The sequence below is a fragment of the Enterobacter sp. BNK-18 genome (genome assembly GCF_047456135.1).
GTDB lineage: Bacteria > Pseudomonadota > Gammaproteobacteria > Enterobacterales > Enterobacteriaceae > Enterobacter > Enterobacter ludwigii.
Genome location: NZ_CP179899.1, coordinates 974284 through 1030502, shown reverse-complemented (window position 1 = coordinate 1030502; position 56219 = coordinate 974284). Strand labels below are relative to the sequence as shown.

59 protein-coding genes (2 of these 59 only partly in view) are annotated in these 56219 nt (G+C 54.4%); 32 read left to right on the top strand and 27 right to left on the bottom strand.

Going from position 1 to position 56219, the window contains the following annotated elements; all coding sequences use genetic code 11:
- The 3 genes in view from astD to ACMGG3_RS04905 are tightly spaced (each overlapping or abutting the next) and all read right to left on the bottom strand, a layout consistent with a single transcriptional unit that may run on beyond the window.
- Positions 1–1205, bottom strand: partial view of a succinylglutamate-semialdehyde dehydrogenase gene (gene astD / locus ACMGG3_RS04915; protein WP_020884423.1) — the 5' portion only. It extends 283 nt beyond the left edge of the window; only the first 1205 of its 1488 coding nucleotides appear in the window; it begins with the start codon at positions 1203–1205; the stop codon falls past the left edge of the window.
- Positions 1202–2236 (bottom strand): arginine N-succinyltransferase, encoded by a 1035-nt coding sequence (gene astA, locus ACMGG3_RS04910; protein WP_342863602.1) that lies wholly within the window; start codon positions 2234–2236, stop codon positions 1202–1204. The genes astD and astA overlap by 4 nt, the downstream gene beginning before the upstream one ends.
- On the bottom strand, positions 2233–3453 hold the full coding sequence (locus ACMGG3_RS04905) for an aspartate aminotransferase family protein (protein ID WP_414149643.1): 1221 nt from the start codon (positions 3451–3453) through the stop codon (positions 2233–2235). Before ACMGG3_RS04905 ends, astA begins: the two co-directional genes overlap by 4 nt.
- Before the next feature lie 433 nt (positions 3454–3886).
- On the opposite strand from ACMGG3_RS04905, the gene xthA reads away from it, so the two are divergent.
- From xthA to ACMGG3_RS04875, 6 genes are all read left to right on the top strand, one after another.
- The gene (xthA, locus tag ACMGG3_RS04900) at positions 3887–4693 is read left to right on the top strand and encodes an exodeoxyribonuclease III (RefSeq protein WP_414149642.1); all 807 of its coding nucleotides are present in this window, start codon (positions 3887–3889) and stop codon (positions 4691–4693) included.
- Positions 4694–4699: 6 nt separating this feature from the next.
- Positions 4700–5383 (top strand): TVP38/TMEM64 family protein, encoded by a 684-nt coding sequence (locus tag ACMGG3_RS04895; RefSeq protein ID WP_073396594.1) that lies wholly within the window; start codon positions 4700–4702, stop codon positions 5381–5383.
- Positions 5384–5398: 15 nt separating this feature from the next.
- Positions 5399–6559 (top strand): ABC transporter substrate-binding protein, encoded by a 1161-nt coding sequence (locus tag ACMGG3_RS04890; protein ID WP_414149907.1) that lies wholly within the window; start codon positions 5399–5401, stop codon positions 6557–6559.
- The gene (locus ACMGG3_RS04885; protein ID WP_414149641.1) at positions 6532–8061 is read left to right on the top strand and encodes a thiamine ABC transporter permease; all 1530 of its coding nucleotides are present in this window, start codon (positions 6532–6534) and stop codon (positions 8059–8061) included. The genes ACMGG3_RS04890 and ACMGG3_RS04885 overlap by 28 nt, the downstream gene beginning before the upstream one ends.
- On the top strand, positions 8061–8681 hold the full coding sequence (locus ACMGG3_RS04880; RefSeq protein ID WP_414149640.1) for an ATP-binding cassette domain-containing protein: 621 nt from the start codon (positions 8061–8063) through the stop codon (positions 8679–8681). Before ACMGG3_RS04885 ends, ACMGG3_RS04880 begins: the two co-directional genes overlap by 1 nt.
- 73 nt (positions 8682–8754) lie before the next feature.
- Positions 8755–10062: a rhodanese-like domain-containing protein gene (locus ACMGG3_RS04875; RefSeq protein ID WP_078773914.1), complete on the top strand. Its 1308-nt coding sequence runs from the start codon at positions 8755–8757 to the stop codon at positions 10060–10062.
- Here ACMGG3_RS04875 and ACMGG3_RS04870 read toward each other — a convergent pair.
- Both ACMGG3_RS04870 and ACMGG3_RS04865 read right to left on the bottom strand, forming a co-directional pair.
- Positions 10059–10676: a CDP-alcohol phosphatidyltransferase family protein gene (locus ACMGG3_RS04870; RefSeq protein ID WP_025204416.1), complete on the bottom strand. Its 618-nt coding sequence runs from the start codon at positions 10674–10676 to the stop codon at positions 10059–10061. The two genes, ACMGG3_RS04875 and ACMGG3_RS04870, sit on opposite strands and share 4 nt — an antisense overlap.
- Positions 10669–11238, bottom strand: coding sequence for a carboxymuconolactone decarboxylase family protein (locus ACMGG3_RS04865; protein WP_309950620.1), 570 nt, complete (start codon positions 11236–11238; stop codon positions 10669–10671). The genes ACMGG3_RS04870 and ACMGG3_RS04865 overlap by 8 nt, the downstream gene beginning before the upstream one ends.
- A gap of 75 nt (positions 11239–11313) precedes the next feature.
- On the opposite strand from ACMGG3_RS04865, the gene ACMGG3_RS04860 reads away from it, so the two are divergent.
- On the top strand, positions 11314–11730 hold the full coding sequence (locus ACMGG3_RS04860) for a pyrimidine (deoxy)nucleoside triphosphate diphosphatase (RefSeq protein ID WP_252068161.1): 417 nt from the start codon (positions 11314–11316) through the stop codon (positions 11728–11730).
- Here the strand turns inward: ACMGG3_RS04860 and ACMGG3_RS04855 are convergent.
- Positions 11690–11962, bottom strand: a complete 273-nt coding sequence (locus ACMGG3_RS04855) for a YnjH family protein (protein ID WP_014169653.1) — start codon at positions 11960–11962, stop codon at positions 11690–11692. The genes ACMGG3_RS04860 and ACMGG3_RS04855 overlap by 41 nt on opposite strands.
- Before the next feature lie 228 nt (positions 11963–12190).
- Between ACMGG3_RS04855 and gdhA the strand changes: the two genes are divergently transcribed.
- Positions 12191–13534: an NADP-specific glutamate dehydrogenase gene (gene gdhA, locus ACMGG3_RS04850; RefSeq protein WP_047357298.1), complete on the top strand. Its 1344-nt coding sequence runs from the start codon at positions 12191–12193 to the stop codon at positions 13532–13534.
- Positions 13535–13583: 49 nt separating this feature from the next.
- On the opposite strand, the gene ACMGG3_RS04845 is transcribed toward gdhA, so the two are convergent.
- The 3 genes from ACMGG3_RS04845 to ACMGG3_RS04835 form a co-directional block, all read right to left on the bottom strand.
- Positions 13584–15491 carry a DNA topoisomerase III gene (locus ACMGG3_RS04845; RefSeq protein WP_050736653.1) on the bottom strand — a complete coding sequence of 636 codons (1908 nt, stop codon included), beginning with the start codon at positions 15489–15491 and terminating at the stop codon, positions 13584–13586.
- A gap of 4 nt (positions 15492–15495) precedes the next feature.
- Positions 15496–16539, bottom strand: coding sequence for a selenide, water dikinase SelD (gene selD / locus ACMGG3_RS04840; protein ID WP_414149639.1), 1044 nt, complete (start codon positions 16537–16539; stop codon positions 15496–15498).
- Positions 16540–16655: 116 nt separating this feature from the next.
- Positions 16656–17207 carry an NAD(P)H nitroreductase gene (locus tag ACMGG3_RS04835; RefSeq protein ID WP_014169648.1) on the bottom strand — a complete coding sequence of 184 codons (552 nt, stop codon included), beginning with the start codon at positions 17205–17207 and terminating at the stop codon, positions 16656–16658.
- 167 nt (positions 17208–17374) lie between these two features.
- Here ACMGG3_RS04835 and sppA point away from each other — a divergent pair, with 167 nt between their 5' ends.
- The 4 genes from sppA to ACMGG3_RS04815 all read left to right on the top strand — a co-directional run bounded on the left by sppA (position 17375) and on the right by ACMGG3_RS04815 (position 22392).
- The gene (sppA, locus tag ACMGG3_RS04830; protein WP_014169647.1) at positions 17375–19231 is read left to right on the top strand and encodes a signal peptide peptidase SppA; all 1857 of its coding nucleotides are present in this window, start codon (positions 17375–17377) and stop codon (positions 19229–19231) included.
- 63 nt (positions 19232–19294) lie between these two features.
- Complete coding sequence (gene ansA / locus ACMGG3_RS04825; RefSeq protein WP_020884438.1) at positions 19295–20311, top strand: asparaginase; 1017 nt, start codon at positions 19295–19297, stop codon at positions 20309–20311.
- 9 nt (positions 20312–20320) lie between these two features.
- A complete protein-coding gene (pncA, locus tag ACMGG3_RS04820; protein WP_044866610.1) occupies positions 20321–20962 on the top strand; it encodes a bifunctional nicotinamidase/pyrazinamidase in 642 nt (213 codons plus the stop codon).
- Between the two features lie 170 nt (positions 20963–21132).
- Positions 21133–22392, top strand: coding sequence for a glycoside hydrolase family 18 protein (locus ACMGG3_RS04815; protein WP_333176923.1), 1260 nt, complete (start codon positions 21133–21135; stop codon positions 22390–22392).
- 55 nt (positions 22393–22447) lie between these two features.
- Here ACMGG3_RS04815 and ACMGG3_RS04810 read toward each other — a convergent pair whose 3' ends face one another.
- Both ACMGG3_RS04810 and msrB read right to left on the bottom strand, forming a co-directional pair.
- The gene (locus ACMGG3_RS04810) at positions 22448–22711 is read right to left on the bottom strand and encodes a YeaC family protein (RefSeq protein ID WP_153852331.1); all 264 of its coding nucleotides are present in this window, start codon (positions 22709–22711) and stop codon (positions 22448–22450) included.
- Positions 22712–22767: 56 nt separating this feature from the next.
- A complete protein-coding gene (msrB, locus tag ACMGG3_RS04805) occupies positions 22768–23181 on the bottom strand; it encodes a peptide-methionine (R)-S-oxide reductase MsrB (protein ID WP_020884441.1) in 414 nt (137 codons plus the stop codon).
- Between the two features lie 341 nt (positions 23182–23522).
- On the opposite strand from msrB, the gene gapA reads away from it, so the two are divergent.
- A complete protein-coding gene (gene gapA / locus ACMGG3_RS04800; protein WP_020884442.1) occupies positions 23523–24518 on the top strand; it encodes a glyceraldehyde-3-phosphate dehydrogenase in 996 nt (331 codons plus the stop codon).
- 74 nt (positions 24519–24592) lie between these two features.
- Positions 24593–25477 (top strand): D-hexose-6-phosphate mutarotase, encoded by an 885-nt coding sequence (locus ACMGG3_RS04795; protein ID WP_063156113.1) that lies wholly within the window; start codon positions 24593–24595, stop codon positions 25475–25477.
- 47 nt (positions 25478–25524) lie between these two features.
- Here ACMGG3_RS04795 and ACMGG3_RS04790 read toward each other — a convergent pair whose 3' ends face one another.
- Positions 25525–26379 carry an aldo/keto reductase gene (locus tag ACMGG3_RS04790; RefSeq protein WP_414149638.1) on the bottom strand — a complete coding sequence of 285 codons (855 nt, stop codon included), beginning with the start codon at positions 26377–26379 and terminating at the stop codon, positions 25525–25527.
- Between the two features lie 91 nt (positions 26380–26470).
- On the bottom strand, positions 26471–27220 hold the full coding sequence (locus ACMGG3_RS04785; protein ID WP_014169638.1) for a MipA/OmpV family protein: 750 nt from the start codon (positions 27218–27220) through the stop codon (positions 26471–26473).
- A gap of 432 nt (positions 27221–27652) precedes the next feature.
- Here ACMGG3_RS04785 and yeaG point away from each other — a divergent pair, with 432 nt between their 5' ends.
- The 3 genes from yeaG to ACMGG3_RS04770 all read left to right on the top strand — a co-directional run bounded on the left by yeaG (position 27653) and on the right by ACMGG3_RS04770 (position 31585).
- Positions 27653–29587, top strand: a complete 1935-nt coding sequence (gene yeaG / locus ACMGG3_RS04780) for a protein kinase YeaG (RefSeq protein WP_014169637.1) — start codon at positions 27653–27655, stop codon at positions 29585–29587.
- A 99-nt stretch (positions 29588–29686) separates the two neighbouring features.
- Positions 29687–30970, top strand: a complete 1284-nt coding sequence (locus ACMGG3_RS04775) for a YeaH/YhbH family protein (protein ID WP_014883442.1) — start codon at positions 29687–29689, stop codon at positions 30968–30970.
- 114 nt (positions 30971–31084) lie between these two features.
- Positions 31085–31585: a YbaK/prolyl-tRNA synthetase associated domain-containing protein gene (locus ACMGG3_RS04770; RefSeq protein WP_014169635.1), complete on the top strand. Its 501-nt coding sequence runs from the start codon at positions 31085–31087 to the stop codon at positions 31583–31585.
- 20 nt (positions 31586–31605) lie between these two features.
- Here ACMGG3_RS04770 and yoaI read toward each other — a convergent pair whose 3' ends face one another.
- Positions 31606–31710: a small membrane protein YoaI gene (yoaI, locus tag ACMGG3_RS04765; protein WP_014169634.1), complete on the bottom strand. Its 105-nt coding sequence runs from the start codon at positions 31708–31710 to the stop codon at positions 31606–31608.
- 145 nt (positions 31711–31855) lie between these two features.
- Between yoaI and ACMGG3_RS04760 the strand changes: the two genes are divergently transcribed.
- Positions 31856–32302: a DUF441 domain-containing protein gene (locus ACMGG3_RS04760; protein WP_014169633.1), complete on the top strand. Its 447-nt coding sequence runs from the start codon at positions 31856–31858 to the stop codon at positions 32300–32302.
- Here ACMGG3_RS04760 and ACMGG3_RS04755 read toward each other — a convergent pair.
- Positions 32286–33077: an AraC family transcriptional regulator gene (locus tag ACMGG3_RS04755; RefSeq protein WP_014169632.1), complete on the bottom strand. Its 792-nt coding sequence runs from the start codon at positions 33075–33077 to the stop codon at positions 32286–32288. The two genes, ACMGG3_RS04760 and ACMGG3_RS04755, sit on opposite strands and share 17 nt — an antisense overlap.
- A gap of 99 nt (positions 33078–33176) precedes the next feature.
- Here ACMGG3_RS04755 and ACMGG3_RS04750 point away from each other — a divergent pair, with 99 nt between their 5' ends.
- On the top strand, positions 33177–34364 hold the full coding sequence (locus tag ACMGG3_RS04750) for a CynX/NimT family MFS transporter (protein ID WP_014169631.1): 1188 nt from the start codon (positions 33177–33179) through the stop codon (positions 34362–34364).
- 30 nt (positions 34365–34394) lie between these two features.
- Here the strand turns inward: ACMGG3_RS04750 and ACMGG3_RS04745 are convergent, their stop codons facing one another.
- Complete coding sequence (locus ACMGG3_RS04745; RefSeq protein WP_414149637.1) at positions 34395–35102, bottom strand: CTP synthase; 708 nt, start codon at positions 35100–35102, stop codon at positions 34395–34397.
- Positions 35103–35253: 151 nt separating this feature from the next.
- On the opposite strand from ACMGG3_RS04745, the gene ACMGG3_RS04740 reads away from it, so the two are divergent.
- A complete protein-coding gene (locus tag ACMGG3_RS04740; RefSeq protein WP_014169629.1) occupies positions 35254–35598 on the top strand; it encodes a DUF488 domain-containing protein in 345 nt (114 codons plus the stop codon).
- Here the strand turns inward: ACMGG3_RS04740 and ACMGG3_RS04735 are convergent, their stop codons facing one another.
- Both ACMGG3_RS04735 and ACMGG3_RS04730 read right to left on the bottom strand, forming a co-directional pair.
- Positions 35599–35904, bottom strand: coding sequence for a hypothetical protein (locus tag ACMGG3_RS04735; RefSeq protein WP_014169628.1), 306 nt, complete (start codon positions 35902–35904; stop codon positions 35599–35601).
- Positions 35905–35984: 80 nt separating this feature from the next.
- Positions 35985–36239 carry a DUF333 domain-containing protein gene (locus ACMGG3_RS04730; RefSeq protein WP_414149636.1) on the bottom strand — a complete coding sequence of 85 codons (255 nt, stop codon included), beginning with the start codon at positions 36237–36239 and terminating at the stop codon, positions 35985–35987.
- A 304-nt stretch (positions 36240–36543) separates the two neighbouring features.
- On the opposite strand from ACMGG3_RS04730, the gene ACMGG3_RS04725 reads away from it, so the two are divergent.
- Genes ACMGG3_RS04725 through yoaJ form a run of 3 tightly spaced genes read left to right on the top strand, consistent with a single transcriptional unit; the run spans position 36544 to position 37791 of the window.
- A complete protein-coding gene (locus ACMGG3_RS04725) occupies positions 36544–37572 on the top strand; it encodes a diguanylate cyclase domain-containing protein (protein ID WP_414149635.1) in 1029 nt (342 codons plus the stop codon).
- A 45-nt stretch (positions 37573–37617) separates the two neighbouring features.
- Positions 37618–37716, top strand: a complete 99-nt coding sequence (locus tag ACMGG3_RS04720) for a YoaK family small membrane protein (RefSeq protein WP_014883431.1) — start codon at positions 37618–37620, stop codon at positions 37714–37716.
- Positions 37717–37791 carry a protein YoaJ gene (gene yoaJ / locus ACMGG3_RS04715; protein WP_071605476.1) on the top strand — a complete coding sequence of 25 codons (75 nt, stop codon included), beginning with the start codon at positions 37717–37719 and terminating at the stop codon, positions 37789–37791.
- A gap of 54 nt (positions 37792–37845) precedes the next feature.
- Here the strand turns inward: yoaJ and ACMGG3_RS04710 are convergent, their stop codons facing one another.
- The 3 genes from ACMGG3_RS04710 to ACMGG3_RS04700 all read right to left on the bottom strand — a co-directional run bounded on the left by ACMGG3_RS04710 (position 37846) and on the right by ACMGG3_RS04700 (position 41545).
- Positions 37846–38094: a GlsB/YeaQ/YmgE family stress response membrane protein gene (locus ACMGG3_RS04710; protein ID WP_006174788.1), complete on the bottom strand. Its 249-nt coding sequence runs from the start codon at positions 38092–38094 to the stop codon at positions 37846–37848.
- A gap of 276 nt (positions 38095–38370) precedes the next feature.
- Entirely contained in the window at positions 38371–39843 is a 1473-nt protein-coding gene (locus tag ACMGG3_RS04705) for a sensor domain-containing diguanylate cyclase (RefSeq protein ID WP_032679672.1), read from the bottom strand.
- 181 nt (positions 39844–40024) lie between these two features.
- Complete coding sequence (locus ACMGG3_RS04700; protein WP_414149634.1) at positions 40025–41545, bottom strand: EAL domain-containing protein; 1521 nt, start codon at positions 41543–41545, stop codon at positions 40025–40027.
- A 237-nt stretch (positions 41546–41782) separates the two neighbouring features.
- Between ACMGG3_RS04700 and ACMGG3_RS04695 the strand changes: the two genes are divergently transcribed.
- A complete protein-coding gene (locus ACMGG3_RS04695) occupies positions 41783–43294 on the top strand; it encodes an EAL domain-containing protein (RefSeq protein WP_414149633.1) in 1512 nt (503 codons plus the stop codon).
- On the opposite strand, the gene ACMGG3_RS04690 is transcribed toward ACMGG3_RS04695, so the two are convergent.
- From ACMGG3_RS04690 to icd, 5 genes are all read right to left on the bottom strand, one after another.
- Complete coding sequence (locus ACMGG3_RS04690; RefSeq protein WP_337275406.1) at positions 43291–43986, bottom strand: hypothetical protein; 696 nt, start codon at positions 43984–43986, stop codon at positions 43291–43293. The two genes, ACMGG3_RS04695 and ACMGG3_RS04690, sit on opposite strands and share 4 nt — an antisense overlap.
- Positions 43987–44229: 243 nt before the next feature.
- The gene (locus ACMGG3_RS04685) at positions 44230–44475 is read right to left on the bottom strand and encodes a YmjA family protein (protein ID WP_014169620.1); all 246 of its coding nucleotides are present in this window, start codon (positions 44473–44475) and stop codon (positions 44230–44232) included.
- A 76-nt stretch (positions 44476–44551) separates the two neighbouring features.
- Positions 44552–44902, bottom strand: a complete 351-nt coding sequence (locus ACMGG3_RS04680) for a DUF1304 domain-containing protein (RefSeq protein ID WP_337275405.1) — start codon at positions 44900–44902, stop codon at positions 44552–44554.
- A gap of 199 nt (positions 44903–45101) precedes the next feature.
- Positions 45102–46148 (bottom strand): glycosyl hydrolase, encoded by a 1047-nt coding sequence (locus tag ACMGG3_RS04675; RefSeq protein WP_214578776.1) that lies wholly within the window; start codon positions 46146–46148, stop codon positions 45102–45104.
- Positions 46149–46737: 589 nt separating this feature from the next.
- A complete protein-coding gene (icd, locus tag ACMGG3_RS04670) occupies positions 46738–47988 on the bottom strand; it encodes an NADP-dependent isocitrate dehydrogenase (RefSeq protein WP_014169617.1) in 1251 nt (416 codons plus the stop codon).
- 117 nt (positions 47989–48105) lie between these two features.
- Here icd and rluE point away from each other — a divergent pair, with 117 nt between their 5' ends.
- From rluE to ACMGG3_RS04630, 8 genes are all read left to right on the top strand, one after another.
- Positions 48106–48759 carry a 23S rRNA pseudouridine(2457) synthase RluE gene (gene rluE / locus ACMGG3_RS04665; RefSeq protein ID WP_032677944.1) on the top strand — a complete coding sequence of 218 codons (654 nt, stop codon included), beginning with the start codon at positions 48106–48108 and terminating at the stop codon, positions 48757–48759.
- A gap of 9 nt (positions 48760–48768) precedes the next feature.
- Entirely contained in the window at positions 48769–49242 is a 474-nt protein-coding gene (locus ACMGG3_RS04660; RefSeq protein WP_020884456.1) for an NUDIX hydrolase, read from the top strand.
- 40 nt (positions 49243–49282) lie between these two features.
- A complete protein-coding gene (gene mnmA / locus ACMGG3_RS04655) occupies positions 49283–50395 on the top strand; it encodes a tRNA 2-thiouridine(34) synthase MnmA (protein ID WP_032670452.1) in 1113 nt (370 codons plus the stop codon).
- Positions 50396–50422: 27 nt separating this feature from the next.
- Complete coding sequence (hflD, locus tag ACMGG3_RS04650; RefSeq protein WP_014169611.1) at positions 50423–51052, top strand: high frequency lysogenization protein HflD; 630 nt, start codon at positions 50423–50425, stop codon at positions 51050–51052.
- A gap of 19 nt (positions 51053–51071) precedes the next feature.
- Positions 51072–52442 (top strand): adenylosuccinate lyase, encoded by a 1371-nt coding sequence (gene purB / locus ACMGG3_RS04645; RefSeq protein ID WP_414149632.1) that lies wholly within the window; start codon positions 51072–51074, stop codon positions 52440–52442.
- Between the two features lie 122 nt (positions 52443–52564).
- The gene (phoP, locus tag ACMGG3_RS04640; RefSeq protein WP_032670531.1) at positions 52565–53236 is read left to right on the top strand and encodes a two-component system response regulator PhoP; all 672 of its coding nucleotides are present in this window, start codon (positions 52565–52567) and stop codon (positions 53234–53236) included.
- Positions 53237–54700, top strand: coding sequence for a two-component system sensor histidine kinase PhoQ (gene phoQ, locus ACMGG3_RS04635; protein WP_020884647.1), 1464 nt, complete (start codon positions 53237–53239; stop codon positions 54698–54700). It begins immediately after the preceding gene.
- Positions 54701–54791: 91 nt separating this feature from the next.
- Entirely contained in the window at positions 54792–55913 is a 1122-nt protein-coding gene (locus tag ACMGG3_RS04630) for a JmjC domain-containing protein (protein ID WP_414149631.1), read from the top strand.
- A 57-nt stretch (positions 55914–55970) separates the two neighbouring features.
- On the opposite strand, the gene pepT is transcribed toward ACMGG3_RS04630, so the two are convergent.
- Positions 55971–56219: the final stretch of a peptidase T gene (pepT, locus tag ACMGG3_RS04625; RefSeq protein WP_414149630.1), read on the bottom strand. It continues 975 nt past the right edge of the window; only the last 249 of its 1224 coding nucleotides appear in the window; its start codon lies off the right edge, out of view; it ends in the stop codon at positions 55971–55973.

The window sequence follows — 56219 nt, the reverse complement described above, 5'->3', positions numbered from 1 at the left end:
CCATAGCGGGTGTGATTGGCCATCTCAATGGCGCTGTCAAAATCGTCATAACGCCAGACGCAGAGCAGCGGGCCAAAGACCTCTTCATCCGGCACGTTGCGTGCGCCACTCATCTCAACAATGCCCGGCGTCAGGAGAGATGTTCCGGGCTTGATTTGCTTTGGCTCAAGCAGGGTTTTCGCCCCGCGCGCCACGTGATCCTGCCAGGCTTTCAGCACGTTCAGCGCGGCCTGCTCGGAAATCAGCCCCCCAATAAACGGCTGTGGGTCGGCATCCCACTGCGCAGGCACCAGACGCGCGCTGATTTCCACCAGCCGCGCGAGGAAGGCATCGCCCTGTGCACCCCGTTTCACCAGCAGACGACGCGCGCAGGTGCAGCGCTGTCCGGCGGTAATAAACGCTGACTGGAGGGTCAAATGCACCGCCGCGTCGATATCATCGGGATCTTCAACGATCAGCGGGTTGTTACCGCCCATCTCCAGCGCGAGAATTTTTTCCGGCTGCCCCGCCAGCTGGCGATGCAGTTGGTAGCCCGTTCCGGCGCTGCCGGTAAACAGCAGGCCGTCGATATCACTCAACGCACTCAGCGCCTGGCCGGTTTCACGTCCCCCCTGCACCAGATTGAGCACCCCGTGCGGCAGACCAGCCTGTTCCCAGAGCTTCACCACCACCTCACCGGTCAGTGGCGTTAACTCACTCGGCTTGAAAATCACGCTATTGCCCGCCAGCAGCGCGGGCACGATATGCCCGTTCGGCAGATGCCCCGGGAAGTTATAGGGGCCAAATACCGCCAGCACGCCGTGCGGACGGTGGCGCAGCGTGGCCGCGCCGTCAGGCATATCGGTATGTTGCTCGCCGGTCCGGGTATGGTACGCCTTCACCGAAATGGCGATTTTATTGATCATCGCCGTCACTTCCGTGGCCGCCTCCCAGCGCGGCTTGCTGGTTTCCTGAGCGATAACGCGCGTCAATTCGGCTTTATTGGCCTCCAGCAGTGATGCAAATTTCTCGACAATTCCCTGACGTACGGAGAACGGTTGTTTCGCCCATCCCGGGAAGGCGCGACGGGCGGCGTGACAGGCCTGTTCGACCTGCCCGGCGCTGGCATCATTTCCCTTCCAGAGCACTTCTTGTCCGACCGGATTGGTCTTTATGCGCGGCTCGCCTTCGCCCGTGACCCAGTCACCGTTGATCCATAAAGTCATGCTGTTTTCTCCTCAGGGCAGAGACGCACCAGGCGAACCGTGTCGCCGGCGTTACATTTCAGGGCATCCAGTTGCGCGGCCGTCAGCACCAGACGTTCACATTTCGGATTGGTTCGCACCAGCATGGCGCGGAAATTGTTGTACTGCTCGTTAGCCACCAGACATGCCGGCCACTCACCCGGTGCAGGCTGGCCTTCGGAAACCTCAACCAGCCGGCTTTTACGGATCGCACGCACGCGGTCGATATCGCACTCCAGGGTGGGTCCGCCGTCAAAGATGTCCACATAGTTACGGTAGCGGAAACCCTCTTTTTCCAGCACCGCCCGGGCCGGCGCGGTTTGCGGGTGCACTTCGCCAATCACCGCCTGCGCCTGTGGGCTTAAGAAATGGGTATAAATGGGGTGTTTCGGCATCAGTTCGGCGATAAACGCTTTCTGCCCGGTGCCGCACAGATAGTCCGCCCGGCTGAACTCCATCGAGAAGAAGCGCTCGCCGAGGCTCTCCCAGAAAGGTGAATAGCCGGTGTCGTCGATCACGCCGCGCATCTCGGCGACGACCTTTTCGTTAAAACAATCGCGGAACGCGGCCATAAACATGAAGCGCGACTTGGAGAGCAGATAACCGTTGCCCTCTTTCCGCCACGCAGGATCGAGGAACAGCGTGCAAAGCTCGCTGGCTCCCGTGTGGTCATTACAGAGAAAAAGCGTGGGCAGCGCGTTATAGACGTTCAGCTCTTTTGAGGCGTGAACCATCGTACCGACACGGTAGTTGTACCACGGGTCGTTAAGCCCGACGGCCACTTCGATTGCGCAAATGCCGGCCACGGTACCGGTGTCGGTATCTTCGAGAACGAACACATAACCCTGTTCGCTTTTTGGCAACGTCCCCTGCCAGGTTTGCAGGGCGCGCTCAATGCGCGCCGACAGCGTTTTTTCATCGGCAGGAAGCGAGGTCAGCCCGCCTCCCGTCTTACCGGCAAGCTGCATGAGCCCGGCGATATCGCCGCGCTCAACGGGACGGATGACCATCATGATGACACCCCGGACTTCATATGTTCACAGGCCAGTGCAAAACGGTCTAAACCGGTTCTCACCTCTTCCTCGCTGACAATCAGCGCAGGGGCAAAACGCACCACGTTGGCACCGGCAATCAGTACCATCACGCCCATTTTTGCCGCTTCCTGTGAAATAAGTTTAGCTTTTCCGGCAAACTCAGGTGTGAGTTCGCAGCCAATTAACAGACCCAGACCGCGGATCTCTTTAAACAGTCCCGTCTTGCTGTTGATGGCGTTCAGGCGCTCAACAAACCAGTCATGACGTTGTTTAACGCCCTTGAGCACTTCCGGCGTGTTAATGATGTCGAGAACCTGTCCGGCCACGGCGGTAGCCAGCGGGTTACCCCCGTATGTTGTACCATGCGTACCCACGGTCATTACGCTGGCGAATTTATCGGTGGTCAGCATGGCGCCAATCGGGAAGCCGCCGCCCAGCGCTTTCGCCGTAGAGAGCACGTCCGGCGTTACGCCGTAGTGCATATAGGCATACAGCTCACCGGTACGCCCCACACCCGTCTGGACTTCATCGAAAATCAGCACCGCGTGATGACGATCGCACAGCTCACGCAGCCCCTGCAGGAACGCTTTTTGCGCCGGAAGGACCCCGCCCTCACCCTGCATAGGTTCGACGATCACCGCACAGGTGGTGTCGTTGATAAGCTCGCTGGCGGACTGCAGATCGTTATACACACCGTGACGAATATCCGGCGGCAGTGGCGCAAAATCCTGCGAGTATGACGGCTGACCGCCGGCGCTGACGGTAAAGAGCGTGCGGCCGTGGAACGCGTTTTTAAACGCCACAATGCCGCTCTTATGAACGCCAAATTTATCGTGTGCATATTTGCGCGCCAGCTTCAGGGCAGCTTCGTTTGCTTCCGCACCTGAGTTACAGAAAAAGACTTTTTCGGCAAACGTTGCGTCGATCAGCTTTTTCGCCAGTCGCAGAGCGGGCTCGTTGGTAAAACCGTTACCGGTATGCCAGAACTTCGCCGCCTGGTCGTTTAACGCCTGACGCAGCGCAGGGTGCGCGTGACCCAGCGCGTTTACCGCAATCCCGCCTGCAAAGTCGATATACTCTTTGCCCTGTTGATCCCACAGGCGTGAGCCTTCCCCCCGTACCGGAATAAAAGCCGCCGGAGCGTAAACCGGCATCATCCATTCATCGAAATTTTCACGCGTAATTGACAGAGACATAGCGACCTCATCCGGTAAATAAAAGGTTATTTAGATGTTAAATAATTGAGTGTTTGCACTGTGAATGTAGATTGCAGCCTTCGTGCCAGCCAGCGATAAAAATGCATAAACGGGTTAGGGTTACAGAATATCAATTAGTTACGATATGGAGTTATTCACTGTTATTGCATAAAAAGTGAATATTTTTACGACAAGCAGCGCTTTGCCACACGAAAATAAGAAAGAGTATGCAGAAGCCAAATATAATTCTGGAATTGTGATCGCTCGCGAAATTTATCGGTTCTTTACGCCCTATTGGGGGGCAATGCGCGTCAGAATGGTGCAAATATTGCACCGTTGGCATGATCTGTCGCAGTTATTGGTCGAACCCCGTAACAGTTGACGCAAATTCTGCTACCATCCATGCACTATTCACCTTGCATTGGCAGCGACTATGAAATTTGTCTCTTTTAATATCAACGGCCTGCGTGCCCGCCCTCACCAGCTTGAAGCAATTGTTGAGCAACATCAGCCAGATGTGATCGGCCTGCAGGAGACAAAAGTTCACGACGATATGTTCCCCCTCGAAGAGGTGGCGAAGTTCGGTTACAACGTCTTCTATCACGGACAGAAAGGTCACTATGGCGTGGCGCTGCTGACCAAAGAGACGCCGGTTTCCGTACGTCGTGGCTTCCCGGGCGATGATGGCGAAGCGCAGCGTCGCATCATCATGGCGGAAATTCCTTCACCACTCGGCAATATCACGGTGATTAACGGGTATTTCCCGCAGGGTGAGAGCCGCGACCATGAGACAAAATTCCCGGCCAAAGCAAAGTTTTATCAGGATCTGCAGGATTACCTGACCACCGAACTGAAAAAAGAGAATCCGGTGCTGATCATGGGCGACATGAATATCAGCCCGACCGATCTCGATATCGGCATTGGAGAAGAGAACCGCAAACGCTGGTTGCGTACCGGTAAATGTTCTTTCCTGCCGGAAGAACGCGAGTGGATGGAACGCCTGCTCGGCTGGGGTCTGGTTGATACTTTCCGCACCGCCAACCCGGAAACGCAGGATCGCTTCTCGTGGTTTGACTACCGCTCAAAAGGCTTTGATGACAACCGCGGTCTGCGTATTGACCTGCTGCTGGCCAGCCCGCCGCTGGCGGAACGCTGCATCGAAACCGGCATCGACTACGATATCCGCAGCATGGAAAAACCGTCTGACCATGCGCCGGTCTGGGCGAAATTCAAACTGTAACCTCGTGTGAACACGCAAAAAATACTCCTGATGTGCGCCCTTCTGGGCGCATTTGTTCTGACCTTCGTCTTTCTTCCGCCGGGGACGCTCTCCCTGGAAACCATCAAAACGCACCAGCAGTCGCTCCTCTCGCACGTGGAACAGGCACCGTGGCAAAGCGCGTTTTTCTTTTTCGCCCTCTACGTGTTGGTCTCCGCCCTGTCGATACCCGGTGCGGCGATACTGACGCTGCTGGCGGGAGCGCTGTTTGCGCTGTGGGAAGGCACCCTACTGGTCTCGTTTGCTTCTACCCTCGGCGCCACGCTGGCGATGCTTGCCAGCCGTTATCTGCTGCGCGACTGGGTACAGCGGCGATTCACATCACAGATGAATACGGTGAACGCCGGTATGGCGCGGGACGGTGCAGGGTATCTTTTTGCCCTGCGTCTGATGCCCTTGTTCCCGTTTTTTCTGGTGAATCTGCTCATGGGGCTGACCCGTATTGCGGTCAGTCGCTACTGGTGGGTGAGCCAGGTCGCCATGCTGCCTGCAACCATTATCTTTCTGAACGCCGGACGCGCGCTGGGGAAAGTGAATTCGCTTCGCGATATTTTATCGCCGGGACTGATATTCGCCTTTACACTACTGGGGTTATTGCCGCTGGCGACGCGCTGGCTGTTTTCCCGTTTTACCCCTTCATCAAAAAAGTGAGGCATTATGCGCCGTGTGCGTTTTTGCACGTTTCTGAGCGGTCTGCTGCTGGCAGCCCCGCTGTTTGCAGCGGACAACTGGCAGGCTATCCAACAACAAGCCAAAGGCCAGACCGTCTGGTTTAACGCCTGGGGCGGCGATCGGGCGGTAAACCGCTACCTCGAGTGGGTAAGCGGTGAGATGAAAACGCATTACGACATAACCCTTAAAATCGTCCCACTGGCGGATGCCGCCGATGCGGTCAAACGTATTCAAACAGAAGCCGCCGCAGGCCGGAAAACGAACGGGTCAGTCGACCTCTTATGGGTCAACGGTGAGAACTTCCGTACCCTGAAAGCCGCTAACCTGCTGCAAACCGGATGGGCGCAGACCTTGCCCAACTGGCGCTATGTCGATACCCGTAAACCGGTTATGGAGGATTTTGCTGTCCCCACCGATGGCGCGGAATCCCCATGGGGCGGTGCGCAGCTCACCTTTATTGCCCGCCACGCAAGCCTGCCTGCGCCCCCAAACGATCCTCAGGCGTTACTGGCGTATGCGCAGCAGCATCCGGGCAAAGTCAGCTACCCACGCCCGCCCGATTTTACCGGTACGGCATTTCTGGAACAGTTGCTCCTGACCCTCACCGCTCACCCGGAGGCGCTGCAAAAAGCCCCTGATAGCACCTTTGCCCAGGTGACGGCTCCGCTGTGGCACTACCTGGACAAATTACACCCGCTGCTGTGGAGAAAGGGAGAGGACTTTCCTCCCTCGCCCGCCAGAATGGATACCTTGCTTGCCAGCGGTAGCCTCAATCTCTCCCTGACCTTTAACCCGGCACATGCGCAGCAAAAAGTGGCCAGCGGTGAACTGCCTGCCGACAGCTACAGCGTTGGTTTTGACAACGGAATGATAGGCAACGTCCATTTTGTGGCCATTCCGTCGAATGCCAGCGCAAGCGCAGGTGCGAAGGTGGTCGCCAATTTCCTCCTTTCACCGCAGGCGCAAATCCGCAAGGCCGACCCGGCCATCTGGGGAGACCCGAGCGTACTGGATGCGAAAACACTGCCCGAAAAAGAAGCGAAGCAGCTCACTGCCCATACGCCGGCAGGGCTGCCAAAAATGCTTCCCGAGCCGCACGCTGCCTGGGTTAACGCGCTGGAGCAGGAATGGCTGCGTCGTTACGGCACCCGCTGAGCTGGCTCGTCTGGCTGGCGATGGCAGTCATCTATCTGCCGTTGCTTCCCGCCGCCGCCATACTGTTTGCCCCGGCATTCTCGCTGAACAACTGGCAGTTGCTGCTTAACGACCCGCAGCTGCCACAGGCAACGGTCGCCACGCTGGTCTCAACGCTTATCGCGACGCTGGGGTCGATGTTTATCGCCCTGGTGCTCTTGGCCCTCCTGTGGCCGGGCGAGCGCTGGCGACGGCTCAGCAGCCGGCTGCCGTGGCTGCTCGCCGTTCCTCATGTGGCCTTTGCCACCAGCACTTTACTGCTGTTTGCCGAAGGGGGCCTGTTGTATCAGGTGTGTAGCGTCTGTACGCCGCCGCTTGACCGATACGGTGCAGGGCTGGGGCTGACGCTTGCGGTAAAAGAGAGCGCGTTTGTGCTGTGGGCCCTTTACGCCGTCCTGCCGGAAAAACGCCTTGCGCAGCAAAAGGTCGTGCTGCATACCGTCGGCTACGGGCGTTTTCAGGCGCTGAACTGGCTCATCCTTCCAACGATCGCGCCGGCTCTTGGCGCGGTGATGCTGGCGGTGCTGGCCTGGTCCCTGTCGGTTGTGGACGTGGCGATGGTGCTCGGGCCCGGCAATCCCCCGACGCTTGCCGTACTGGCGTGGCAGTGGCTCAGTCAGGGCGATGCGCAGCAGCAGACAAAGGGAACGCTGCTGTGCCTGCTTCTCCTTCTGCTGCTGGCCGCGCTTTCTGCACTGGGTTACGGCGCATGGAGACTCTGGCGTCGCACGCTGCCGGACCTGAGCGGACGCCGTCGAATGTCGCTTATCGCACCACCAGCGCGTCTGCTCAGCGGATTTCTGCCCGCCTGCGGGGTGCTTTGCGCGGTCGTGCTGCTCATGCTGGCGCAGCGGGACGACATCGGTGCGGTTGGCGCCAGCCTCTCCTTTGGCCTGCTCGCCAGCCTGATTTCGCTGGGGGTAATTGTTCTCTGGCTTGAGTGGGGACCGCAGCGAGGCACACAGTGGGTGTGGTTGCCGCTGGCGCTGCCGGCGCTGCCCCTCGTTACTGGGCAATACGTTATCGCGTTGCGACTGGGTCTCGACGGGCACTATGCCGCCGTGCTGTGGAGCCATCTGCTGTGGGTTTTACCGTGGATGTTGTTGGTCCTCCAGCCAGCCTGGCAGAGGATCGATCCCCGGCTGATCCTTACCGCCAGAACGCTCGGCTGGCAGCGGGGAAAAATCTTCTGCTTACTGAAATGCCCCTTGCTGGTACGCCCGGCGCTGCTGGCTTTCGCGACCGGGTTTTCCGTCAGCATGGCGCAATACATGCCAACCCTCTGGCTGGGCGCGGGCCGTTTTGCGACGCTAACCACTGAAACCGTGGCGCTCAGCAGTGGAGGCAGCATTCCACTTCTGGCTAACCGGGCGCTGGGGTTGCTGTTGGTCACGGGGAGCGTGTTTGCCCTTGCCGCCCTGCTATCCCGGCTCGCAAGCCGTTACCGACGAGGATTACGTTAATGCTGCAGGTCAGCAATCTCACCATTGAACCGCTTTTCCGCGAGGTCAATTTTTGTGTGCCACGCGGCGAAATAGTCACGCTGATGGGTCCTTCCGGCAGCGGAAAATCAACCCTTTTTGCCTGGATGGTGGGCGCACTGTCAGATGACTTTCAGGCTCAGGGCGAACTGTGGCTTGATGAACGTCGCTGCGACGGACTGCCCGTGGAGGCCCGCGGGATGGGGATCCTCTTTCAGGATGCCCTGCTGTTTGACCATTTCAGCGTCGGACAAAATTTGCTGCTGGCATTACCTGAACGGATTGTCGGACGAGCACGGCGAGAAGCGGTCGAGCAGGCGCTCGGTTCTGCCGGGCTTGCCGGGCATTACGCCAGCGATCCGGCGACCCTTTCCGGCGGCGAACGTGCCCGGGTCAGTCTGCTGCGTGCCCTGCTTGCAGAACCGCAGGCGTTACTGCTGGATGAACCGTTCAGCCGTCTCGATAATGCGTTACGCGCCTCGTTTCGGGCATGGGTATTTGACACTACCCGCGCACGCAATATTCCGGTGGTTCTGGTCACGCATGACGACGAAGACGTGCCCCCGGGCGGCGAAGTGATCGAGATTTCTCGCTGGCAATAATGTGCTAACGCAATGTTTTACCTTTCAGGAGAGACGACAATGCCCCCCTCTTTTACTGACGTCAGGTTATTCGATGAAACGTGTTTCTCAACTGACCGCGCTGGCCATGCTGTGCGGCCTCGCTTCATTTTCCTCTCTGGCTGCTGATATGCCGCACGCCATGACGCTGTCTCAACTTCAGGCACAACACGGCGCGGTGATCGACACCCGCGCCAGCGCGTTTTACAACGGCTGGCCGCAAACGCTGAGCGCGCCCTCCGGGCATGAGCCCGCCGCACTTAACCTTTCCGCCTCCTGGCTTGGCGCGATGAGCGATGACCAGATTGCCGTCTGGGCCAGACAGCACCAGCTTACGCCGGCCATGACGATCGCGCTCTACGGCCGCGACGCCGATAATCAGGCGGTCAAAACGCGGCTGGAAAAAGCCGGTTACCACCAGATTTCCGTGCTCAACGATGCCCTGCAGGTACCTGAGCGTCTGCAGCGATTGCCGCACTTTGAACAACTCGTCTACCCGGAGTGGATCCACCAGCTTCAGCAGGGTAACCCCGTCGCTGCTGCGCCAACGGGCGACTGGAAAGTCATTGAAGCCGCATGGGGCGCGCCGAAGTTTTATCTGCTGAACCATATTCCCGGTGCCGGCTACATTGATACCAACGAAGTGGAAAGCGAACCGCTGTGGAATAAAGTTTCTGACGACACGCTAAAAGCGATGCTGGCGAAGCACGGGATCCGTCACGATACGACCGTCATTCTGTATGGCCGTGACGTATATGCCGCCGCCCGCGTGGCGCAGATCATGCTGTATGCGGGCGTGAAGGACGTCCGCATTCTTGATGGCGGCTGGAAAGCCTGGTCTGACGCGGGTCTGCCGGTTGAACGGGGAATGCCCAAAGACGTGAAGCCCGCCCCCGATTTTGGTGCACCGATCCCCGGCCAGCCGCAGTTGATGGTGGATATGGCGCAAGCACGCGGGATGCTGCATCGCCAGGACGCGTCGCTGGTCAGCATTCGTTCCTGGCCGGAGTTCATCGGCGAAACCAGCGGCTACAGCTACATCAAGCCAAAAGGTGAAATTGCCGGTGCCCGCTGGGGTCATGCCGGTAGCGACGCCACCCATATGGAAGATTTCCATAATCCGGATGGCACCATGCGCAGCGCTGACGACATCGCCGCCATGTGGAAAACCTGGAACATCCTGCCGGAACAGCACGTCGCGTTTTACTGCGGCACCGGCTGGCGTGCGTCCGAGACGTTTATGTACGCACGGGCGATGGGCTGGAAAAATGTCGCCGTCTATGACGGCGGCTGGTACGAGTGGAGCAGTCATCCACAGAACCCCGTCTCCAGCGGAAAACGCGGGCCAGAAAGTTCACGCTAACGGGTAAGTGACTTCAGCGTCACGTACCCGCTCCAGATGCGCGTTGTGGTGGTCAGCCAGCACAACGCGCCAAATATCCACGCCAGCACGCTGAAGTGCGCCGGAAAGAGGCAGCACAGCACGAACAGCGCGATCGTCTCCGTCCCCTCCGTTAACCCCCCGAGATAGTAAAACGACTTATGCGCGTAGCCGGGGTTGTCGATGTTGTGTTTCGCTGCCAGCGCGGCAAATGCCAGAAAACTGCTCCCGGTACCGATAAAGGCAAACAACAGCCAGCCAGCGGCAAGCGCATTCTCTGCGGGGGCCGCCAGCGCGAATCCGAAGGGAACCAGCGCGTAAAACAGAAAATCGAGGGCAATATCAAGAAAGCCTCCCGCATCCGTCAGCCCGCGCCGGCGCGCCAGCGCACCGTCCAGACCATCCAGCAGGCGATTCAGCACGATGGCGACGAGCGCCGCCGGATACCAGCCGAGGGCCAGAAACGGTAAGGCCAGCACGCCTATGGCAAACCCGGTCAGGGTTAATCCGTCAGGCGTGATCCCCGGCTTATCCAGTACTGACACCAGCCGGTTGAGCGTGGGTTTAATCCGCGGGTGCAGATGACGATCAAGCATGGGGATCCTCTTTAAACGTGGCACATAACCCCTGCGCCGGGATGTCCAGTGCGGCATTAAAGCGTGCAGAGAGATTCTGAAACGCAATCAGCGCCGTCATTTCGGCGATCGCGTCCTCGTTGAAATGGCGTGTGATCTCACTTTTGATTTCGTCATCCACACGGGGCGGCGTCGCGGTGACAGCCTCGGCATAGGCCAGCGCTGCACGCTCCTCTTCGCTAAAAAGAGCGGAATCACGCCACGCGTTGACGGCCTGAACCTTATCCAATGCGCCCGAGCGCTCCGCCAGGCGCAAGCTGTTGGCATCGATACAAAAAGCGCAGTGACAAAGCTGCGATACCCGGGTCATTAACAGCGAACGGAGCACCGGCGACAGGCGCGCGTGACGACGTTCGAGAAAACCGACGAACAATGCCACCAGCCAGAAAAGACGTGGCATCCTTCCCCACCAGCGCGTGGGGTTAAGCACGGCACCAAAGTGTTTTTTCTGCATGGCGGCAATCGGTTTTATGCTGACCGGAAGGGTGGCGATGGGATCTACCCAGGTGGACGTCTCTTTCACCTGATTCTCCTGATGGCTGGACTCTTAGAAAGGGCACGATAATATGGTGTTTTTCGCTAACAAGTATTGACGACCATGCTAAAAACAGTCGATGTCGTTGCGGCAATCATCGAAAAAGACAACAAAATTTTACTGGCCCAGCGCCCGGCTCATGCCGACCAGCCGGGCATGTGGGAATTCGCAGGCGGAAAAGTAGAAGCCGGTGAGACGCAGCCCGAGGCGCTTGTCCGCGAGTTGCACGAAGAGCTCGGCATCCACGCGCAGCCAGGTGAGTATGTGGCAAGCCATCAGCGTGAAGTGTCACAGCGGTTAATCAACCTTCACGCCTGGCACGTTCCGGCGTTCAGCGGCGCGCTGACGGCGCATTACCACAGTGCGCTGGTGTGGTGTACGCCCGAAGACGCATTTGGTTTCAACTTAGCGCCTGCGGACATCCCGCTGCTGGAGGCGTTTATTGTTTTACGCGGCGCCAGACCAGCGGATTCGTGCTAATGGTGCGTTCATCACGCTGGCACTGCAACAGAATGCCGTCCGCTTTTACCACCGCCCCTTCCGAATAGTTCTGATCCTGATAGATGCAGCACTGGTTACACGGCTGCGCTCGCTGGCCGCTGGAGCTGAACACCTCCGGCGGCACATTCACGTCCACATCCGGGCGAATGCGGTCTGCCTGCGCGCCTGCGGTAAACATCAAACATAACGCGGCTATCACGTAACGGTTCATAGACTTATCTTCCTGTTGTGCCCTGATAAAGACTATAACGGTAAACCGGCGCAGAACCTTTAATTTATCTCGCCATCGCTTTTGGTTATGACGCAGCCCCGCTGATTAATTTCCCTTTCGGCATGCATTTCTGCTTGCTTCACAAAGCGGTACGGATGGTATAGTCAAAAAAACAACACAATTCGTATAAGCAATATACATAAAATAATATAAGGGGTTCTTATATCTATGGATCAGACACGCTCTCTGGAAGCTTTCCTCTCTTATGTTCAACAGCGCGACCCGCATCAAAGTGAGTTTGCGCAGGCCGTACGTGAAGTCATGACCACGTTGTGGCCGTTCCTTGAAGAAAACCCGCGTTATCGCCAGATGTCACTGCTTGAGCGCCTCGTGGAGCCGGAGCGCGTGATCCAGTTTCGCGTGACCTGGGTAGATGACCGTAATCAGGTCCAGGTTAACCGCGCGTGGCGCGTGCAGTTTAATTCCGCCATCGGCCCGTTTAAGGGCGGGATGCGTTTCCACCCTTCCGTGAATCTGTCGATTTTAAAATTCCTCGGCTTTGAGCAGACGTTTAAAAACGCCCTTACGACCCTGCCAATGGGCGGCGGGAAAGGCGGCAGTGATTTCGATCCGAAAGGCAAAAGCGAAGGCGAAGTGATGCGTTTCTGTCAGGCGCTGATGACCGAACTCTATCGTCATCTTGGTCCCGATACTGACGTTCCGGCGGGCGATATCGGCGTCGGTGCGCGTGAAGTGGGCTTTATGGCCGGCATGATGAAAAAGCTCTCGAATAATAGCGCCTGTGTCTTTACGGGCAAAGGGCTCTCCTTTGGCGGCAGCCTGATCCGTCCGGAAGCCACCGGCTACGGGCTGGTCTATTTTACCGAGGCGATGCTAAAGCGCCACGGCTTAGGGTTTGAAGGTATGCGCGTGGCGGTGTCCGGCTCCGGTAACGTGGCCCAGTACGCCATTGAGAAAGCAATGCAGTTTGGTGCCCGCGTGGTTACCGCGTCAGATTCACGCGGTACCGTGGTGGATGAAGCCGGTTTTACGGCCGAGAAGCTGGCACGCCTGTGCGACATTAAAGCCAGCCGCGACGGCCGTCTGGCGGATTATGCCCGTGAATTTGGTCTGACCTGGCTCGAAGGCAAACAACCGTGGGGCGTGCCGGTCGATATCGCCCTGCCATGTGCGACCCAGAACGAACTGGATACCGAGGCCGCACGCACCCTGATTACCAACGGCGTGAAGGCCGTGGCCGAAGGGGCGAATATGCCAACCACCATCGAAGCGACCGATCTGTTCCTTGAGGCCGGCGTGCTGTTTGCGCCAGGCAAAGCCGCAAACGCCGGTGGCGTGGCGACCTCTGGCCTGGAGATGGCGCAAAACGCCGCGCGCCTCGGCTGGAAGGCAGAGAAAGTGGATGCGCGTCTGCACCACATTATGCTGGATATTCACCACGCCTGTGTCGAGTACGGCGGTGAGGCATCGCAAACCAACTACGTGCGCGGAGCAAATATCGCCGGGTTCGTGAAGGTCGCGGATGCGATGATGGGGCAAGGGGTTATCTAAGCACGCTGTCGCCCTTTCCCGTCGGGAGAGGGCGACAACCGAAAGCACATCAGGCTGCGCTTTTTTTCTTTTTGAACGGTTTCTTCGGCGCACCACCCGGTGCAACCATCCCCCGGAACTGCTTCACCGGCGTATTACGCGCCTGGTTAATCAGCTCGTACAAGGTCCCCACCAGCGGCTGCATAAAGTCCTGATAGCGACACTGCTTTTCACTGATTTGCGTCAGCACAGATTCCCAGTGTGCCGTCATGTCCGGCCTTGCGGCCAGCTCAGGCAGTGAGTGGATCAATGCGCGCCCCGGTTCAGTCGAGTGGATATAGCGCCCTTTTTTCTCCAGAAAACCGCGCTTAAACAGCAGCTCGATAATGCCCGCACGGGTCGCTTCCGTGCCCAGTCCGTCGGTGGCACGCAAGATCTTCTTCAGATCCTTATCCTGAACAAAACGGGCGATCCCGGTCATTGCCGAGAGCAGTGTCGCATCGGTGAAGTGGCGCGGCGGTTGGGTCTGGCGTTCAACCACTTCGCCTTTCTCACACAGCAGCTCGTCATCTTTGGCAACCACCGGCAGCGGCGTGCCGTCATTCTCTTCGTCACGCTCTTTGTTGCCAAGCAGCGTGCGCCAGCCAGCCTCCGCCAGGAAACGCGCCTTGGCGATAAATTTCCCTTTGGCAATTTCCAGCTCAATCACGCATTTGCGGAACACGGCGTCCGGGCAGAACTGCATCAGGTACTGACGAGCTACCAGGTTATACACCTTCGCTTCGTTTTCCGTGAGGTTAACATTGCTGGCGCGCGCCGTCGGGATAATCGCATGGTGGGCATCCACCTTTTTATCATCCCAGCAGCGGTTATGAATGTCCGGATTCACAACCGGTTGTGGCAGCAGATCCGGCGCGTGAACGGCAATGGCGTTCATCACCGAGTGACGGCCGGCAAAGTGCTCTTCCGGCAGATACCGGCTGTCCGAACGCGGATAGGTAATGAGCTTGTGGGTTTCGTAGAGCTTCTGGCAGATATCAAGGACGTTCTGCGCGCTCAGACCGAAGCGTTTCGCCGCTTCAATCTGCAGCGCGGAAAGCGAGAACGGCAGCGGCGCGGGTTCTGATTCCCGTTTATCGTTATAGCTGGTGACAATAGCAGGCTGACCGGTAATCCGGTTGACCACGTGCTCCGCCAGCGGACGGTGCAGCAACCGCCCCTCTTCATCCTGATACGATTCGCAGGCATCGCTTGGCTGCCAGACGGCGGTAAAGCGCTCCTCTTTCGGCGTGACGATATGCGCTTTAACCTCAAAGAAATCTTTGGCGACGAAATTCTCAATCTCTTCGTCACGACGCACCACCAGCCCCAGCACCGGCGTTTGCACACGCCCGACGGAGAGGACGCCCTGATAACCGGCATTACGCCCCAGAATGGTGTAGGCGCGGGTCATGTTGATCCCGTAAAGCCAGTCAGCACGAGCGCGGGCCAGCGCGGAAACGCACAGCGGAATAAACTCGCTGTTCGCGCGCAGACGTGAAATGGCCCGCTCCACGGCCTGCGGATTGAGGTCGTTAATCAGGCAGCGCTGGACCTGCTGGCGTTTTTCCGGCGCCAGCTCCAGATAGTCCAGCACCTCATCCACCAGCAGTTGCCCTTCCCTGTCCGGGTCACCTGCGTGGATGACTTCCGTCGCGTCATGCAAAAAACGTTTAATCACGTTGAGCTGTTTGGTGACGGAAGGCCGTGGCTGCAGGCGCCATTTTTCAGGGACGATGGGCAGGTCATTGAGGTTCCAGCGGGCATAGCGGCTGTCGTAGACATCCGGCTGCGCCTGCTCAAGCAGGTGACCGATACACCAGGTGACCACCTGCCCGTTACCGCATTCGATAAAGCCGTCGCCCTTGCGATGCGGCTTCGGCAGCACATCGGCAATGGCACGGGCCAGGCTCGGCTTTTCGGCAATAAACAACCGCATTGAATTAACGGATCTCAATCATCGGTCGGCCACCGCGCGCGGTCACCAGTTCACCGATCGCCGTCAGGGTAATACCATACTCTGCGGCCGTCGCCTGAACGTCGGCTTCAGCGTCTGGCGTGACCGCCAGCAGCAAACCACCGGACGTTTGCGGATCGCACAGCAGATTGCGCCACGCTTCAGGCATTTCGCCCATCAGATGACCATAGCTGGCAAAGTTACGCTGGGTACCGCCCGGAACGGCGCCCGCTGCAATGTATTCCTCCACACCCGGCAGCTTCGGCACGTCCTGATACCAGACCTGCGCCTGTACGCCCGCGCCCTGACACACTTCGGAGAGGTGTCCGAGAAGGCCAAAACCGGTCACGTCGGTCATGGCTTTCACGCCGTCGATATTCGCAAAGGCCGCACCCGCGAGGTTCATCTGGCACATGACCTCGGTTGCCAGCCCCTGGTGTTCCGGCTTCAGCAGCGATTTTTTCTCCGCAGTAGTGAGGACACCAATGCCCAGCGGTTTGGTGAGGAACAGCTTGCAGCCCGACTGTGCGGTGCTGTTGCGTTTCACGCGCTCGGTGGGCACCACGCCCGTGACCGCGAGACCGAAGATCGGCTCCGGCGCATCGATAGAATGCCCCCCGGCCAGCGCGATCCCCGCCTGCTGGCAGGCAAAACGTCCCCCTTCGATCACCTCACGGGCAATTTCAGGGGCAAGGGTGTTAATCGGCCAGCCCAGAATGGCAATCGCCATAATCGGTTTGCCCCCCATGGCGAAAATATCGCTGATGGCGTTGGTGGCCGCAATACGCCCGAAATCGAACGGGTTGTCGACAATCGGCATAAAGAAGTCGGTGGTACTGATAATGCTGGTGCCGTTACCCAGGTCATAAACTGCCGCATCGTCACGCGTTTCGTTACCGACAAGCAGGTTCGGGTCGACAAACTTCGCCTGTTCACTGTGGAGAATGGTCTCCAGCACTTTCGGGGAAATTTTACAACCGCAACCGGCTCCGTGGCTGTATTGCGTTAAACGAATGGTTTGCTCGCTCATGGACGTCTCCTGTCATCTCAATCGCGCTATGGTAGCGCTCATTCCATAAAGAGGTAAGTATGACTGTCTGAATTCTGCGGCAGATGCTCAGAATCCAGACAGTTTAGCGCGCGTTATCAGAAACGGCTGACGAAAGGCGTGGTGTCCGGCACATTAATGGTGGCGGAGGCTTTAAGCTGAGGCGTGCCGAGATAGAGGAAGCCGACAATTTTATCATGTTCGCCACAGGCGAATCCGTCGCGAACCGGCTGGCTGTTGGTCAGCGGCCCTGTGCGCCAGATACCGTTAAACCCTTGCGCCACGGCGGCCATTTGCATTGCCATGACGGCACAGCCTGCAGACATTTCCTGCTCCCAGACCGGCACTTTGTGGTCGGCCTGACATTTCGCCACGACAGCGATGATCATCGGCGCACGGAATGGTGCACTGCGGGCTTTCTCAATACCCTTCTCATCCTGACCTGCGGCAACCGCCCCCTGCTCCAGTATCTGACTGAAACGATCGCGGCCTTCACCTTCAATCACAAAGAAGTGCCATGGCTGCAGCGTACCATGATCCGGTGCACGCAGGCCGGCACGCAGAATATTCTCCAGTTGCTCCCCTGCCGGCGCCGGCTCGGTGAGACGTGAAGCGCTACGGCGGTTAACAAGCAGTTCAAGTGCGTCCATTGGTTAACTCCTTTCTTGAAATTTACTCACAAAATTAACACGGCGGCAGATTTTGTTACAGCGTAGCAGGCGATTCCTGCTGACAAGTGACGGTTGGGTCATTACGATAACCGCACATTGCCGTCCCGTGGCGACGGAAACAGTCATTTTCTGGTTAGGGAGAATACATGCGAACCCTTTGGCGAATCATTGCCGGTTTCTTTAAATGGACGTGGCGACTGCTCAACTTCGTCCGCAACCTGGTGATGAATATCTTCTTCATCCTCCTGGTTCTGGTTTGCGCAGGCGTCTGGATGCATATCAGCAACGCAAATCAGGCGCAGCATTCGACTCGCGGGGCGCTGTTACTTGATATCACGGGCGTCATCGTCGATAAGCCGTCCACCAGCAATCGTCTGGGCGTTATTGGCCGTCAGCTGTTTGGCGCGACATCAGACCGTCTTCAGGAAAACTCCCTGTTCGATATCGTCGACACCATTCGTCAGGCAAAAGATGACCGCAACATTACCGGCATCGTGCTGGATCTGAAAGATTTTGCCGGCGGCGACCAGCCTTCAATGCAATACATTGGTAAAGCGCTGCGCGAATTCCGCGACAGCGGCAAGCCGGTGATTGCGGTCGGGGACAGCTACAGCCAGGGGCAGTATTATCTGGCCAGCTTCGCCAATAAAATCTGGCTCTCCCCGCAGGGTACGGTCGATCTGCATGGCTTTGCCACTAACGGTCTGTATTACAAATCGCTGCTCGACAAACTGAAAGTCACCACCCACGTCTTCCGCGTCGGAACCTATAAATCCGCCGTGGAGCCGTTTATTCGTGATGATATGTCCCCTGCGGCCCGTGAAGCGGACAGCCGCTGGATTGGTGAGCTGTGGCAAAACTATCTGAGCACCGTGGCCGCTAACCGCCAGATAACCGCTGAACAGGTGTTCCCTGGCGCGCAGGGCGTGCTGGAAGGCCTGCGCAAGGTTGATGGTGATACCGCAAAATATGCGCTGGATAACAAACTGGTCGATGCGCTGGGCACCAGCGCGGATATCGAAAAATCACTGAGCAAACAGTTTGGCTGGAGCAAAGAGGATAAAAACTTCAGCGCTATCAGCATGTACGATTATGCGACCAAAAAGCCGGATGACAGCGGTGACAGCGTCGCGGTGGTCTTTGCTAATGGTGCCATCATGGACGGCGAGGAAACGCCGGGTAACGTGGGCGGCGATACCACCGCATCGCAAATCCGTGATGCTCGCCTTGATCCGAAAGTGAAGGCGATCGTACTGCGCGTAAACAGCCCTGGCGGCAGCGTCAGCGCTTCTGAAGTGATCCGCGCTGAACTTGCCGCGGCACGTGCAGCCGGCAAGCCGGTAGTGGTGTCGATGGGTGGAATGGCGGCCTCGGGCGGTTACTGGATTTCAACCCCGGCTAACTACATCGTCGCCAACCCGAGCACGCTGACCGGCTCGATTGGCATCTTTGGGGTGATTAACACCGTGGAAAACAGCCTGGATTATCTGGGCGTCCATACCGATGGCGTTGCCACTTCACCGCTGGCGGATGTGTCGGTCACCAAATCGCTGCCGCCTGAAGTCTCTGAGATGATGCAGCTCAGTATCGAGAACGGCTACAAGCGCTTTATTACGCTGGTGGCAGAGTCCCGTAAAAAGACACCGCAACAGATCGACGACATTGCGCAGGGCCACGTCTGGACCGGCCAGGATGCGAAGAATAATGGTCTGGTAGACAGCCTGGGCGACTTTGATGACGCGGTGAAGAAAGCCGCCGAACTGGCGAAGCTCAAGCAGTGGCACGTTGAGTATTACCAGGACGAGCCGTCGTTCTTTGACCTGGTGATGAACAGCATGTCCGGCTCCGTGCGTGCCATGCTGCCTGAGGCGCTGCAGGCGTATCTGCCTGCGCCAGTCGCGACGGCGGCTAAAGCGATGAAAGCGGAAAGCGACAAACTGGCGGCCTTTAACGATCCACAAAGCCGTTACGCGTTTTGTCTGACCTGTGCAAACGTCCGTTAAACACCGTCCCCTCTTCCCGTGAAGAGGGGATTTTTTTCTTTTGAAGAACAAGAACTCACTACCATGCAGAAGAAATCGATTTATGTAGCCTACACTGGCGGTACCATCGGTATGCAGCGCTCTGAAAACGGCTATATCCCGGTCTCCGGCCACCTTCAGCGCCAGCTCGCGCTGATGCCTGAATTCCACCGTCCTGAAATGCCTGACTTCACCATCCACGAATACGAGCCGCTGATGGACTCCTCCGATATGACGCCGGAAGACTGGCAGCATATCGCGGACGACATTAAAGCCCATTACGACCAGTACGACGGCTTTGTGATCCTGCATGGTACCGACACAATGGCGTTTACCGCCTCGGCACTCTCCTTCATGCTGGAGAATCTGGGCAAGCCCGTCATCGTCACCGGCTCGCAAATTCCGCTGGCGGAGCTGCGTTCTGACGGGCAGATCAACCTGCTCAACTCCCTGTATGTGGCAGCGAATTACCCGATTAACGAAGTGTCGCTGTTCTTCAACAACCGACTGTATCGCGGCAACCGGACCACGAAGGCGCACGCCGATGGTTTTGACGCTTTCGCCTCACCGAACCTGCAGCCGCTGCTGGAGGCGGGCATCCATATTCGTCGTCTGGGCACCCCGCCTGCGCCGAGCACGGCGGGCGAACTGATTGTTCATCCGATCACGCCGCAACCGATTGGCGTGGTAACGATTTACCCGGGTATCTCTGCAGATGTGGTGCGTAACTTCCTGCGCCAGCCGGTGAAAGCGCTGATCCTGCGCTCTTACGGCGTGGGCAATGCCCCGCAGAACGGCGAGTTCCTGAAAGAGCTGCAGGAAGCGAGCGAGCGCGGGATCGTGGTGGTTAACCTGACGCAATGCATGTCCGGTAAAGTCAACATGGGCGGTTACGCCACCGGTAACGCCCTCGCGCATGCAGGCGTTATCAGCGGATTCGATATGACCGTTGAAGCTACGCTGACTAAACTTCACTATTTACTGAGTCAGGATCTGGACATTCAGTCCATCCGCAGCGCGATGATGCAAAACCTGCGCGGCGAACTGACGCCGGACGAATAAGGAGACACCATGACGCAACGCGCCCTGTTACTGGTCGATTTGCAAAATGATTTCTGTGCGGGCGGCGCACTGGCCGTCGCTGAAGGTGACAGCACCGTAGACGTGGCGAATACGCTGATTGAGTGGTGCAAAACGCGGGGTGAGGCGGTTGTCGCAAGCCAGGACTGGCACCCGGCTGACCACGGCAGTTTTGCCAGCCAGCACGGCGTTGAGCCCTTCACGCACGGTGAACTTGACGGCCTGGCACAAACCTTCTGGCCGGATCACTGCGTGCAGCAGACGGAAGGCGCGCAGCTGCATCCGCTGCTGAATCAGAAGGCCATCGACGCGGTGTTTCATAAAGGGGAAAATCCGTCTATCGACAGCTACAGCGCCTTCTTTGATAACGGACATCGCCAGAAAACGGCGCTGGACGGGTGGTTACGCCATCACGAAATCACCGAACTGATTGTGCTGGGTCTGGCGACGGATTACTGCGTGAAGTTCACCGTGCTGGACGCCCTCCAGCTAGGCTATACCGTCAGCGTCATCACCGACGGCTGTCGCGGGGTGAATATTCAACCGCAGGACAGCGCACAGGCGTTTATGGATATGGCCGCGGAAGGCGCCACCCTGTATACCCTGGAAGACTGGCTGGAAACGCACGCCTGACCTTCTCGCCGGGCAAGCCACAGTGCTGCCCGGCACGCCCCGTCTCATTCCCCATAAAGTGAACTCCCTCGCATCACCAGCGAAGCGGCAATGCTATTCTCTTCAGGCTGTTTTTTCGCCACGCCTTTTCCGTGGCGTGGTTATTTTTGTTAAGTCAAAGAGGAACTTGTATGAAACGTTTGCCTTTGCTGGCAGCATTACCCCTGCTTTGCGCGTCAGTGGCTTCCGCCACTCCCCTGATGTCTGTGGGATATTTTAATGGCGGTGGCGATGTCACCGCCGGTCCCGGTGGCGATATCAATACGCTCGACGTTCGTCAGATTACCCACCTGAACTACTCATTTGGTCTGGTCTATAACGATGAGAAAGACGAAACCCATGCTGCGCTGAAAGATCCGGCGAAACTTCATCAGATCTGGCTGTCGCCAAAAGTCGCCGCCGATCTGGCGCTAATCCCGACGCTGCGTAAGCAAAATCCAGACCTGAAAGTGCTGCTCTCCGTGGGCGGATGGGGTGCGCGTGGCTTCTCCGGCGCAGCCGCGACCCAAGAGAGCCGTGCGGTGTTTATCCGCTCGGCTCAGGAGATTGTCGAAAAATATGCACTCGACGGCATCGATCTTGACTGGGAATACCCGGTAAATGGCGCATGGGGACTGGTGGCCAGCACGCCAGCCGATCGCGATAACTTCACCGCACTGCTGAAAGAATTGCGCACCGCCTTCGGCCATAAAAAGCTGGTCACCATCGCGGTGGGGGCAAATGCAGAAAGTCCGAAAAGCTGGGTGGATGTAAAGGCCATTGCCCCGCTGCTCGACTACATCAACCTGATGACCTACGACATGGCGTATGGCACACAGTATTTCAACGCCAATCTGTATGACTCCAGCGACTGGCCAACGGTGGCCGCCGCAGACAAATACAGCGTGGATTTTGTGGTGAACAACTATCTGGCGGCCGGGCTGAAGCCGCAGCAGATGAACCTCGGGATTGGTTTTTACGGCCGCGTGCCGAAACGCGCCGTGGAGCCCGGTATTGACTGGACAAAACCCGATGCGCAAAACCATCCGGTGACCCAGCCCTACTTTGGGCCTCAGGAGACCGGCTTGTTCGCGTCACTGGGTTACGACCTGACCAAAGATACGTATGTGAAGTACAACGATATTGTGAAAAAGCTCTTAAACGATCCGCAGAAGCGTTTTACCGAACACTGGGACGAACGGGCGCAAGTGCCGTGGCTTTCAGTGAATGCGGCGGACGGCAAGGCGCTGTTTGCCCTTTCCTATGAGAACCCGCGTTCCGTCGCCATCAAAGCGGATTACATCAAGGAGAAAGGTCTCGCCGGGGCGATGTTCTGGGAGTACGGCGCGGATGACAATAACCAGTTAGCGAAACAGCTGGCGGAGTCGCTGGGAATTAAACCCAAAGAGTAAGATAAGCACGCCCTCTCTCCTGAGAGAGGGCGCTGGCAGGACAGCCGCCCCACCGTTACTGCATCTTTATCGTCGCGATCGGCTTTGGCGTGATACCAAAGTCCTCTTTCAGCTCGCGCTTGCTCTTCATCACCATCTGGCCTTGAGTGTCGATAGTCATGTGTTGCGCGTCGGTATTGTTACGCGCCTGCCAGAGCATCACCAGTTGCAGACTGTTCTCTTTTTGCTCCGGCGTGAGCGCGACACCGTCCGGCCATTTGCCCAGTTCAACAGCAGTCACCAGGCGCTGATACACCTCCGGCGTCATACCGCTAATCATGTCATCAATATTCACGATCTCTCCCTTTCAAAGGAATAATTTGCTGAATCGTTTTTTCAACCTTTGATCTGGTCACCGTTTTCATCATCGGTGAAGCTCATCGACGCTGAATTCACACAGAAACGCTCACCCGTCGGTTGAGGGCCATCCGGGAAGACGTGTCCAAGGTGGGCGTCACAGGTTCCGCAACGAATTTCAGTTCGCACCATGCCGTGCGACGTGTCGCTCAGGTAGCGGATCGCATCGTCACTAACCGGCTCATAAAAGCTTGGCCAGCCACAGCCAGAATCGAACTTCGTTTGGGAATTGAACAACGGGGCGTCACATACCAGACAGTGGTAGACACCGTCGCGCTTGTTGTGCAGTAAACGGCCGGTAAAAGGCGGTTCGGTTCCGTGATTTTGCGTCACGTAAAACTGCATTTCGGTGAGGTTTTTTTTCAAATCGTCAGGGTTACGTTGGTTCGACATATGCTTACATCTCGCTGTAGAAACAGACATCTTTTAACCCGGATTCTAACAAAACATTAACACCCTTGCGTGCACTTTTGTTCTAAACTTATGTGTCGCGAAAAGGCGGTCAGGCAATTGTGATCATGTTCACATTTTTATCCTGCGAGGACTTTAAAATGCCGCGCGCAGCCCCCATGTGGTTGCTAGCTCAAAGGGAAAGTGAGGCGAGTCAGTCGCACAAACGTTAGTCACAGGATTGATTTGTCGCAATGATTGACACGATTCCGCTTGACGCTGCGTAAGGTTTTTGTAATTTTACAGGCAACCTTTTATTCACTAACAAATAGCTGGTGGAATATATGACTATCAAAGTAGGTATCAACGGTTTTGGCCGTATCGGCCGTATTGTTTTCCGTGCTGCTCAGAAACGTTCTGACATCGAAATCGTTGGTATCAACGATCTCCTGGACGCTGAATACATGGCGTACATGCTGAAGTACGACTCAACTCACGGTCGTTTCGACGGCACCGTTGAAGTGAAAGACGGCCACCTGGTTGTTAATGGCAAAACCATCCGCGTTACTGCTGAGAAAGACCCAGCTAACCTGAAATGGAACGAAATCGGTGTTGATGTTGTAGCTGAAGCTACCGGTATCTTCCTGACCGACGAAACTGCGCGTAAACACATCACCGCAGGTGCGAAAAAAGTTGTTCTGACCGGTCCTTCTAAAGACAACACCCCAATGTTCGTTCGTGGTGCAAACTTCGAAACTTACGCTGGCCAGGACATCGTTTCTAACGCATCCTGCACCACCAACTGCCTGGCACCACTGGCGAAAGTAATCAACGACAACTTCGGCATTGTCGAAGGTCTGATGACTACCGTTCACGCGACCACCGCGACTCAGAAAACTGTTGACGGCCCGTCTCACAAAGACTGGCGTGGCGGCCGTGGCGCGGCTCAGAACATCATCCCATCCTCTACCGGTGCAGCTAAAGCTGTAGGTAAAGTACTGCCAGAACTGAATGGCAAACTGACTGGTATGGCGTTCCGCGTTCCAACTCCTAACGTATCCGTTGTTGACCTGACCGTTCGTCTGGAAAAAGCTGCTTCTTATGAAGAAATTAAGAAAGCAATCAAAGCTGCTTCCGAAGGCGCAATGAAAGGCGTTCTGGGCTACACCGAAGACGACGTTGTATCTACCGATTTCAACGGCGAAGTGTGCACTTCCGTGTTCGATGCTAAAGCAGGTATCGCACTGAACGACAACTTCGTGAAACTGGTTTCCTGGTACGACAACGAAACCGGCTACTCTAATAAAGTACTGGACCTGATCGCTCACATCTCCAAATAAGTTGAGATGAGTTCTTGATCCAAAAAGGCGACTTCGGTCGCCTTTTTTATTGTTTTTAGACAGAGGATTGCTTAATGATTAATAAAATTTTTGCACTTCCGGTAGTCGAACAACTTACCCCTGTGCTCTCCCGCCGACAGATTGATGGTGCGGATATCATCGTCGTTGACCACCCGCGCGTAAAAGCCTCCGTGGCGCTGAACGGCGCACACCTGCTCTCCTGGAAACCTGAAGGCGAAACGGAAGCACTGTGGCTGAGCGACGCGACTTCCTTTAAAAAAGGGGATGCGATTCGCGGCGGCGTGCCTATTTGCTGGCCATGGTTTGGTCCTTCCGCTGAGAAAGGCCTGCCTTCTCACGGTTTTGCCCGTAACCAGCAGTGGACGCTGAAAGCGCACAATGAAGACGATAACGGTGCGGTACTGACCTTTGAGCTGCAGGCGAATGATGAAACCCGCGCCCTGTGGCCGCACGATTTCACCCTGTACGCACGCTTCAAGCTGGGCAAAACCTGCGAAATCGAACTGGAAGCGCACGGTGAATTTGAAACCACCTCCGCCCTGCACACCTATTTCAACGTTGGTGACATCAGCGCTGTGAAGGTGAGCGGCCTTGGCGATACCTTTATCGACAAAGTGGATAACGCGAAAGAAGGAAAACTGAGCGACGGCATTCAGACGTTCCCGGACCGTACTGACCGCGTTTACCTGCATCCGGAAGCGTGCAACGTGATCCACGACAGCGCCCTGAACCGTGGTATCGAAGTGGTACACCACCATCACAGCAACGTGGTGGGCTGGAACCCAGGCCCGGCACTTTCTGTCAGTATGGCCGACGTGCCTGATGACGGTTACAAAACCTTCGTCTGTGTGGAAACGGCGTGCGTCACTGCGCCACAAAAAACCAGCGAAGAAAAACCGTCTCGCTTAGGGCAGACAATCAGTATTGTGAAGCGCTAATACGCTACCGCCCCTCGTCCTGTAAAGGAGAGGGGCATGCGTCAGGATTAAACGACATCCAGCGGGAGTTTATGGGTGGGTGGCGGGAAAGCATTATCCAGTTTGTGACGTTCTTCCGCGGTGAGAGTTATCTCCAGCGCTCCAGCGTTGGCGTTAACATGCTCAATCGAGGCCGCTTTTGGTATGGCAATAACACCCTGATGGCGGATAACCCACGCCAGCAGAATTTGGGCGGCAGTGGCGCGGTGGTTATGCGCGATGGCATTCACGACCGGATGGTTCATCAGCCCCGAACGCAGGCGCCCGGCCTGAGCCAGCGGGCAGTAAGCCATCACCGGCATCGCCTGTTGCTGAAACCAGGGAAGCAGATCAAATTCAATTCCCCGTGACGCCAGATGATAAAGCACCTGATTAGTGGCACAGGCGGAACCGCCCTCTTCACGCCACAGCGCCTGCATATCTTCATAATCCAGGTTTGAGACGCCCCAGCGGCCAATTTTACCCTGCTGCTGGAGTGTGTCCATCAGCGTAATGGTTTCATCCAGGCCATAGTTACCGCGCCAGTGCAGAAGGTAGAGATCGATATGGTCTGTCCCGAGACGTCGCAGACTGGCATCACACGCCGCCTGGCCTTTCTGACCGCCAGCGTTCCACGGGTAGACTTTTGATACCAGAAAAACGTTGTCGCGCTGGCCCTTAATGGCCTCCCCGACCACCTCTTCCGCTCCGCCTTCGGCATACATTTCAGCGGTATCAATTAACGTTAACCCCAGATCAATGCCCGCCCGCAGTGCATTCACTTCGGATTTACGCTGGCTGGCTTTTTCTCCCATATACCAGGTACCCTGTCCAATAGCCGGAAGTGGACGCCCTGCGGTAAAGGTCACGGTTTTTATGCTCATATCATCCCCTCTTTTTCGTTGCACCACACCAATGCAAACGGGGCGCAAGCGCCCCGTTTTGATGCAATGATTGCACTGTTTTAATGCGCAATCAGAACTTGTAGGACACACCGACTGAGAATATGCCCGCCCAGGACTTATCAACCATCGGGCTGTCCTTCACTTCATCGCTCAGACGCTCATAGCGCCCGGTACCGTAGACGTTCCAGTCACCGAGGAAGTTATAGCTCGCCGTCAGCTCAAGGTACGGATCCCAGCCGTCGTCCGCACTGTAGCTCTTCAGACCGCTACGACGGGATTCGTTTTTAGAAACACCATAGTAGTAGTCGTTGTAGTTCTCACTGTTATATTGCACACCGATACCCGGGGTTAGCGTTAACGCACCGTTGGTGTAGCGATAGAGCCAGGCCAGATCCCAGATAAAACCGTTGCTGTTATCCAGCGTATCCCCCGCAAGCGCGGTACGCAGGAAGCCATATTCGGTGTTATGCACATAAGAGAGTCCCGCCATCATGGTGCTCTTACGCTTGTCGAGCTGGCGAAGCGCATGGCTGTCGCTGTCACCCGGCTTGAAGTGCGTCGGATCGTAATAAGCCATGATGGAGAGCTTGTCGGCCGTATCATTCCAGAGATAGTAGCCACCGCCCAGACCGCGGAACCAGAAGTTATCGCCTTCATAGGTGACAACCGGAACTGGATAAACATCACGATCATACTGTTTGTATGGGCTGTTAATCACGCCAACGCCCGCGCCAACAGTCCACTGACTTTCCGCCGCCTGTGCGGTGCTAACAGCGGTTGCGGCAAGTACGCCCAATGCCAGAAGTTTGAGTTTGGTCACAATCCATTCTTTCCTGTAGTCAAATAATCAGCGAGAGAAGTTTAACCGCCATTGTCGTACATCCCAAAATTTTTTGCCTGCTAATCAGTCTGATTAACCCGTTATTTTCAACTTTTCAGGTGACAGCCTGCTTTCATTTATATGACTACTGAATGAAAAACGTGCTTTCACCCTAAAACAGCAGGGGAAATTTTTGGATGAGTTATTGATATGTCATTGAAATTAGATTTTATCGGCATGCAAGTTTTGCAAATGCCATCTACGCTTTAAATTAAGAAGAGTTTTTTCTGAACACCCTGCGGTTCTTAGCGTCTGACCTGGCACACAGGTTGCTGCTCTGGCAGTGAGGTGCGAGAGATTCTCTTCCGGGAGCCTCCACTACTCATACGAACGGCTCTTATCCTGTGCTAAAAAACGAAAGGACGGCATGCCATGAATATATTCGATCACTATCGCCAGCGTTATGAAGCTGCCAAGGACGAAGAGTTCACACTGCAGGAGTTTCTTACCATTTGTCGGCAAGATCGCAGTGCCTATGCCAATGCGGCAGAACGGCTATTAATGGCTATTGGTGAGCCAAACATGGTTGATACTGCCCTGGAACCTCGGCTTTCCCGTCTCTTTTCGAATCGGGTGGTCGCCCGCTACCCGGCGTTTGAAGAGTTCTATGGTATGGAAGATGCCATCGAACAGATTGTCTCCTACCTGAAGCATGCCGCCCAGGGTCTGGAAGAGAAGAAACAGATCCTTTATTTACTCGGCCCTGTGGGTGGGGGTAAATCATCACTGGCTGAACGTCTGAAATCACTGATGCAACGCGTCCCTATCTATGTGCTGAGCGCTAACGGTGAACGCAGCCCGGTGAATGACCATCCGCTGTGCCTGTTTAACCCGCAGGAAGATGCGCAAATTCTGGATAAAGAGTTTGGTATTCCGCGGCGCTATCTTGGCACCATCATGTCGCCTTGGGCGGCAAAACGCCTGCACGAGTTTGGTGGGGATATCACCAAATTCCGCGTCGTCAAGGTGTGGCCATCCATTCTGGAACAGATTGCTATCGCCAAAACTGAACCGGGGGATGAGAACAACCAGGATATCTCCGCCCTGGTGGGTAAAGTCGATATTCGTAAGCTGGAAAACTACGCGCAAAACGACCCGGATGCCTACGGTTACTCGGGTGCGCTGTGCCGCGCCAACCAGGGGATTATGGAGTTCGTCGAGATGTTTAAAGCACCGATTAAAGTGCTGCATCCGCTGCTGACGGCCACCCAGGAAGGGAACTACAACGGTACGGAAGGTATTTCCGCCCTGCCGTTTAACGGCATTATCCTCGCGCACTCAAACGAATCTGAGTGGGTCTCCTTCCGTAATAACAAAAACAATGAGGCGTTCCTTGACCGTGTCTACATCGTCAAAGTGCCTTATTGCCTGCGGATCTCCGAAGAGATCAAAATTTACGAGAAACTGCTTAACCACAGTGAGCTGGTACACGCACCTTGCGCACCAGGCACCCTGGAAACGCTGTCGCGCTTCTCCATTCTCTCGCGCCTGAAAGAGCCGGAAAACTCCAGCATCTACTCGAAAATGCGCGTGTATGACGGGGAAAGCCTGAAAGATACCGACCCGAAAGCGAAGTCTTATCAGGAGTACCGCGACTACGCCGGTGTGGACGAAGGGATGAACGGTCTGTCCACGCGTTTCGCCTTTAAGATCCTCTCCCGCGTGTTTAACTTCGACCATGCGGAAGTGGCGGCGAACCCGGTTCATCTGTTCTATGTGCTGGAGCAGCAAATTGAACGCGAGCAGTTCCCGCAGGAACAGGCTGAACGCTACCTTGAGTTCCTGAAAGGCTACCTGATCCCGAAATATGCGGAGTTCATCGGCAAAGAGATCCAGACCGCCTACCTGGAGTCTTATTCAGAGTACGGGCAGAACATTTTTGACCGTTATGTCACCTATGCTGACTTCTGGATCCAGGATCAGGAGTACCGCGACCCGGATACCGGCCAGCTGTTCGACCGGGAATCCCTGAACGCAGAGCTGGAAAAAATCGAGAAGCCGGCCGGGATCAGTAACCCGAAAGACTTCCGTAACGAGATTGTGAACTTCGTCCTGCGCGCCAGAGCGCATAACAACGGACGTAATCCGAACTGGACCAGCTACGAGAAACTGCGCACGGTAATCGAGAAGAAAATGTTCTCCAATACTGAAGAGCTGTTGCCGGTGATTTCGTTTAACACTAAAACGTCAACCGATGAACAGAAAAAGCACGACGATTTTGTCGACCGTATGATGGAGAAAGGCTACACCCGCAAACAGGTTCGCCTGCTCTGCGAATGGTATCTGCGCGTACGTAAATCGTCTTAATACAAGTACAAGTGCCCGGTAGCGCATACGCCTGCCGGGCTACAAAAATGTCCGGCACGTCCGGACACTGCAAGTTGGCAAATGCAGTACGGGGGATATATGACCTGGTTTATTGACCGTCGTCTTAACGGCAAAAACAAGAGCACGGTAAATCGCCAGCGCTTCTTGCGCCGTTATAAAGCGCAAATTAAACAGTCGATCTCCGAGGCCATCAACAAACGCTCGGTGACCGACGTCGACAGCGGCGAATCTGTCTCCATCCCCACCGATGACATCAGCGAACCGATGTTTCATCAGGGACGTGGCGGCCTGCGCCATCGCGTACACCCAGGTAATGACCACTTCGTGCAGAACGACAGAATCGAGCGCCCGCAAGGCGGCGGGGGCGGTTCAGGAAGCGGTCAGGGACAGGCCAGCCAGGACGGTGAAGGACAGGATGAGTTTGTCTTCCAGATTTCAAAAGATGAGTATCTCGACCTGCTGTTTGAGGATCTGGCGCTGCCGAATCTGAAAAAGAACCAGCATCGTCAGCTTAACGAGTACAAAACCCATCGCGCGGGATATACCGCAAACGGCGTGCCCGCCAACATCAGCGTGGTCCGTTCGCTGCAGAACTCTCTGGCGCGACGCACGGCCATGACGGCAGGTAAACGGCGCGAACTCCGCGAGCTGGAGAGCAGCCTGAAGGTGGTGGAAAATACTGAACCAGCGCAACTGCTGGAAGAGGAACGCCTGCGCAAAGAGATAGCCGAACTCCGGGCTAAAATAGACCGGGTACCGTTTATCGACACCTTCGACCTGCGCTACAAGAATTACGAAAAACGCCCCGAACCGTCGAGCCAGGCGGTCATGTTCTGTCTGATGGATGTCTCCGGTTCGATGGACCAGGCCACCAAGGATATGGCGAAGCGTTTTTATATCCTGCTCTATCTGTTCCTGAGCAGAACCTATAAGAACGTGGAAGTGGTCTATATTCGCCACCACACTCAGGCGAAAGAGGTGGATGAACATGAGTTCTTCTACTCGCAGGAGACCGGTGGCACCATCGTGTCGAGCGCTCTGAAACTGATGGATGAAGTGGTGAAAGAGCGTTACGACCCGGCGCAGTGGAACATCTATGCCGCGCAGGCATCAGATGGCGATAACTGGGCAGATGACTCCCCGCTGTGTCACGATATTCTGGCGAAGAAAATTCTGCCGGTGGTGCGTTACTACAGCTATATCGAAATTACCCGCCGTGCTCACCAGACGCTGTGGCGTGAGTATGAACATCTGCAATCGATGTTCGATAACTTTGCCATGCAGCATATCCGCGATCAGGATGATATCTATCCAGTGTTCAGGGAACTGTTCCATAAACAGTCAGCCAACAGCAATGCCTGACCCAACAGCCAGCGAATCCGCTGGCTGTTTTCTTTACGTCCTGCCTATCCCAACGGCGAAATATTCTGTGCTAAGGTTAAACGCTGCGTATTGGTATTTAACAGGTAAATCGCTATGTCTGATGACGTTAAGGGAACAACAACCCACCAGCAACTCATTACGTTGTTAACCCAGCAGGGCGCACGATTTCGCGTCATGGAGCATGACGCCGTGGGGAAATGCGAAGCGGTGAGTGAGATCCGCGGAACCGATCTGGGGCAAGGGGCAAAAGCACTGGTCTGTAAGGTGAAGGGAAACGGCGTAAAAAAACACGTTCTGGCGATCCTCGCCGCCGATCTGCAGGCCGATTTAAGCCAGCTTGCCAGCCATTTTGGGGGGATAAAAGCGTCTCTCGCAAGCCCTGCCGAAGTCGATACCCTGACCGCCTGCGTTTTTGGCGCCATTCCGCCTTTTAGCTTCCATCCCGATCTGGCACTAGTGGCCGACCCGCTCCTGTTTGAGCGTTTTGATGAAATCGCGTTTAACGCCGGTCTGCTGGAAAAATCCGTGATTATGGATACGCAGGATTATTTGCGTATCGCCCGTCCTGAGCTGGTGACGTTCCATAAAGCGTAATCGTGTAGGCTGGCATCACGTCAGCCTTTTTTTTCCAGAAAAATAACTGACGCGACCAGGATAATGGCAACAGCGAAAAACGATGAAGAAATGATCAGCGTTTCGACAAACATGTGATCGTACATTTTTGCGCCCCTTTTTCGATGCCTGCCCCTGTTTTATCCCCCGTAAATGACAGGGTTATGACAGCAGTAAAATCTTTTTAAAAACTGTCTTCAGCCGTGTTTCCGCGTAAAGTAAGCAGGCTTACTCTTTTGGCAAGGATTCCTTATGTTTGACCCGACTCTGCTCATTCTTCTGGCCCTCGCTGCGCTTGGCTTTGTCAGCCATAACACCACCGTCGCTATCTCAATTCTGGTGCTGATCATTGTGCGCGTGACCCCGTTAAACACCTTTTTCCCGTGGATAGAAAAACAAGGTCTCACCATCGGGATCATCATTCTGACCATTGGGGTGATGGCACCTATCGCCAGCGGTACGCTGCCTGCCTCGACGCTGCTGCACTCATTTGTGAACTGGAAATCGCTGATAGCGATAGCGGTAGGCGTTTTTGTCTCGTGGCTGGGCGGGCGTGGCGTTACGCTGATGAGCAGCCAGCCCTCGCTGGTAGCCGGTCTGCTGGTGGGAACCGTGCTCGGTGTGGCGCTCTTTCGTGGCGTTCCGGTGGGCCCGCTGATTGCGGCCGGGCTGGTCTCACTGTTTATCGGGAAGTCATAGTCAGGCTGGCAATATAGCGCGCTGGCGTCTGCCCCAGCCCCTTCTTAAACATCGTGATAAATGCGGTGGTGGAGTCGTACCCCAGCGACTGTGCCACCTGCTGTACCGACTTCCCCCCAATCAACAGCTGTAACGCCACAATAAGCTGCAGCTGATGCCGCCAGCGGCGAAAGCTCAGGCCCGTCTCTTTTACCACCAGGCGCGCCAGATTGCGCTCACTCATGGCGAAGTGGCTCGCCCATTGTGCCAGCGTCTGCCAGGCGGCAGGCTCTTCCGCCATCTTCTCGCTCATCAGCCGGATTTTTGGATGAGGCGAAACGGGCAGTTGCAAATGTTCCTGACGCTGCAGCGGTAGCTCGTCAAAAAGAACATCCACCAGACGCGATGTGGCAGCAAGCGAAAGCGCTTCACGTGATTTTTCCGCCAGCGATAAGATCAGTTCCCGCACCAGAGGGGAGATCTTCAGGGTGCAGCAGCGATCGGGCAAACTTACCGCTCCGGGTTCAATAAACAAAAAGCAAAGCTGGGCACCCGGCGTGGCCTTATTGCTGTGCGGCATCTGGCCAGGGATCCACACAGCATACTGGGGCGGTACCATCAGCATGGCGTTTTCCACTTCGCAGGTAATGGCTCCCCCCAGCGCCAGAATCAGCTGTCCCTTACGGTGTTGGTGTCGCGGAATGTATTGTTCCTGCGCCACCACGCGGATGCGAAACGCGACAGCCGCATCATGCTGGCTATCGGGATCGTAGCCGTCCAGTCCGAGACCAATCATCAGGTTGTCCGATATTAGCGATAAACTGTCATTTTAGCCTGATTTCAACCGTGGAGAAAATCGGTATTGTGTGCGCTCGCTTGAACGTATGAGAACACAATGACTACTGCAATTCGGGTTTCAGGAAAACAAGGCGCGCTGCTGATCGCAGGTATCCTGATGATTGCCACTACGCTTCGCGTCACTTTTACCGGAGCAGCACCGCTGCTCGATACCATTCGTCTCGATTATGGCTTGAGTACAGCGCAAACCGGTCTGCTGACCACCCTGCCTCTGCTGGCTTTCGCCCTTATTTCCCCGCTCGCCGCAGGTGTTGCCCGGCGTATCGGCATGGAGCGCAGCCTGTTTATCGCCCTGCTGCTGATTTGCGTCGGCATTGCTGTGCGCTCCCTGCCTTCCGCCCCCCTGCTTTTCATCGGTACGGCGGTGATTGGCTGCGGTATCGCACTGGGCAATGTGCTTTTGCCTGGGTTAATTAAACGTGACTTCCCGGGACAGGTTGCCAGACTCACCGGTGCGTATTCCCTGACGATGGGGATCTCCGCGGCGTTAGGTTCCGCACTGATTGTTCCGCTGGCGCAAGGGGAAGCCGGCTGGCATGGCGCCCTGCTAATGCTGATGGCCTTTCCGCTGGCTGCACTACTGCTCTGGCTGCCACAGTGGCGTCAGAAACACGTTGCGACGGTGACCGGTGCAGGCGCGTTACATAACCGCGCTATCTGGCGCTCTGCCCTCGCCTGGCAGGTCACCCTTTTTCTGGGGATTAACTCGCTGATTTACTATGTCATCATCGGCTGGCTACCGGCGATCCTGCTCAGCCACGGGTATAGCGAAGCCCAGGCGGGTTCTGTGCACGGACTCTTACAGCTGGCCACCGCCGTGCCGGGTCTCGCAGTCCCGCTGATCCTCCATCGTCTGAAGGATCAGCGAGCAATCGCCGGCGTCGTGGCGCTGTTGTGCGCGATAAGCGCAGCAGGATTGTGGTTTGCGCCGGGAATGGCGGTCATGTGGACACTGGTGTTTGGTTTTGGTACCGGGGCAACGATGATCCTTGGCCTGACTTTCATCGGGCTGCGCGCCAGCTCTGCGCATCAGGCCGCGGCCTTGTCCGGCATGGCACAGTCGGTTGGCTATCTGCTGGCCGCCTGTGGCCCGCCGTTGATGGGCAAAATTCACGATGCTGCCGGTGACTGGCGGTATCCGCTTCTGGCCTGTGCACTGGCCGCCGTGATCATGGCCGTTTGCGGTATGCTTGCCGGGCGTGACCGGGAGGTCACGCCCCGTTAGTAGAATGGCAGACCACCAGGTCTGCCTTTTTTATCCGCGCGCCGCGCGCAGCATTGCCTGTACCAGCACCACCGGTCGACCTTCCAGCGCGGCACGTTCATGCTGGAATAAAGTGATCACGAAGAACGGATGGGTCAGTAGCTCCGCGGCGCGAATTTCACCCTGCTCGTCCCAGCCGGTGACGCGCATTTCGCCACTCTCCAGCTCCCGTGCAAATTCCGGCGACACACCGTAATTGCAGTGATACCCCTCCACGATTTCCGGTTTGCCATAGGCTTTGGCGATGAGCGTATTGTTGCGCAGCTCAATTGCATCGGTTTTTTCCACCAGCGAGCAGGTTAATGGCGCAATCACCATTGTGCCTTCGGTATCCGTTTCGGCGTGCGCCGCATCGTGCCAGCCCAGCACATTACGGGCGTACTCAATCAGCGCATGCTGGAACCCGCCGCAGGTGCCGAGGAAGGGAATGCTGTTTTCGCGTGCGTAGCGTGCAGCGATAAAGGCCGCCGCTGTGTTTTTGTACGGGCTTGCGGGAACCAGCCAGATAGCGTCATAACCTACCAGATCTTCCGGGCTGGTCAGTTCCGTGGTCGCGAGCCAGTCATAATCAGCGGTGAGGTCAAGAACGGCAGCGGCGTCGTCAATTGCCAGCGGGATCGCCTGGTGCGCAATAACATCGGGATTGTAATCGCCAATTAGCGCAATGCGCAGTGTGGTTTTAGCCGGGAGGTGTTCCATGAAAGGTTCCTTATGCCTGAGTATTAGCAGATAACATAAGGAACCTCAGACTACCGATCTTCTGCAATTATCACAATACCTTAAATTGGGTGGGTAAAGACAAAGTGCTAGAGTAATACGCAGAACGTTTTGCCGCAGGTGAGGAGAAAAGATGATCCAGTGTAAACGCGTATACGAACAGGCAAGCCCGGACGATGGTTATCGGGTGCTGGTAGACAGACTCTGGCCGCGTGGCGTGAAGAAAACCGATCTCGCGTATGATGAATGGTGTAAAACGCTCACCCCGTCCAACGATTTACGCAAGGCGTTTCATAGCGAAACCCTTGATTTCAACGCCTTCAGCAAGGCGTACCGGGAAGAGCTGGCGCAGCACAAGGACGAGGGGTTGCGTCTTGCGGCGCTGGCCAGCAAGCAGACCTTAACCCTTCTCTATGGCGCGAAAGATAAGGAACACAATCACGCCCTGGTGTTAGCCGACTGGCTGCGTAATGTCTAGTCAGTCGATCATCAGTTCATCAAGGATTTGCGGCGCCGTATCCGGGGTAAGCGGCATCAGATGTTCGGCGCGAATAAACGCAAAGCCGTGCTGATTGTCAAACGCGAAGACATCACCGGTCACCAGCCAAAGCGCGCGATCCGAGGTGGCGGGTAACTGCGTCATGACGCCATTGACCGGATTAACGAAACGCTGGCCGGGCTGACACAGGCCAAACAGTTCAACAGATTTACCAATATTACGACGGCCGGACGCCGTGCGGGCACCGATGATCATCGCCATGCTGCCCGGTTTAAGCTGAAACATACTTCTCTCACGATAACGGTAGCCATCGAAAGGCTAAGAATAATCCTAAAGAGAAGTGTACCGCAGCCACTGTCCCGCTGTCACCTGGCAGGTTGCGGATGATCGCGACGATAAAGCGCCCATTCATCGATCACTTCGCCGCCGGGCAACTTGCACTCCGTGCGAACCCCTTGCGGGCTCTGAACCGGGACCTGTTCTCCGCCTTTATTCAGGCAGTAGACGGAGGCGGAATTAGCCATCCCGATAACATGGGGCGGTTTCGGGGCATCAGGCGGGGATGTTTTGGAGGTACAGGCGGCCAGCGGTAACGCCAGTGCCAGAAGCAGTAATCTCATCTCATTGATCCTTTTAACTTCATCAGACTTTAAGGGTAACGGGTCACCGCCGCTTTCTCCAAGATTTCTCCATCTTAACTGCACTTTTCCACACTACAGTGGCACGTGTTCTCAATGACCAGAGAACATCATTCCGTAATCAAGATGTCTTTGCCCCGGTCTCAACATCGGGGCTTTTTTTCTCCCCCGCTCCCCTGTGATGAATATTAAAATTTTTATATTCATGTTTTACTATGCCCGAAGTCGAAAAATTCAGCATAACATGCAGATGCAGACGTCTTCTGCATGGGAGTGAGCCTACGTCATGTCGGATATTATCCTTGCCCGTGTTTCAGAAACGCTCGCCACTGAGCAGTCCCTTGAAAGTCTCGTCCGCCAGCTGCTGGAGATGCTGGAGATTGTGACTGAAATGGAGTCCACCTACCTGACGAAGGTCGATATCAATGCGCGCCTGCAGCATATCCTCTACGCCCGCAACAGCAAGCAGATGCAGATCCCTGAGGGGCTGAGCGTTCCGTGGGGCGACACGTTGTGTAAGCGCGCCATCGAGAGTGGTACGTTGTTCAGTAACGAGGTGGCTGAGCGCTGGCCGGATTGCGATGCCGCGAAAGCCCTTGGCATTACAACCTACATGAGTATCCCTATTCACCTTGCGGATGGTTCACTCTATGGCACGCTCTGCGCCACCAGCATGGAAAAGAAACATCCCAGCGATCGCGGTGAACAAGTTTTGAAATTATTCGCCGGGTTGATTGCCCAGTATATTCAGAAAGAATCACTGGTGATCCAGCTTCGGGAAGCCAATGCGGCACTCATTGCGCACTCTTATACCGATGCCCTTACCGGATTACCAAACCGCCGCGCCATCTTCGAAGAGCTGACGACCCTGTTTTCACTGGCAAAGCACCTTAAACGCAACGCCATCATCGCGTTTATCGACCTTGATGATTTCAAGCTGATTAACGACCGTTACGGGCATGAATCAGGCGATCGGTTCCTGATTGAAGTGGGCAAACGTCTGACTGAAGAAAAACAGGCGGACGAAATAATTGGCAGGCTGGGCGGTGATGAGTTTCTGGTGGCCTCGCTTAGCCAAACCAACAGTACAGGTGAGAACACACAGATTAACCTGCTTAAAACGCGCCTCGACGCCCGTATTGCAGGAGAATACTGGCTGGGGAGCGTGAACATTATTTATCCTGGCGCCAGCTTCGGTGTGATTGAAGTTGACCCCACCGTGACCGATCCGGACAGTGCGTTACGCGCGGCTGATGTCGCGATGTATCAGCATAACAAAGGAAAAAGCAAAACGCGCTTTCTCGCGATGGATTAACCCCGTACACTCTACGGCGTTATAAAAACCGAAACAGGTGATGGTATGAGAATAGGGATCCTCTTCCCGGTCGTTATTTTTATAACGGCGGTAGTGTTTTTGGCCTGGTTTTTTGTCGGTGGTTACGCTGCTCCGGGGGCATAAATGAGAAAAACAACCCTCATTATGCTGATCGTGGCAATCGTGGCTGTTGCAGGCTCGCAGCTAGGCTGGTGGTAAACCCACCACGTAAAAAGGCCGCCATATGGCAGCCTTTTTCAACATTTATCAGGCTTAACTTTTGATTTTTCTGTAGATAAACAGAACAACCAACGCACCGATCACCGCGACAGCGAAGCTGCCGAAGTTAAAGCCATCGACCTTACCAAAGCCGAACAGCGTACTGATCCAACCGCCCACCACTGCACCGATAATCCCCAGTATTACGGTGACGATAAACCCACCGCCATCTTTGCCCGGCATAATCCACTTCGCCAGAATACCTGCAATAAGCCCAAAGATAATCCAGGATAAAATTCCCATAAGTTTCCTCTCCGTATGGTTTTTGTCATTAAATCAACGACACAAGAAAGGATAGCACAGGATTTCAGAAAGGAAATTTGTGATAAGCATCACAGTGAGAGAGTGCGCGTTTAATCATCAACAGCACCACAAGAAATGTGGGGTTGCATCTTTTGTTGAGAAAGATTATCTTTCTCAACACTGAATAGTTGAGTGAAACACTCAGGTATTCAGTACGACATTGCTCACATTGCTTCCAGTATTTCTTGCCCACTCTAGAGTGGGCTTTTTTTTTGCCTACACCGCAACAAAAGCGTGCCGGTTTCGCCCTGCACGTTTTGCCTGATAGAGCGCCTGGTCGGCGGCTATAATGATGTTCTGCTGGCTGCCCGCGATATCCACGGCACGCGCAGTGGAGATCCCGACGCTAACCGTGACCCGCCCGAAGGGACTGAAAGCATGTTCAATATGCAGCGAAAAGACATTGCGAATGATCGTCTGACCGAGGCGGAGCGCTTCCTGGATATCCGTGTCTGGCAGGATCAGTGCAAACTCTTCCCCGCCATAGCGCGCCACAACCTGGTTGTCCCGGTTGAGGCTCTCCCTGAGGCTATTTCCCAGCAGGGTTAAACAGCGGTCCCCTTCGGGATGACCATAGTTATCGTTGTATTTTTTGAAGTAGTCCACATCGACAATCAACACCGAAATCGGGGCGTCGCTGGCCGCACAGGCCGCAATTTCTGACAGAATTTTTTCATCAAAAATGCGTCGGTTGAAAAGCCCGGTTAGCGCATCTTCAGACGCAATAATCTTCAGCGCTCTGTTATCCCGTGTTTTTCTGGATAAATCGGAATAGAGGAAACAGGACGCCGCAATGAGTATCGCGGTAAAAACCAAAATGAGTACAGAAAGCTGGAGAGCCTGCTTGCGCCAGGGGGCGAGTGCTTCTTGCGTACTGACCGCCACGGTGGTGACGAGCCCGTAGCGCTTGTTCTTCTCGAAAGCATAAATGCGTTCGATTTTATCAAACCGTGAGACAGAGCTGGCGATACCCGCGTTTTGTACCTTGAGGTATGTCCTGAAGAGAGGCGAATCCGAAACAATCGCGCCGATGTAATTATTTTTAAACGGATGACGTACCAGCAACACGCCTGACTGGGTTGTTAAGCCGATCACGCCTGAGTGACCAATATTGATCTGCCCGTATAACGCCAGAAAATTTTCGATACCCAGCGTAACCACAACGACACCGTTAAACGCGCCGGTAGGGGTTTCCAGCCGACGACTAATGGTTATGACCCATTTACCATTCGTTCTGCTGACCACCGGCTGGCCAATAAAAATCTGCTGGCTCTTATTTTCTTTGTGGTAGATAAAAAACGACCTGTCCACCCCTTTCCGGGGTCCGGAAAAACTTTCATGCAGTGCCGTAAAAATATTCCCTTGCGCATCGTAAACAACCACATTATTTATCTGGATAAGAAGATTATCCTGATTGCTTATCATCCGCTGGATATTTTTGGCCTGTTGTGGGGTCATGCCATAAATTTTGATTATGTCGGAAACCGAAGTAATCAACATTTCACTTTGGCGCATGATCCCTTCGCTGTACACGTCTAAGGTATGGCTCAGGTTGGCAACGCTGGTATTTATTTGCTGGATTGACTGCTGCCTGGACGTGGTAATTTGGACGGCAAGCGACAGCGAAATGATCAATGAGACAATGATGACGGTAATAGTTGTTGTGTAAAAAGTATTTTTCACATGCACGAGCTCTTCCACCTTATCACGCCTGACATCCCTGGCTGACAACTAGAGTCACTGTAACAAAGCTCAGGATAAGAGGAAAATGAATTGCACTTAAGCATACAACAGAAATCTGATGATATTTCGCTTTTCGCAAACGGGCATCAGATATTATTACTGGGCCCCTTTCACAGAAAAAAATCTCTTACAGACTGACCTTCTCCAGGGGCTTAGATAAGATGATTTTAATAAATTCTTTATACGAGACCGGTTTACCAAAATAGTATCCCTGCAACAGGGTAATCTGATTACGGTTGAGATAGTCCAGTTGCTCCTTCGTTTCTACCCCTTCAGCCACGATATGCAGTGAGAGTTTTTTCGCCAGGTCAATCACACAGTCCAGCAGGATCGTAGAGTCTTTCGCCTCTGATACCCGGTTCACGAAACTTTTATCGATTTTAATATAATCAATCGCCAGCGCGTGCAGACAGGAGAGTCCGGAATACCCGGTCCCAAAGTCATCAAGCGCAATGACGAAACCGGCGTTATGTAACGCATTGAGATTTTCCACCAGATGAGGATTATCGATCAGCGGTTCACGCTCGGTCACTTCGAGAACCAGTTTGACCTCTTTACCATAAAAGCCTTTTCCAAAGACCCGGCAGTCAGCGATAAAAGAAGGCGCATTGATGTGTCTGGCGCTGATGTTCACCCCGATGTGAAATCCGTCCGGCAACTTAGGCAAAAGCGGCTTAAGCTCGGTCACCACTTTCGCCATTAACCCTTTGGTCAGCGGAATTATCAGGCCGCTGCGCTCGGCAATCGGAATAAAAACATCCGGTGGGATAAAGCCTGATTTTGGGTGCTTCCACCTTGCCAGCACTTCCACGCCATACAAACCGCCGGTATCGCCATTCACGATCGGCTGATAGTACGGAACGATCTCGCCGTGGATGATGGCTTTACGCAGATCGTCTTCAAACGAGCTGCTTTTCCCCCTGTAGCGACGGATAAGAATGCCAACAGCCGCAGATAACGCAAGGATAAGCAGTATGAGGCTCCATCCCTGATACAGTAAACGCGTCAGGCTGAAAAAGGCGGGAGGCTGCCAGGCCATGCTAAACGGAAAATGTGCCGATGCTGTTAAGGAACCCGCCCACTTCACGGGGGGCCAGCCGGTCACATCGCCCGCGCCGGCTATTGCTTTATCGCCAACAACCAGCCTCAGTCCCGTGTTGTTTGCTGCACTCGCAATAACATCCCGCAAATGCGCGTCGCTAACGCTTACGATAACGCGCCCTTTCGCGACGGGCATCTGAAAAAGTAACACCGGAATGCCGTTCACCAGGCGATTACCGGGGAGCAGCATCAATCCTTTGTTGGGCAGCGTCTGCGGGCGAACAATCAATACGCCGTTTCCGGGAAGGGAGGTACAGACGATCCTGCCCTGCTGCTCAATCATAATGGCGCGAAGATGCGGTTTCAGCGCAGCTTCCGAACCCAGTTCACGCTGTCCGGTGTCGGTACACCCTGCAGCGGCGACCCGTTTTGCTGTATCTGCAGCACTGACAGCCTCAGCAAGAATGGCCTCAATTTTACGCGTGCTTGCGGCGGCGGTTTCGACATAATTTGACCGGGCCATATGCCACAACTGCCAGTTAATGATCAGCATGCCACTCAGAAACACAAATAAGGCACACAGAATGGGGAGCATAAGGTTGCGCACGATTTTTTCCTTAAGAGAAAAATGCTCATTTATGACCTGTATAAGGCGATTGCCTGGCAAACTCTGCGCTGCTTAAAGCAATGTGAAAAGTTTAGTTAAGATTTATCTTAAAAAACTGGTACTTCCGCATGAGTTACTCTGACTGAATAAGATAAACCTCCGTTATTATCAGGCTTGTGCCTTGCCCTGGCTGTGTTAAGATTTGTGAAATCAGGGAGCGGACGGGAACACTGGAAAATGAAAAAGATCATTGCCGTTGCTATCATTTCAACGTTGCTGGTCGCCCTCTCTCTCTACGCGGTTAATGCGGTTATCCTGGCCCAGCAAAAGAGCAAACAGCTCGAGGTTTCCCATTCCCTTTTACAATATTCAGAAGGCCTCTCTCAAAGTGTGGCGCAGGCGCTCAAAAGCATTACTACACAGGGTTGTGATAAAACCAGTCTTGATAGTTACAGGCAGATAAAGTTAGATAGCCTCTATTTCGGGGATATCGGTTTTATTGAAAAGGGGAAAATAGCCTGTACTGCTTTTTGGGGTAAACTCGCCACTCCCGCAGCCCTTCCTGCAGAGCTGCATAAAACGTCACGGGGTTTTCTTCTGGCACAGTTTTCCAGAAAAGATTTTTTTACAGGCAATGCGGCAATTTATAATAACGTGATTATATTCACCTCCCGCTATGCTTACGATAGGTTCACGCCGATTACGGCGAACTATTCACTGAGTACGACGACCAAAGATTTCGGCAGAACATTTTTCTCAGCCTCCCCGGTGATAAAAGAACAGAGCTGGCTGCATTCGAATCTGTTTACCTTAACCCTGACGCAGTGCAGCGCCGTATGGGATTTGTGTGTGATCGTGAAGCATCACAACGCAGGGCTGGCTTCGTTGTCTCTGGTGGTGTTTACCCTTCTCACGGCAATTCTGGCTTTCATCTGGATAGCGATCACGCTGTTTTTCTTCCGCATCTATGAAGATCGGTTCTCACTGGAGCGCACGCTGGTTAACGCGGTAAAAGCCAATACCATCAGCGTTAACTACCAGCCCATTATTCGAATCCAGGATAAAAAAATGGTGGGCGTTGAAGTTCTGTCGAGATGGCGCGATAACAATCATGGAGAGGTCTCGCCTGAGCTCTTTATTCCCTTAATTAAGAAAATTGGCCTGTATCAAAAGTATTATATCAATATCATCGAAAAATCCCTGGCAGAAATCGCCTCGCTGGCGATTAAACATCAGCTGGTGATTTCATTAAATATTGGCCGAACTGAGATTGAAGACGGGCAATTCATTAAGATTCTGTGTCGTGAGTGTTTAGTGAATAGCATTCCACTCTCCTTGATAAAAGTCGAACTCTCTGAAAAGGCGGTCTCCACTGCGGATATTCTCGAAGGGTTTTGTCAGGCGTTAAAATCACTGGGTGTGAGAATATCAATTGACGATTTTGGAGTGCAAAACTCTAACCTCGCCCGCATATCGCTTCTGGAATACGATGAGATCAAAATAGACAAATCGCTGGTAGATGGTATTAATGAGCATTATAAACAGAATATATTCGTCATCTTTAGTGACGCCCTCGCCAGACTGAATAAAACGCTCGTCTTTGAAGGTGTGGAAAGCGAAACGCAATATCGCTTTATCGCAGACCGGTATCCTGATGCCCTGATTCAGGGATGGTATTTCTCTAAATCACTGACCATTGATGAACTGACGCAGCAACTTAACAACGATAAGCAAAAACCAGCGCGTTAGCATGTCAACATTGACGACGTGACGGCTCTGCATAGCGTCCAGTTATAATTCACGACGTTGAGTTTTAGCTCTCCGCAAACCTCACCGTAACGCTGCATGCGGCGCTCACGGAAAAACGCCCTCGGTGATTCAGGCAGACAGTCTGCCTGGTAGCGCAACAGCGTAGTGTGCCAGAACGGCGCTGGCAAAGGGGTATTGCCATGGCGTAAGCGCAACGCCTCTTGCCAGTCCGTGGTTAACAGACGTTCACAAAACGCCTGCCGCTGCCTCAAGGCAAGTGTATCGGGTATGCCTGCAAGCAAGAGCTGGTTGGGCAATGCCACCAGCCTGAGTTCCCGAACCGTGATGCCCAGACCGGCAAAAGGGGTCCATGCGTCGATAAGCTGATGCGTCTTCGCCGGTAACGGTGCATTCCCGTCGTAGAGAGGGAGCGTTATGGGTACGAAGGTGAAATGGAAGCCGGATGGCGGCTGGAGGTCTGCTAACGAGTCGTGGCGGGTCAACGCCCGCAGTTCCCGAAACAACATGTCGACAGACGCGGCCATTTCCGGCTGGAAACCTGTCGCCAGTGCGAGCTTTTGCGTAGCATAAAACGGCTCCCTTACCGCTCCGATACCGTCCCGCTTTTCCCAGAGCGCCAGCGTCTTCGCGTTGGTGTCGTGGTAATGTTTTTCCAGATCAGACGTTTCCATTTCTTTCCTAAAAACATATAGTCGTCACATTCAGACCGTAGATTACCCTGAAGCACACTCTCATTTGGTTAAAACGTGAAAAATTCTCTGTTGTTTCCGCTGGTACTCTTTTTCCTGATCGTTATTTTCGCCCTGCTCATCGGTAAACCCTCAACGCACATCCCGGATAAAAAATGCATGTGGTCCGATAGCGTGATGCTGAGCTGTTTAGCAAAGCATCAGCACAACGGTTTTTGAGGCAGACTATTCATTTCCCCACTGATTGAGGAAGTTCGCAATATCATCAATGCGCGCGCTACGGATGCCGGCTTCACTCGCCATCTCTTGCTGGGCTTCCTCGCTGATCTCTTCATTGTTCGATAAACGGGTGAGCAGCAACTGGAAATAACAGGCAAGAGGATCGCGCTCTGCCTCACTTACCGGCTCCGCGGCTTCCGACGCGTATTCATCGACGATGTCATAATACTTAAGTGGAATTTCATTGTGCATAAACAGTCTCTTCTCTGACCTTTAAGGGTAATGCCTGAGTATATCGGACGGCACTCTTAGACCAAAGCCTTGTTAATCAACGCAACCACAGTGCAATCAATGCAGCCAGCGCCGGTAAAGCCTGAACATAGAGTATTTTTCGGCTGGCGGTCATGGCACCGTAAATGCCCGCAATCAACACGCAGGTCAAAAAGAAGAAGACCACAGGAACACCGCTTTCACCAAGCCACAGTCCCCAGAGCAGTCCCGCTGCCAGAAAACCGTTATACAACCCCTGATTTGCGGCCAGCACACGGGTATCACGTGCAAAATCAGGGCTGAGATTAAATGCCTTGTGGCCTGTTTTTGTGTTCCACAGGAACATTTCCAGCACAAGTATGTAGAGATGAATTAACGCAACAATAACGACAAGGATCGTAGCTAACATCTTGCAGTCTCCCGCAGGCTGAGGAAAAAAACGGGGACCTTCTGGCCCCCGTTCACGTTTAACCCAGAATCTGGATGACATATTCGCGATGATCGCGTCGCCAGACTCTGAACATTTTAGCATCTTCTATAGCGTTAACGATTGGGCCAGCGACTTCAACCATTTTATATGGTGCATCAACGTGACACCGAAACGTACATTAACTCAGAACGCTGCCGTTCCATACCTCTCCGAGATTTATTACCCGGTCATTATTGTATGCACCAGAGGCATTCAGGTTTTTCAGCGGGCTCCAGTCATTGTTCCAGGGGATAAACATGGTTGCTTTAGGATATTTCTGAAGAATAACACTCACTAAGTTTGCATAATCAAACTGGCCGTTAATTGTTGATGGCCCCACTTCTGCAAAGGCAAACGGCTTATTCAATGCCACCATTTCATCGTAACCGTTTACAGTGGCAGGATTGTCTGTATACAAGTCCAGGCCAGTAATATCAACATACTCTGCGCCAGGGTAATAAGATGTCTTATAATCCCGGTTTGCATCAGGAGAGAAGACCCAGAGTAAATTGTTTAACCCTTTCGTTTTAACGAAATAGTTAAAGATATCCTGATACAGGCGTCGATACAGATCCATACGTACAGTATCGTTTGTATTCTCACCGGTTGCCCCCCACCAGAACCACTCGCCATTCATCTCATGCAAGGGTCGATAAAAGACGGTGACACCTTTCTCATTCAGTTGCTGTAGGCCCTGAGCGACTTTATCAAGCATTGCCAGCCAGCGCCCACGCGACGGTGTTCCAGACTGTAAGATTGCAGAAAATTCATCATTACTCACAGGATGCTTGAGAGCCCCCTTTCCATCACCTGGATTATTCCCCGCAAAACAAGGGTTTGGTAAATGGTGGCTGATCGCGACCAGTCCGCCTTTTTTCCAGTGGTCGATCAGATCGGCATTACAACCAAAATCGATCAAACTGGCTTCCTCTCCTGGGGTACAGGCATCCCAGCCACGGGCATAGTCAGCGCTATAAATAGCGGGGAATTTCCCGGTCAGGGCCTGCAGGTCTTTTCCTTGTTGCAGGGAAAAAGCATCGACGCCGCCGATATTGCTATAGCCACCAAAAATACCTGAAATGAGCTTTTTACCCTGTCGTTCGGACAGACCACTCAACCACTGATAAATCATTTTCGCATTATTATCTGCAGACTGATTTGCGGGTACTACAGCAAAAGTACTCATTTATAGAATATCCTTACGTCTCGATTGGAAAATACATGGCAATGAATAACCATGCGTGTTTGCTACGTACACAATAAAACCGATATTGCCCGGCTTTATTTTTTCGTACAGTTTGTCTGGCTTTTCCCACTACCGCGGACAGTGCCAGCGCAGCAATACCGTTTGATTAAACAACTTGCTGCGACAAGGATATTTATATCAGCCGCCTGCTTAAAATGATGCTAATTCACGTTGTGCTATCTCCCGTAATACGAGTGATATTCCGCACACCAGAAGTTATGCTGACAACAGAATTAATGAGAGTTTCACCGTAATCGCGTCGTACCCGATAAGTCATATCAGGTATTCATGATCGCGGCACCGGGTGAGGCCGGACACCATAACAATGAATTTAGTGAGACGTGGAACTAAGATATTCAAGAAATTTTGGGGCATACATCGCCGAATCAAACGGCGAAAGCGCATGATGGCCCGGTAAAGCGTGGACGGTAAATGCTATTGAAGGGAGGGGTTTTGATAACCGTACGAAGTCGAATAATAAAAAACGGGAACCCATCGGCTCCCGTTCTTGTTTAACCCAGAATCTGGATTACATGTTCGCGATAATCGCGTCGCCAAACTCTGAGCATTTCAGCAGCTTAGCGCCTTCCATCAGACGTTCGAAATCGTACGTTACGGTTTTGGCGTTAATCGCGCCTTCCATACCTTTAACGATCAGGTCAGCCGCTTCGAACCATTCCATATGACGGAGCATCATTTCTGCAGACAGGATGATAGAACCTGGGTTCACTTTATCCTGGCCGGCATATTTTGGTGCCGTACCGTGGGTCGCTTCGAACAGTGCGCACTCGTCACCGATGTTCGCACCAGGAGCGATACCAATACCGCCAACCTGCGCCGCCAGGGCGTCGGAGATATAGTCACCGTTCAGGTTCATACAGGCGATAACGTCATATTCAGCAGGACGCAGCAGGATCTGCTGCAGGAACGCATCGGCGATCACATCTTTAATGATGATCTCTTTGCCGGTGTTCGGGTTCTTGATCTTCTGCCACGGACCACCGTCAATCAGCTCACCACCGAACTCTTCCATCGCCAGCTGGTAGCCCCAGTCTTTGAATGCGCCTTCGGTGAACTTCATGATGTTGCCTTTGTGAACCAGCGTCACAGAGTCACGGTCGTTGGTGATCGCGTATTCAATGGCCGCACGCACCAGACGTTTAGTCCCTTCTTCGGAGCAAGGCTTGATACCGATACCGCAATGCTCAGGGAAGCGAATTTTCTTCACGCCCATCTCTTCGCGCAGGAATTTAATCACTTTCTCTGCGTCAGCAGAGTCCGCTTTCCACTCGATGCCCGCGTAGATGTCTTCTGAGTTTTCGCGGAAGATAACCATGTCGGTCAGTTCAGGGTGCTTAACCGGGCTTGGGGTGCCCTGATAGTAACGAACCGGACGCAGACACACGTACAGGTCCAGCTCCTGACGCAGCGCAACGTTCAGGGAACGAATACCGCCACCGACTGGAGTTGTCAGAGGGCCTTTAATAGCAACGCGGTAGTCGCGGATCAGGTCCAGCGTTTCAGCTGGCAGCCAAACGTCCTGGCCATAAACTTGAGTAGATTTTTCACCGGTGTAAATTTCCATCCAGGAAATTTTACGCTCGCCTTTGTAGGCTTTCTCAACAGCGGCATCAACCACTTTCAGCATTGCCGGGGTAACGTCTACACCGATACCGTCACCTTCGATGAACGGGATAATCGGATTGTGAGGAACGTTAATCTTGCCGTTTTGCAGGGTGATCTTTTTACCTTCCGCCGGAACAACTACTTTGCTTTCCATTAACCTCTCCTTCGAGCGCTTCTGGTTGTTACTGATCTTATGTTAATAAATTGTAATGAGCCCTTCGATAGTACCTGATTGTCCGACGCCATGAAAGGTCTTCGTTAATAGGCTATAATGCGGCAATTGATAACGTCTGAAAATACCATGAAGAAAACTTCTTTTACAAAACACCGGGTTGAGCGATTCAGCTCACGACAAGCCGCCAGAAGACCACAAGAATCCCAGCCAAAGCGGGTGATTTTGTTCAATAAACCCTACGATGTTTTGCCGCAGTTTACTGACGAAGCCGGACGCAGCACGCTGAAGGATTACATTCCTGTTCAGGGCGTCTACGCCGCTGGCCGTCTGGACCGGGATAGCGAAGGACTTCTGGTCTTAACCAACGATGGTGCCTTACAGGCCAGGCTCACTCAGCCGGGCAAACGCACGGGAAAGATTTACTTCGTCCAGGTTGAAGGTGAACCGGATGATGAGACGCTGGCGACATTACGCCGCGGCGTGACGTTAAACGATGGTCCTACCTTGCCTGCAGGTATTGAGCTCGTCAGCGAGCCGGAATGGCTGTGGCCACGCACGCCGCCTATCCGCGAGCGCAAATCCATCCCGACGAGCTGGCTCAAGATCACCCTTTATGAAGGCCGTAATCGCCAGGTGCGTCGGATGACCGCACACGTGGGCTTCCCTACCCTGCGACTTATTCGCTATGCCATGGGCAACTACACCCTGGATTCACTGGCAAACGGTGAATGGCGGGACGTTACCCCTTAAGGAGTCACTATGTTTAAACCGCATGTCACGGTCGCCTGCGTGGTTCACGCGCAGGGTAAGTTTCTGGTCGTAGAAGAGAGTATTAACGGCAAGGCGCTGTGGAACCAGCCTGCCGGGCACCTAGAAGCCAATGAAACCTTACTGCAGGCCGCTAAACGCGAACTGTGGGAAGAGACCGGTATCCACGCGGAGCCGCAGCACTTCATCCGTATGCACCAGTGGATTGCCCCTGATCACACCCCGTTCCTGCGCTTTTTATTTGCCGTCGAGCTTAGCGAAACGTGCGCCACAGAGCCGCAGGACGATGATATCGATCGCTGCCTGTGGGTCACTGCCGAAGAGATCCTAAATGCGCCAAACCTGCGCTCGCCGCTGGTTGCCGAGAGTATCCGCTGCTGGCAGTCTGCTGGTCGCCTGCCGCTTGAGGTGATTGGAGAATTTAACTGGCCGTTTACAGAGGGTGCCAATGGTGGGGGGGCGTGATAGAATACGCCGCCTTGAAGTTCAATGTCGTGAGTATTCCATGTCAGATAACAGCCAGAAAAAAGTGATCGTCGGCATGTCCGGCGGTGTCGATTCCTCCGTTTCCGCCTACCTGTTGCAACAACAGGGCTATAAGGTGGAGGGCCTGTTCATGAAGAACTGGGAGGAAGATGATGGCGAGGAATATTGCACTGCTGCTGCGGATCTCGCCGATGCGCAGGCGGTGTGCGATAAGCTGGGCATTGAACTGCACACCGTTAACTTTGCCGCAGAATACTGGGACAACGTCTTCGAGCTTTTCCTGGAAGAGTACAAAGCCGGTCGTACCCCGAACCCGGACATTCTGTGCAACAAAGAGATCAAATTTAAAGCCTTCCTGGAATTCGCCGCAGAAGATCTGGGCGCAGACTATATTGCGACCGGGCACTACGTGCGTCGTGCCGATGTGAATGGCAAAAGCCAGCTGCTGCGCGGTCTGGATGGCAACAAAGATCAAAGCTACTTCCTTTATACACTCAGCCACGAACAGATTGCGCAAAGCCTGTTCCCGGTAGGCGAGCTTGAAAAGCCGCAGGTGCGTAAAATCGCCGAAGAGCTGGATCTGATCACTGCTAAGAAAAAAGACTCTACCGGTATCTGTTTTATCGGCGAGCGTAAATTCCGCGATTTCCTTGGTCGTTACCTGCCGGCACAGCCGGGCAAAATCGTTACCGTCGACGGTGATGAAATTGGTCAACATCAGGGGCTGATGTACCACACGCTGGGCCAGCGTAAAGGGCTGGGTATTGGCGGCACCAAAGAAGGCAGCGAAGATCCGTGGTACGTCGTAGATAAAGATGTCGAAAACAATATTCTGGTTGTTGCTCAGGGCCACGACCATCCGCGTCTGATGTCCGTCGGCCTCATCGCACAACAGCTGCACTGGGTCGATCGTGAGCCGCTGAAGGGTACGCTGCGCTGCACGGTAAAAACACGCTATCGCCAGACCGATATCCCTTGTACCGTCACCGCGCTGGATGATGAACGCATTGATGTGCGTTTCGACGAGCCGGTTGCGGCGGTCACCCCAGGCCAGTCCGCCGTATTCTACAGCGGCGAAATCTGTCTGGGCGGCGGGATCATTGAACAGCGCCTGCCGCTGCCGGCCGTTTAACACGATTGCACACATAAAGGAGAACGTGTGGCGAAGAACTATTATGACATCACCCTGGCACTGGCTGGAATTTGCCAGTCTGCCCGTCTGGTGCAACAGCTGGCGCATCAGGGTCATTGCGATGCTGACGCGCTGCACGTTTCACTCAACAGCGTTATCGACCTCAACCCCGGTTCGACTCTGGGTGTCTTCGGTGGGAGTGAAACCAATCTTCGTCTCGGTCTTGAAACTTTGCTTGGCGTGCTCAACGCCAGTAGCCGCCAGGGGTTGAACGCGGAGCTGACCCGCTACACGTTAAGCCTGATGGTACTGGAGCGTAAGCTCAGTGCGGCCAAAGGCGCGCTTGATACGCTCGGTGACCGCATTGCCGGGCTGCAGCGCCAGCTCGACCATTTTGATCTGCAGTCCGAAACGCTGCTCAGTGCCATGGCCGGCATTTATGTTGACGTCATCAGCCCGCTGGGCCCACGTATTCAGGTCACCGGCTCTCCTGCCGTGCTGCAAAGCCCGCAGGTTCAGGCAAAAGTCCGCGCCTCCCTGCTGGCGGGTATTCGTGCCGCCGTGCTGTGGCATCAGGTTGGCGGTGGCCGCCTGCAGTTAATGTTTTCTCGTAATCGCCTGACGACTCAGGCAAAACAAATTCTTGCTCATTGTTAACCTCCCGGAGTTGCGAATTATGGAATTATCCTCACTGACCGCCGTATCCCCTGTAGATGGACGCTACGGCGATAAAGTCAGCGCGCTGCGCGGGATCTTCAGCGAATATGGTTTGCTGAAGTTCCGTGTTCAGGTTGAAGTACGCTGGCTGCAAAAGCTGGCCGCCCAGGCAGCAATCAAGGAAGTTCCTGCTTTTGACGCCCAGGCAAACGATTACCTCGATAAAATCGTTGCTGACTTCAACGAAGAAGATGCTGCGCGCATTAAAACTATTGAGCGCACCACCAACCATGACGTAAAAGCGGTTGAGTATTTCCTTAAAGAGAAAGTGGCAAGCGTGCCTGCGCTGCATGCCGTGTCTGAATTCATTCACTTCGCCTGCACCTCAGAAGACATTAACAACCTGTCTCATGCACTGATGCTCTCCACCGCACGTAAAGACGTGGTGCTGCCTTACTGGCGTAAAATCATCGACGCGGTAAAAGCACTGTCTGTCGAATATCGTGATATTCCGCTGCTGTCCCGTACCCACGGTCAGCCGGCCACTCCCTCCACGATGGGTAAAGAGATGGCAAACGTGGCGTACCGTATGGAACGTCAGTATCGTCAGCTGGAGCAGGTCGAGATTCTGGGTAAAATCAACGGTGCGGTAGGTAACTACAACGCCCACATCGCCGCCTACCCGGAAGTGGACTGGCATCAGTTCAGCGAAGCGTTCGTGACCTCTCTGGGCATTCAGTGGAACCCGTACACCACCCAGATTGAGCCGCACGACTATATCGCGGAACTGTTTGACTGCATCGCTCGCTTCAACACCATTCTGATCGATTTCGATCGTGACGTGTGGGGTTACATCGCGCTGAACCACTTCAAACAGAAGACCATCGCCGGTGAAATTGGCTCCTCAACCATGCCGCACAAAGTCAACCCAATCGACTTCGAAAACTCCGAAGGCAACCTGGGCCTGGCGAATGCGGTGCTGCAGCACATGGCGAGCAAACTGCCAGTTTCCCGCTGGCAGCGCGACCTGACTGACTCCACCGTGCTGCGTAACCTGGGCGTGGGTATCGGCTACGCGCTGATCGCGTATCAGTCCGCCCTGAAAGGTGTAAGCAAACTGGAAGTGAACCGCGACCGTCTGCTGGACGAGCTGGATCACAACTGGGAAGTGCTGGCAGAGCCCATTCAGACCGTCATGCGTCGTTATGGCATTGAAAAACCATACGAGAAACTGAAAGAGCTGACGCGCGGCAAACGCGTAGACGCCGAAGGCATGAAACAGTTTATCGACAGTCTGGAACTGCCAGAAGACGAGAAAACCCGCCTGAAAGCGATGACCCCGGCAAACTATATCGGCCGTGCCATCACCATGGTTGACGAGCTGAAGTAACCTCCCTTCCCCCTTTCCGCCTGGAAAGGGGGCTGCTTTTCCCCGGTTTACTTAATGTTTATCCCCACAACAACATAATCAGCGTTAAACTATTCATACCATTCATATAGGGAGAAAAGATGATGCGCGTACTGGTTGTTGAGGATAACGCATTGCTACGCCATCACCTGAAGGTTCAGCTTCAGGAGATGGGACATCAGGTGGACGATGCCGAAGATGCAAAAGAAGCCGATTATTATCTCAATGAGCACCTGCCGGACATCGCCATCGTCGATCTCGGATTGCCTGATGAAGACGGTTTGTCGTTGATTCGTCGCTGGCGCAGCCATGATGTCTCCCTTCCGGTTCTGGTGTTGACCGCACGTGAAGGCTGGCAGGACAAGGTTGAAGTGCTCAGCGCAGGTGCGGATGATTACGTTACCAAGCCGTTTCACATCGAAGAAGTGGCGGCACGCATGCAGGCATTGCTGCGCCGTAACAGCGGCCTGGCCTCCCAGGTGATTTCGATTCCCCCTTTCCAGGTAGATCTCTCCCGTCGTGAATTCTCGATCAATAATGAAGTCATTAAGCTGACCGCGTTTGAATACACCATCATGGAAACGTTAATCCGCAACAGCGGCAAAGTGGTGAGCAAAGACTCCTTAATGCTTCAGCTTTATCCGGATGCCGAGCTGCGTGAGAGCCACACGATTGATGTGTTGATGGGACGTTTGCGCAAGAAAATTCAGGCGGAGTACCCGCAGGACGTGATCACGACCGTCCGTGGTCAGGGTTATCTGTTCGAAATACGCTAAATGAAAGGGATCTTGCGTCATATTCTGCCCCTCTCGCTGCGGGTTCGCTTTTTACTGGCAACAGCCGCCGTCGTGCTGGTGTTATCCCTCTCCTACGGCATGGTGGCTCTGGTGGGCTACAGCGTCAGTTTTGATAAAACAACTTTTCGACTGTTGCGTGGTGAAAGCAACCTGTTTTATACCCTGGCGAAATGGGAAAACAACACGATCACCGTCGAAATGCCGGAAAACCTTAACCAGCAAAGCCCGACGCTGGCCCTGATTTATAACGAAAAGGGAAAACTACTTTGGGCACAACGCGATATTCCATGGCTGGTTAAAAGTATTCGTCCGGAATGGCTTAAGACCAATGGTTTCCACGAACTTGAAGCCGATCTGAACACCACCAGCTCGCTGCTGCGCGAGGACCGCTCCCTGCAGCAAAAGCTGAATGAGATCCGCGCAGACGATGCCGAAACAGAAATGACGCATTCCGTGGCGATTAACCTCTACCCGGCCACGATGAACATGCCGCAGTTAACTATCGTGGTGGTCGATACCATCCCGGTCGAACTTAAACGTTCTTATATGGTATGGAACTGGTTCGTCTATGTTCTGGCCGCGAATCTGCTGCTGGTGATCCCGCTGCTGTGGCTCGCCGCGTGGTGGAGTTTACGCCCCATCGAATCGCTGGCGAGAGAGGTGCGCGAGCTGGAAGAACATCATCGTGAGAAGCTCAACCCGGAGACTACCCGCGAGCTGACAAGCCTGGTGCGTAACCTCAACCGTCTGCTGAAAAGCGAACGTGAGCGCTATGATAAATACCGCACCACCCTCACCGACCTCACGCATAGCCTGAAAACGCCGCTGGCGGTGATGCAAAGTACCCTGCGTTCGATGCGCAGCTCAAAGCTGAGCGTTGATGACGCCGAGCCGGTGATGCTGGAACAGATCAGCCGTATTTCTCAGCAAATTGGTTACTATCTGCACCGTGCCAGCATGCGTTCCGGCAGCGCGTTATTGAGCCGCGAACTGCATCCTGTGGCACCGCTTCTGGATAACCTCACCTCCGCGCTCAACAAGGTTTACCAGCGCAAAGGGGTCAATATCAGCCTCGATATCTCTCCCGAAATCAGCTTTGTTGGTGAAAAAAATGATTTCATGGAAGTGATGGGCAATCTGCTGGATAACGCCTGTAAATATTGCCTGGAATTCGTGGAAGTTTCCGCGCGTCAGACGGATAACGAATTGCATATTATCGTTGAGGATGATGGCCCGGGGATCCCGCGCAATAAACGTGATGTGGTATTCGACCGCGGTCAGCGTGCGGATACGTTGCGCCCCGGCCAGGGGGTTGGGTTAGCGGTGGCACGCGAAATCGTCGACCAGTACGACGGAAAAATTGAAACCGAAGACAGTTTACTCGGAGGCGCCAGAATGGAGGTCATTTTCGGTCGCCAGCAGCCCATATCGAACGATAGTTAACCCGTTATGTGAAAAATGCGAGGATCTCGCACCCAGGCTCCTGTGCTTCCGTTATAATCCGAGTCAGTAAGAGCCTGCGGAATAAAAAAATATGGATTATCACTTAACACTTAACTGGCCCGAATTTATTGAACGTTACTGGCAGAAACGCCCGGTCGTTCTTAAACGCGGGTTCAGCAATTTTGTCGATCCTCTCTCCCCTGACGAACTGGCCGGTCTGGCCATGGAGAGTGAAGTCGACAGCCGCCTGGTAAGCCACCAGGACGGGAAATGGCAGGTCAGCCACGGTCCTTTCGAAAGCTACGATCACCTCGGTGAAAACAACTGGTCATTACTGGTTCAGGCGGTTAACCACTGGCATGAACCGACTGCGGCGTTAATGCGTCCCTTCCGCGCCCTGCCCGACTGGCGAATGGACGATCTGATGATCTCCTTCTCCGTGCCAGGAGGGGGCGTTGGGCCGCATCTTGACCAGTACGACGTCTTTATCATTCAGGGTACAGGCCGCCGCCGCTGGCGCGTGGGCGACAAAGTGCCGATGAAACAGCACTGCCCGCATCCGGACCTGCTTCAGGTCGATCCGTTTGAAGGGATTATCGATGAAGAGCTGGAGCCGGGTGATATTCTCTATATCCCACCAGGGTTCCCGCACGAAGGGTATTCGCTGGAAAACTCGCTGAACTACTCCGTCGGATTCCGCGCACCAAGCGGTCGCGAAATGATCAGCGGCTTTGCTGACTACGTGCTGCAGCGTGAACTGGGCAGCCATCGTTACAGCGATCCGGATATGCCTGCACGCGAGCACCCGGCCGATATTGTGCCAGCCGAACTGGATAAGCTTCGCGGCATGATGCTGGATTTGATCAATGAACCGGCGCATTTCAGCCAGTGGTTTGGTGAGTTTATCAGCCAGTCACGCCATGAGCTGGATGTGGCACCGCCAGAGCCGCCATACCAGGCCGACGAGATTTATGACGCATTGCAGCAGGGCGACAAACTGGTTCGTCTGGGCGGGTTGCGCGTACTGCGCATCGGTGAAGATGTTTTCGTTAACGGCGAGAAGCTAGACTCCCCTCACCGTCCGGCGCTGGAGGCTATTGCCAGCCACCTGACCTTAACGGCTGATACCTTTGGCGATGCGCTGGAAGATCCCTCTTTCCTCGCGATGCTCGCCGCGCTGGTGAACAGCGGGTACTGGTTCTTTGAGGACTAAACCGTAAAGAAAAGCGTGCCGGGTGGCGGCTTCGCCTGACCCGGCTTTTTTTTGTCCTTACCGCGCCGCGGTCAGCTCCGCAATTCGCACAATCACCTTCACCGCTTTTTCCATTCCTTCCAGCGTCACGAACTCGTGCTTGCCGTGATAGTTGTAGCCACCGGTAAACAGATTCGGGCAAGGCAGCCCCATGAACGACAGCTGCGAACCGTCTGTGCCGCCACGAATCGGTTTTAACAGCGGTTCAATATCACAGTCACGCATTGCCTGCTGCGCGATATCGAGGATATGCGAATGCGCCATCAC

Bases quoted from the DNA above. Each gene is read 5' to 3' on its own strand.
- ACMGG3_RS04885 (WP_414149641.1), top strand. From the start codon at position 6,532: ATGGCTGCGTCGTTACGGCACCCGCTGAGCTGGCTCGTCTGGCTGGCG.
- ACMGG3_RS04690 (WP_337275406.1), bottom strand. From the start codon at position 43,986: ATGGAAACGTCTGATCTGGAAAAACATTACCACGACACCAACGCGAAG.
- mnmA (WP_032670452.1), top strand. From the start codon at position 49,283: ATGTCAGATAACAGCCAGAAAAAAGTGATCGTCGGCATGTCCGGCGGT.
- ACMGG3_RS04740 (WP_014169629.1), top strand. From the start codon at position 35,254: ATGATCCAGTGTAAACGCGTATACGAACAGGCAAGCCCGGACGATGGT.
- ACMGG3_RS04880 (WP_414149640.1), top strand. From the start codon at position 8,061: ATGCTGCAGGTCAGCAATCTCACCATTGAACCGCTTTTCCGCGAGGTC.
- ACMGG3_RS04835 (WP_014169648.1), bottom strand. From the start codon at position 17,207: ATGGACGCACTTGAACTGCTTGTTAACCGCCGTAGCGCTTCACGTCTC.
- ACMGG3_RS04775 (WP_014883442.1), top strand. From the start codon at position 29,687: ATGACCTGGTTTATTGACCGTCGTCTTAACGGCAAAAACAAGAGCACG.
- phoQ (WP_020884647.1), top strand. From the start codon at position 53,237: ATGAAAGGGATCTTGCGTCATATTCTGCCCCTCTCGCTGCGGGTTCGC.
- ACMGG3_RS04745 (WP_414149637.1), bottom strand. From the start codon at position 35,102: ATGGAACACCTCCCGGCTAAAACCACACTGCGCATTGCGCTAATTGGC.
- astA (WP_342863602.1), bottom strand. From the start codon at position 2,236: ATGATGGTCATCCGTCCCGTTGAGCGCGGCGATATCGCCGGGCTCATG.
- ACMGG3_RS04630 (WP_414149631.1), top strand. From the start codon at position 54,792: ATGGATTATCACTTAACACTTAACTGGCCCGAATTTATTGAACGTTAC.
- ACMGG3_RS04735 (WP_014169628.1), bottom strand. From the start codon at position 35,904: ATGTTTCAGCTTAAACCGGGCAGCATGGCGATGATCATCGGTGCCCGC.
- msrB (WP_020884441.1), bottom strand. From the start codon at position 23,181: ATGTCGAACCAACGTAACCCTGACGATTTGAAAAAAAACCTCACCGAA.
- ACMGG3_RS04760 (WP_014169633.1), top strand. From the start codon at position 31,856: ATGTTTGACCCGACTCTGCTCATTCTTCTGGCCCTCGCTGCGCTTGGC.
- ACMGG3_RS04860 (WP_252068161.1), top strand. From the start codon at position 11,314: ATGCTAAAAACAGTCGATGTCGTTGCGGCAATCATCGAAAAAGACAAC.
- yoaI (WP_014169634.1), bottom strand. From the start codon at position 31,710: ATGTACGATCACATGTTTGTCGAAACGCTGATCATTTCTTCATCGTTT.
- ACMGG3_RS04790 (WP_414149638.1), bottom strand. From the start codon at position 26,379: ATGAGCATAAAAACCGTGACCTTTACCGCAGGGCGTCCACTTCCGGCT.
- yeaG (WP_014169637.1), top strand. From the start codon at position 27,653: ATGAATATATTCGATCACTATCGCCAGCGTTATGAAGCTGCCAAGGAC.
- ACMGG3_RS04675 (WP_214578776.1), bottom strand. From the start codon at position 46,148: ATGAGTACTTTTGCTGTAGTACCCGCAAATCAGTCTGCAGATAATAAT.
- ACMGG3_RS04730 (WP_414149636.1), bottom strand. From the start codon at position 36,239: ATGAGATTACTGCTTCTGGCACTGGCGTTACCGCTGGCCGCCTGTACC.
- ACMGG3_RS04710 (WP_006174788.1), bottom strand. From the start codon at position 38,094: ATGGGAATTTTATCCTGGATTATCTTTGGGCTTATTGCAGGTATTCTG.
- ACMGG3_RS04720 (WP_014883431.1), top strand. From the start codon at position 37,618: ATGAGAATAGGGATCCTCTTCCCGGTCGTTATTTTTATAACGGCGGTA.
- ACMGG3_RS04660 (WP_020884456.1), top strand. From the start codon at position 48,769: ATGTTTAAACCGCATGTCACGGTCGCCTGCGTGGTTCACGCGCAGGGT.
- xthA (WP_414149642.1), top strand. From the start codon at position 3,887: ATGAAATTTGTCTCTTTTAATATCAACGGCCTGCGTGCCCGCCCTCAC.
- ACMGG3_RS04680 (WP_337275405.1), bottom strand. From the start codon at position 44,902: ATGTTAGCTACGATCCTTGTCGTTATTGTTGCGTTAATTCATCTCTAC.
- ACMGG3_RS04795 (WP_063156113.1), top strand. From the start codon at position 24,593: ATGATTAATAAAATTTTTGCACTTCCGGTAGTCGAACAACTTACCCCT.
- ACMGG3_RS04875 (WP_078773914.1), top strand. From the start codon at position 8,755: ATGAAACGTGTTTCTCAACTGACCGCGCTGGCCATGCTGTGCGGCCTC.
- selD (WP_414149639.1), bottom strand. From the start codon at position 16,539: ATGAGCGAGCAAACCATTCGTTTAACGCAATACAGCCACGGAGCCGGT.
- ACMGG3_RS04750 (WP_014169631.1), top strand. From the start codon at position 33,177: ATGACTACTGCAATTCGGGTTTCAGGAAAACAAGGCGCGCTGCTGATC.
- ACMGG3_RS04845 (WP_050736653.1), bottom strand. From the start codon at position 15,491: ATGCGGTTGTTTATTGCCGAAAAGCCGAGCCTGGCCCGTGCCATTGCC.
- ACMGG3_RS04815 (WP_333176923.1), top strand. From the start codon at position 21,133: ATGAAACGTTTGCCTTTGCTGGCAGCATTACCCCTGCTTTGCGCGTCA.
- ACMGG3_RS04810 (WP_153852331.1), bottom strand. From the start codon at position 22,711: ATGATTAGCGGTATGACGCCGGAGGTGTATCAGCGCCTGGTGACTGCT.
- ACMGG3_RS04725 (WP_414149635.1), top strand. From the start codon at position 36,544: ATGTCGGATATTATCCTTGCCCGTGTTTCAGAAACGCTCGCCACTGAG.
- gdhA (WP_047357298.1), top strand. From the start codon at position 12,191: ATGGATCAGACACGCTCTCTGGAAGCTTTCCTCTCTTATGTTCAACAG.
- ACMGG3_RS04695 (WP_414149633.1), top strand. From the start codon at position 41,783: ATGAAAAAGATCATTGCCGTTGCTATCATTTCAACGTTGCTGGTCGCC.
- ACMGG3_RS04770 (WP_014169635.1), top strand. From the start codon at position 31,085: ATGTCTGATGACGTTAAGGGAACAACAACCCACCAGCAACTCATTACG.
- purB (WP_414149632.1), top strand. From the start codon at position 51,072: ATGGAATTATCCTCACTGACCGCCGTATCCCCTGTAGATGGACGCTAC.
- sppA (WP_014169647.1), top strand. From the start codon at position 17,375: ATGCGAACCCTTTGGCGAATCATTGCCGGTTTCTTTAAATGGACGTGG.
- ACMGG3_RS04755 (WP_014169632.1), bottom strand. From the start codon at position 33,077: ATGATTGGTCTCGGACTGGACGGCTACGATCCCGATAGCCAGCATGAT.
- ACMGG3_RS04855 (WP_014169653.1), bottom strand. From the start codon at position 11,962: ATGAACCGTTACGTGATAGCCGCGTTATGTTTGATGTTTACCGCAGGC.
- rluE (WP_032677944.1), top strand. From the start codon at position 48,106: ATGCGGCAATTGATAACGTCTGAAAATACCATGAAGAAAACTTCTTTT.
- icd (WP_014169617.1), bottom strand. From the start codon at position 47,988: ATGGAAAGCAAAGTAGTTGTTCCGGCGGAAGGTAAAAAGATCACCCTG.
- ACMGG3_RS04905 (WP_414149643.1), bottom strand. From the start codon at position 3,453: ATGTCTCTGTCAATTACGCGTGAAAATTTCGATGAATGGATGATGCCG.
- ACMGG3_RS04870 (WP_025204416.1), bottom strand. From the start codon at position 10,676: ATGCTTGATCGTCATCTGCACCCGCGGATTAAACCCACGCTCAACCGG.
- ansA (WP_020884438.1), top strand. From the start codon at position 19,295: ATGCAGAAGAAATCGATTTATGTAGCCTACACTGGCGGTACCATCGGT.
- ACMGG3_RS04685 (WP_014169620.1), bottom strand. From the start codon at position 44,475: ATGCACAATGAAATTCCACTTAAGTATTATGACATCGTCGATGAATAC.
- gapA (WP_020884442.1), top strand. From the start codon at position 23,523: ATGACTATCAAAGTAGGTATCAACGGTTTTGGCCGTATCGGCCGTATT.
- pncA (WP_044866610.1), top strand. From the start codon at position 20,321: ATGACGCAACGCGCCCTGTTACTGGTCGATTTGCAAAATGATTTCTGT.
- phoP (WP_032670531.1), top strand. From the start codon at position 52,565: ATGCGCGTACTGGTTGTTGAGGATAACGCATTGCTACGCCATCACCTG.